Origin of the sequence: Bacillus sp. FJAT-29790 (assembly GCF_019039215.1) — a bacterium.
GTDB lineage: Bacteria > Bacillota > Bacilli > Bacillales > Cytobacillaceae > Cytobacillus.
On the sequence record NZ_JAHNZZ010000004.1, the window covers coordinates 1562 to 46331 of the forward strand.

40 protein-coding genes, 3 tRNA genes and 1 riboswitch are annotated in these 44770 nt (G+C 39.0%); of the genes, 26 read left to right on the forward strand and 17 right to left on the reverse strand.

The features are described 5' to 3' along the window. Positions 1–111 precede the first annotated feature (111 nt). The 4 genes from BGM26_RS18735 to BGM26_RS18750 all read left to right on the forward strand — a co-directional run bounded on the left by BGM26_RS18735 (position 112) and on the right by BGM26_RS18750 (position 1388). Positions 112–185 (forward strand) — tRNA-Met (locus tag BGM26_RS18735). A 39-nt stretch (positions 186–224) separates the two neighbouring features. After that, positions 225–301: transfer RNA gene (locus BGM26_RS18740), tRNA-Asp, on the forward strand. 157 nt (positions 302–458) lie between these two features. Next, positions 459–531, forward strand: a tRNA-Phe gene (locus BGM26_RS18745). Between the two features lie 476 nt (positions 532–1007). After that, positions 1008–1388, forward strand: a complete 381-nt coding sequence (locus BGM26_RS18750) for a DUF1761 domain-containing protein (protein WP_217041808.1) — start codon at positions 1008–1010, stop codon at positions 1386–1388. 83 nt (positions 1389–1471) lie between these two features. On the opposite strand, the gene BGM26_RS18755 is transcribed toward BGM26_RS18750, so the two are convergent. Further along, positions 1472–2965 (reverse strand): peptide MFS transporter, encoded by a 1494-nt coding sequence (locus BGM26_RS18755; RefSeq protein WP_217041809.1) that lies wholly within the window; start codon positions 2963–2965, stop codon positions 1472–1474. Positions 2966–3237: 272 nt separating this feature from the next. Then, a complete protein-coding gene (locus BGM26_RS18760; RefSeq protein WP_217041810.1) occupies positions 3238–4131 on the reverse strand; it encodes a GNAT family N-acetyltransferase in 894 nt (297 codons plus the stop codon). Between the two features lie 919 nt (positions 4132–5050). Between BGM26_RS18760 and BGM26_RS18765 the strand changes: the two genes are divergently transcribed. From BGM26_RS18765 to BGM26_RS18785, 5 genes are all read left to right on the forward strand, one after another. Next, positions 5051–10402 (forward strand): CehA/McbA family metallohydrolase, encoded by a 5352-nt coding sequence (locus BGM26_RS18765; RefSeq protein WP_217041811.1) that lies wholly within the window; start codon positions 5051–5053, stop codon positions 10400–10402. Next, a complete protein-coding gene (locus BGM26_RS18770; RefSeq protein WP_217041812.1) occupies positions 10403–11662 on the forward strand; it encodes a HupE/UreJ family protein in 1260 nt (419 codons plus the stop codon). A gap of 72 nt (positions 11663–11734) precedes the next feature. Next, positions 11735–12820 carry a permease gene (locus tag BGM26_RS18775; protein WP_254119753.1) on the forward strand — a complete coding sequence of 362 codons (1086 nt, stop codon included), beginning with the start codon at positions 11735–11737 and terminating at the stop codon, positions 12818–12820. Positions 12821–12856: 36 nt separating this feature from the next. After that, positions 12857–13759 (forward strand): TIGR03943 family putative permease subunit, encoded by a 903-nt coding sequence (locus BGM26_RS18780; RefSeq protein ID WP_217041813.1) that lies wholly within the window; start codon positions 12857–12859, stop codon positions 13757–13759. Positions 13760–13787: 28 nt separating this feature from the next. Then, entirely contained in the window at positions 13788–14660 is an 873-nt protein-coding gene (locus BGM26_RS18785) for a cupredoxin domain-containing protein (protein WP_217041814.1), read from the forward strand. Positions 14661–14813: 153 nt separating this feature from the next. Here BGM26_RS18785 and BGM26_RS18790 read toward each other — a convergent pair whose 3' ends face one another. The 7 genes from BGM26_RS18790 to BGM26_RS18820 form a co-directional block, all read right to left on the reverse strand. Next, a complete protein-coding gene (locus BGM26_RS18790) occupies positions 14814–15488 on the reverse strand; it encodes a methionine ABC transporter permease (RefSeq protein ID WP_367949365.1) in 675 nt (224 codons plus the stop codon). Next, entirely contained in the window at positions 15460–16500 is a 1041-nt protein-coding gene (locus BGM26_RS18795) for a methionine ABC transporter ATP-binding protein (protein ID WP_217041815.1), read from the reverse strand. Before BGM26_RS18795 ends, BGM26_RS18790 begins: the two co-directional genes overlap by 29 nt. A 29-nt stretch (positions 16501–16529) precedes the next feature. Further along, entirely contained in the window at positions 16530–17366 is an 837-nt protein-coding gene (locus BGM26_RS18800; protein WP_217041816.1) for a MetQ/NlpA family ABC transporter substrate-binding protein, read from the reverse strand. Positions 17367–17531: 165 nt separating this feature from the next. Then, positions 17532–17650: riboswitch (SAM riboswitch) on the reverse strand. Between the two features lie 118 nt (positions 17651–17768). Then, positions 17769–18485, reverse strand: a complete 717-nt coding sequence (gene rluF / locus BGM26_RS18805) for a 23S rRNA pseudouridine(2604) synthase RluF (protein WP_217041817.1) — start codon at positions 18483–18485, stop codon at positions 17769–17771. Between the two features lie 112 nt (positions 18486–18597). Continuing rightward, positions 18598–20013 carry a PAS domain-containing sensor histidine kinase gene (locus BGM26_RS18810; protein ID WP_217041818.1) on the reverse strand — a complete coding sequence of 472 codons (1416 nt, stop codon included), beginning with the start codon at positions 20011–20013 and terminating at the stop codon, positions 18598–18600. 109 nt (positions 20014–20122) lie between these two features. Further along, positions 20123–20845, reverse strand: coding sequence for a Na-translocating system protein MpsC family protein (locus tag BGM26_RS18815; protein WP_217042041.1), 723 nt, complete (start codon positions 20843–20845; stop codon positions 20123–20125). A 352-nt stretch (positions 20846–21197) separates the two neighbouring features. Then, positions 21198–21917 carry a class I SAM-dependent methyltransferase gene (locus BGM26_RS18820; RefSeq protein WP_217041819.1) on the reverse strand — a complete coding sequence of 240 codons (720 nt, stop codon included), beginning with the start codon at positions 21915–21917 and terminating at the stop codon, positions 21198–21200. 391 nt (positions 21918–22308) lie between these two features. Between BGM26_RS18820 and ybaK the strand changes: the two genes are divergently transcribed. The 7 genes from ybaK to BGM26_RS18855 all read left to right on the forward strand — a co-directional run bounded on the left by ybaK (position 22309) and on the right by BGM26_RS18855 (position 28444). Further along, positions 22309–22788 carry a Cys-tRNA(Pro) deacylase gene (gene ybaK, locus BGM26_RS18825; protein WP_217041820.1) on the forward strand — a complete coding sequence of 160 codons (480 nt, stop codon included), beginning with the start codon at positions 22309–22311 and terminating at the stop codon, positions 22786–22788. Positions 22789–23039: 251 nt separating this feature from the next. Beyond that, complete coding sequence (locus tag BGM26_RS18830) at positions 23040–24143, forward strand: PRK06851 family protein (protein ID WP_217041821.1); 1104 nt, start codon at positions 23040–23042, stop codon at positions 24141–24143. A 51-nt stretch (positions 24144–24194) separates the two neighbouring features. Then, a complete protein-coding gene (locus BGM26_RS18835) occupies positions 24195–24704 on the forward strand; it encodes a hypothetical protein (protein WP_217041822.1) in 510 nt (169 codons plus the stop codon). A 468-nt stretch (positions 24705–25172) separates the two neighbouring features. Then, positions 25173–25835 (forward strand): DNA alkylation repair protein, encoded by a 663-nt coding sequence (locus BGM26_RS18840; protein WP_217041823.1) that lies wholly within the window; start codon positions 25173–25175, stop codon positions 25833–25835. Positions 25836–25867: 32 nt separating this feature from the next. Next, positions 25868–26932, forward strand: coding sequence for a PQQ-dependent sugar dehydrogenase (locus BGM26_RS18845; RefSeq protein ID WP_217041824.1), 1065 nt, complete (start codon positions 25868–25870; stop codon positions 26930–26932). A gap of 214 nt (positions 26933–27146) precedes the next feature. Continuing rightward, the gene (locus BGM26_RS18850) at positions 27147–27869 is read left to right on the forward strand and encodes a Crp/Fnr family transcriptional regulator (RefSeq protein ID WP_217041825.1); all 723 of its coding nucleotides are present in this window, start codon (positions 27147–27149) and stop codon (positions 27867–27869) included. A 131-nt stretch (positions 27870–28000) separates the two neighbouring features. Continuing rightward, positions 28001–28444: an SRPBCC family protein gene (locus BGM26_RS18855; RefSeq protein WP_217041826.1), complete on the forward strand. Its 444-nt coding sequence runs from the start codon at positions 28001–28003 to the stop codon at positions 28442–28444. A gap of 114 nt (positions 28445–28558) precedes the next feature. Here BGM26_RS18855 and bshB2 read toward each other — a convergent pair whose 3' ends face one another. The 5 genes from bshB2 to BGM26_RS18880 all read right to left on the reverse strand — a co-directional run bounded on the left by bshB2 (position 28559) and on the right by BGM26_RS18880 (position 33003). Next, a complete protein-coding gene (bshB2, locus tag BGM26_RS18860; protein WP_217041827.1) occupies positions 28559–29224 on the reverse strand; it encodes a bacillithiol biosynthesis deacetylase BshB2 in 666 nt (221 codons plus the stop codon). A gap of 98 nt (positions 29225–29322) precedes the next feature. Continuing rightward, positions 29323–29667 (reverse strand): YojF family protein, encoded by a 345-nt coding sequence (locus BGM26_RS18865; RefSeq protein ID WP_217041828.1) that lies wholly within the window; start codon positions 29665–29667, stop codon positions 29323–29325. A 168-nt stretch (positions 29668–29835) separates the two neighbouring features. After that, the gene (gene pdxK, locus BGM26_RS18870) at positions 29836–30672 is read right to left on the reverse strand and encodes a pyridoxine/pyridoxal/pyridoxamine kinase (RefSeq protein ID WP_217041829.1); all 837 of its coding nucleotides are present in this window, start codon (positions 30670–30672) and stop codon (positions 29836–29838) included. 304 nt (positions 30673–30976) lie between these two features. Continuing rightward, the gene (locus tag BGM26_RS18875) at positions 30977–31672 is read right to left on the reverse strand and encodes a response regulator transcription factor (RefSeq protein WP_217041830.1); all 696 of its coding nucleotides are present in this window, start codon (positions 31670–31672) and stop codon (positions 30977–30979) included. A gap of 389 nt (positions 31673–32061) precedes the next feature. Further along, the gene (locus tag BGM26_RS18880) at positions 32062–33003 is read right to left on the reverse strand and encodes a c-type cytochrome (RefSeq protein WP_217041831.1); all 942 of its coding nucleotides are present in this window, start codon (positions 33001–33003) and stop codon (positions 32062–32064) included. A 721-nt stretch (positions 33004–33724) separates the two neighbouring features. Between BGM26_RS18880 and mobA the strand changes: the two genes are divergently transcribed. The 6 genes from mobA to BGM26_RS18910 all read left to right on the forward strand — a co-directional run bounded on the left by mobA (position 33725) and on the right by BGM26_RS18910 (position 37447). Beyond that, positions 33725–34339 (forward strand): molybdenum cofactor guanylyltransferase, encoded by a 615-nt coding sequence (gene mobA / locus BGM26_RS18885; RefSeq protein ID WP_367949367.1) that lies wholly within the window; start codon positions 33725–33727, stop codon positions 34337–34339. Between the two features lie 139 nt (positions 34340–34478). After that, a complete protein-coding gene (locus BGM26_RS18890) occupies positions 34479–34943 on the forward strand; it encodes a molybdenum cofactor biosynthesis protein MoaE (protein WP_217041832.1) in 465 nt (154 codons plus the stop codon). Continuing rightward, the gene (gene moaD / locus BGM26_RS18895; RefSeq protein WP_217041833.1) at positions 34936–35169 is read left to right on the forward strand and encodes a molybdopterin converting factor subunit 1; all 234 of its coding nucleotides are present in this window, start codon (positions 34936–34938) and stop codon (positions 35167–35169) included. Before BGM26_RS18890 ends, moaD begins: the two co-directional genes overlap by 8 nt. A 68-nt stretch (positions 35170–35237) precedes the next feature. Next, positions 35238–36257, forward strand: a complete 1020-nt coding sequence (locus tag BGM26_RS18900; protein ID WP_217041834.1) for a MoeB/ThiF family adenylyltransferase — start codon at positions 35238–35240, stop codon at positions 36255–36257. Positions 36258–36763: 506 nt separating this feature from the next. Beyond that, on the forward strand, positions 36764–37051 hold the full coding sequence (locus BGM26_RS18905; RefSeq protein ID WP_367949368.1) for a YwdI family protein: 288 nt from the start codon (positions 36764–36766) through the stop codon (positions 37049–37051). Positions 37052–37075: 24 nt separating this feature from the next. Beyond that, the gene (locus BGM26_RS18910) at positions 37076–37447 is read left to right on the forward strand and encodes a DUF423 domain-containing protein (RefSeq protein WP_217041836.1); all 372 of its coding nucleotides are present in this window, start codon (positions 37076–37078) and stop codon (positions 37445–37447) included. A gap of 58 nt (positions 37448–37505) precedes the next feature. Here BGM26_RS18910 and gerQ read toward each other — a convergent pair whose 3' ends face one another. Together gerQ and hemQ are read right to left on the reverse strand one after the other, a co-directional pair. Further along, the gene (gene gerQ, locus BGM26_RS18915) at positions 37506–37994 is read right to left on the reverse strand and encodes a spore coat protein GerQ (protein ID WP_367949369.1); all 489 of its coding nucleotides are present in this window, start codon (positions 37992–37994) and stop codon (positions 37506–37508) included. Between the two features lie 176 nt (positions 37995–38170). Next, a complete protein-coding gene (gene hemQ / locus BGM26_RS18920; protein ID WP_217041837.1) occupies positions 38171–38917 on the reverse strand; it encodes a hydrogen peroxide-dependent heme synthase in 747 nt (248 codons plus the stop codon). A 452-nt stretch (positions 38918–39369) separates the two neighbouring features. Here hemQ and pta point away from each other — a divergent pair, with 452 nt between their 5' ends. Both pta and lipL read left to right on the forward strand, forming a co-directional pair. Further along, positions 39370–40347, forward strand: coding sequence for a phosphate acetyltransferase (gene pta / locus BGM26_RS18925; RefSeq protein ID WP_217041838.1), 978 nt, complete (start codon positions 39370–39372; stop codon positions 40345–40347). Positions 40348–40654: 307 nt separating this feature from the next. Beyond that, on the forward strand, positions 40655–41494 hold the full coding sequence (lipL, locus tag BGM26_RS18930) for an octanoyl-[GcvH]:protein N-octanoyltransferase (RefSeq protein ID WP_217041839.1): 840 nt from the start codon (positions 40655–40657) through the stop codon (positions 41492–41494). Between the two features lie 211 nt (positions 41495–41705). Here the strand turns inward: lipL and BGM26_RS18935 are convergent, their stop codons facing one another. Further along, the gene (locus tag BGM26_RS18935) at positions 41706–42440 is read right to left on the reverse strand and encodes an RsfA family transcriptional regulator (RefSeq protein ID WP_217041840.1); all 735 of its coding nucleotides are present in this window, start codon (positions 42438–42440) and stop codon (positions 41706–41708) included. A gap of 315 nt (positions 42441–42755) precedes the next feature. Here BGM26_RS18935 and BGM26_RS18940 point away from each other — a divergent pair, with 315 nt between their 5' ends. Beyond that, entirely contained in the window at positions 42756–42980 is a 225-nt protein-coding gene (locus tag BGM26_RS18940; RefSeq protein WP_217041841.1) for a YuzB family protein, read from the forward strand. A gap of 296 nt (positions 42981–43276) precedes the next feature. Continuing rightward, positions 43277–44569, forward strand: coding sequence for an HD domain-containing protein (locus BGM26_RS18945; RefSeq protein WP_217041842.1), 1293 nt, complete (start codon positions 43277–43279; stop codon positions 44567–44569). Positions 44570–44770: the final 201 nt, after the last annotated feature.

Below are 44770 nucleotides of genomic sequence, written 5' to 3' on the forward strand. Positions count from 1 at the left end.
AAAGAATCATCTTCAGCGCACCGATTGAGCAGCTACTTGAATAGACTTTCCGAAATTGGGGCGGTCTTACGCATAATAAAAGCATGAGAAAACTTAATAAATTATTATTATCGCGGGGTGGAGCAGTACGGTAGCTCGTCGGGCTCATAACCCGAAGGTCGCAGGTTCAAATCCTGTCCCCGCAACTAATGTAAGTTATTTTCAAGCAAACTTGAAAAAACTTAGGTCCGGTAGTTCAGTTGGTTAGAATGCCTGCCTGTCACGCAGGAGGTCGCGGGTTCGAGTCCCGTCCGGACCGCCATTTTTATTTACATAGTGGCTCAGTAGCTGATTTTAAAAGCTTGCAGTCCAGCGCATTACCTCCTCGAATAGCAAGTTGTAGCAATCTGCGACAAAGACCGAAGGACTTTGAAGCACAGTATGACCTCAATCAAAATTTAGGAAATAACATTTTATATGGCTCAGTAGCTCAGTCGGTAGAGCAAAGGACTGAAAATCCTTGTGTCGGCGGTTCGATTCCGTCCTGAGCCATCATTTATTATTCATGCTCCATTAGGCTTTATTCATATTCTCCTCCTCAATAATTGATATATTTATAAGCTTTGAAGGATTTTACTCATCTATTCCCACTATTAATTTATTAAAAGATTTCCTCAAGATTAATATTTTATTTCCACTTTTTATTCCGCACAATAAACTTTATCTCACTTATCTAAATTAAACATTATTAATTCGTTTTTTTATTATCAAAAGTAATAAATGCCTTTTTTACTTATATGTTAAGATTTATTTCTCCACTGTCCTAGTGCTATACTGTCTATATTAGGCGCATTATTATGAATTAAGGAATGGGCCAAGTGAGCTTATCCGGGGCTCTCATTAGAGTGATTAGGAGAATTCAATCTAAATTGTTCATATTCAGCAGGTGAGTGGAACGTTAAATCTTGATTGCAGAATCAAGGCGATTGCTTTGGTAATTGAATCTAAATAGAGCAGGAGGATTATACATGTTATTTGATTTGAATGAATTTAATTACATCGCTATTATCACTGGCGGATTGTTATATATGATTTATGGAGCGATATATTATTCGATATTGCTATCTAAGAAAAAGGATAATCAAGACAGCGGGCCATTCAAGTATATCGTTTCAGTTATCGTCGCATTTATAAGTTCATTTATAATGGCCATAATTGTCCAAGCAACTGGATCTGATGGTATTTTAGAAGGTTTGGCAGTAGGTTTCATGGTTGGAATTATCATTGCACTTGTCTATTTGAAAAACACATTATTTGGACTAATAAATAAAAAGTCATTTATGATTGCTATTGGAGATCATCTTATTATCTTTACATTATTAGGTGGATTGCACGGAATGATGATTTAAGTAACAAATAAAGGATACCGTTGATATACGGTATCCTTTTTGTATTTTAAGCCTATAGTACAGCTTTATTTAATTCCTAAGTATTACCGAACACCTTTCATAAAGATTTGGATTTTTGGCGCGATTATGAATAGGAAAATACCAAGAACGATCGATATTCCGCCAATTATTCCAAAGTAAGCCATTTCAGTTTCAGGTGTGTAAAATTTAACGATTTGCGCATTAAGTGCCTGGGCAGCAGCATTTGATAAGAACCATAGGCTCATCGTTTGTGCTGAGAAGGCAGCAGGCGCTAATTTAGTTGTAGCTGAAAGTCCTACAGGCGATAGGCATAATTCGCCAAGGACGGCAATGAAATAACTAAGGACAAGCCATAATGGATTGACCAATGAAGTGGTACCGCCAAAGTATGCTGGTAAAAGAATAACAAGGAATGATAAGCCAGCGAACAATAATCCTAACGAAAACTTTTGTGGTACAGATGGCTGGCGTTTCCCTAACTTTACCCATAACCAGGCAAATACAGGTGCTAAAACAATAATAAATAGCGGGTTTAATGATTGGAACCAAGCTGGTGAAATTTTAATACCTGCAAAGTTTAACTGTGTGCGAGTATCCGCATAAGCTGCAAGAATGGTTGAACCTTGCTCTTGAATTGACCAGAACATAACAGCAGCAATAAATAGCGGAATATAGGCGATAATACGTGAACGCTCCACTTCCGTTGTTTTCGGACTGCGATACATCATAATAAAATAGGCAGTTGGAATTAAGAACCCAAATATCCCCACAAGGGCAATAAAGTTATTAAATGTTAGAAGTCCATTTGGAATCGCAATAGCACATAGGGCTGCAATAAGAGCTGCCCCCAATCCAAACCTAGTGAATACTTTTTTCCTCTCAGTTGGTGATAGCGGGTTTGCTACAAATGTACCAGCAAGACCAAGATTTTTTTTCTTTGTAAAAATAAAAACCATTAATCCTAAAAACATACCGACAGCGGCAATACCGAAACCTAAGTGGAAATTATATTTCATTCCAACAGTTCCGACAATTAATGGGGCAAGGAATCCACCAAGGTTAATCCCCATATAAAAAATACTGAATCCGGCATCACGACGGCCGTCTTCTTCACTGTAAATTTCACCGACAACACTAGAAACGTTTGGTTTCAGCAATCCCGTACCAAGCACAATCAATATCATGGATATAAAGAACATGGTTATACTTCCAGGAATAGCTAAAGCAATATGACCAAACATAATCAATATTCCACCGTAAAATACGGCTTTTGATGTTCCGAAGAGCCTATCAGCTAACCAGCCTCCAATAATTCCAGACATATATACTAAAGAGCCATAAATAGACATGATTGCAAGAGCAGTGCTTTGATCCAGCCCCAATCCGCCTTTTGAGACTTCATAGTACATATAGTATACAAGGATTGCCCTCATTCCATAATAAGAGAAGCGCTCCCAAAATTCAGTAAAGAAAAGAGTGAATAATCCTTTAGGGTGCCCGAAAAATCCCATTTGCGGGACACTTTCCACAATTTTCTGCTTATTTGAATCCGCCATATAACAACCTCCTTAATTATATTATAATACCTTTTATAGTTTTGTGTTGTCAAAAATTTTTAGTAAAATAGGGGGATAATCCGCATTAATTAGCAAAAGTAGTAACAATTGGGTGATCTATTAAATATATATTCATTTTTTTAAAATAATAAATAATTTCGAAATATCGGCACTTTGTCCTCGTCAATTTATGAGGAAAAGGAGGAAGGCACTGGATGTATTAAAAGACCCCATCCATTCGTAAAGAATGCTGGGGTCTTTTATATGAAATATTATGCGTGTGATGTAAGAGGGAGTAAGAAATGTTTTGGCAGCTCTTTTAATAGGGGACGAACAAACAGCGTTGCATCATTTTCTTTTATTAATTCGGTATGAATGTCATTGCTTTTGAAATCAGGTGTGAAATAGAAACTTATTGTTTCCGTTTCATCGGCGCTTATCCTGGAAAGGATTGCGTCGATATCAACCCTATTTTTGCCGATTATATCAAATAGATGAAGATGCTTGTCTTCATGTTTAAAGATGATGATCGTATCCTCATCCTCGATATAATAAATGGCATCATTAAACACGAGGATAAAGTAAAACATTAACAGGTGCTGATTGTTTGTTACGCCTACTATCGATGAAACAGGGATTCTTTCCTTCGCCAATCTTTCCATAATATTAAAATCAGCGGAGTCCAGAGTATTTAATAGACGCATAGGAGGATATGATTTCCTATGTTGTTTAAATAATTCCGATGATTTTAATGAAAAATTACTTTCTTGTATACTTTTAAAACCGAACTTAGGATAAAAGTTTAAAACTGTTTGATTTGCAAATAAATAGAGAAAATCATATTCCTTTTCATACTTTTGAATAATATGATTCATTAAATTTCCAGACAAACCTTTGTTGCGATAGTTGGGATGTGTCATCACAGTCCCGATTTGAATGGCTTTATATTCTTCCCCGCCAAGAACAACGCCCATTTTATTAATTGAAGCATTAGCAATCACTTGATCTTTATCGACGTATGAATAGCAAATATAATTTTCATCCCAGCATCCTCTTTCATACCAGTCCGAAAAATCCAATTGAAAGACTATTTTAGCTAATTCATTAAAACTTTCCTTATATTTCACATTTTCTTTATAGCTGCTTATTAATTGATATTGACTCATAATGGCCCCCATAATAAGTTAAATGCCCGCATAAAACAAATGTAGATTCAGCTTCTTATAGAAGGTAGGTAATGGTATACACCAATCCCTCGGCTCTCATACAAGAGCTGGGGGATTGTTTTTTTTATACCCTATGTAAACACTTTCTAGTTATTTTATTACAAAAGTGATGAATTTGGGAAAAATGTATGATTACACAAAATTAATAATTTCTTAATATAGTATATGGTTCCTTAAAACAGTTTTAATAATATCCTACTATACTAAAATAGGAATGAAAAAGAGTAGGAAATAGCTAATAAATAGTTTCACTCACATCAAGCAATTGCTAAGTTCTTTCAAGATTTCCACATATATACCTCAACTTATTTTAGGAAATAATTTCAAATTAACAAATTATCAATTTAACTAGTAAGAGTGAATGGCATTCTTAGCTTTTGAAGCGTTTACAATAGTTAGAACGAATCGACATAGCGTTATTTTCTATCATATTGGATTTTTCGTACAAGTAAAGGGGTTGATGCGTATATAAGCCTATCTGAGATTTCTAAAGATGATTTGATAGAGGGAATTACTTTTTTTCAAAAGTAACATTTATTTCTAGTTTACTAGCTTTTCCATTTATCGTCAATTATTTTAAGTTAGGCTTGTTAAACAATATTGTTGATAGACATGCGGGTTCGATTTACCTTCCGTGAAGCGGAAAAAACAATGCTCCTATGATAAATCATAATCATGAAAGTATTGTTCAGCTCTTCTTAATGCAGCACAAAGTAACTCAAGTCGAAGGAAAACAAAGCTGCGATTGAAGTCAGTTGCCTTGCTCCGCAAAAAAGAATCTCGGAAGGACTATAGCTCCACTGATCTTCATTTATCAATATTAATCACTAATAGAGCCTTAAAGGGGTGTACGCGTTAGATGCATAATTTTATTCGTAAGCATAAGAAGTGGTTCAACATTGCCTTGACGGTGCTCATGTTGTTTACTCTTGTAATGCCACCAAGCTTGATGGCTAATTTGCCTAAAGCAGAAGCGGCTGAGGCTTTACCGCAGAGTAGTGTGGCTGATCATGTTGTTATCAGTCAGGTTTATGGATATGGTGGCAGTGGGCCGAATGAATATCTTTATAAATTTGTGGAGCTTTATAATCCCACTGATGCAGATGTTGATTTAAAGGATTGGTCGCTTCAATACGCTGCGGCAGGTGCGACTTCAGCTTATTCACAAAAAATCGCTTTAACAGGCGTTATTAAAGCAAGAGGTTATTATCTAATACAAGCAGGTTCGAACGCAAACCCACCTGTAGAGCCAGCAAATGGAAAACCTTTGCCAACACCAGATGATAAATCTGCAGGTTCAGGATCTTTCAATTTTAGTGCGACAACAGGCGGAAAAATCGCACTATCAAACCAAAAAGCAAACAGTATTACCGGCAGTGCAGATCCAAGCGTTGTTGATTTTGTCGGTTACGGGACCGCTTCTGATTCTTTAGGTAAACCAGCAGTTTTACCTGCATCAAGAACATTCGCGCGTAAAACAAATACAGGGTTAGATCCGAGTGTTTTAGGAGACGGGAATGGATTTAGTTCTAATAGCAACTTAGAAGATTTTGCTGCAGCAAGTCCATTTCCAAGAAACTCTTCTTATCAATCGGAGCCTGGAAACATTGACTTAGGTGCAAAAAATATTTCTGATATACGTATAAATGATGATAATGGAATTCCAACCACTCTTGGGAACAAAGCTACGATCGAAGGTATTGTGACGGCTGTTAAACTAGGAACGGATAAAACGAGCTTTTTTATCCAAGATTCTACAGGCGGAATCAATGTCATTAGTACGAAAGAGTCGTCTTTTTCAATTAAAGAGGGTCAAAAGTTAAAAGTTACCGGACATGTAGCCTTTAATAAGGGATTTACGCAATTAGTTCTGGAAAGCATGGTAAACATTGAAACTGGAAATGTGCTTAGCCCAGAGGAAATTAATATTGCAGATTTAGGAAGCTATGACACAGCTGAACCTCTTGAAGGGAAGCTTGTTTCTTTTACGGGTCAAGTAAGCAATATCCCTTCCAATGGTACTGACCTAAATATCACTGTTGCAGATGGTGAAAACACAGCAGTTGTCAAAATTCTAGGCATGACTGGTATTGATGTAAAAAGTGCTCTTGAGGTTAGTGATACCTATACATTTGTAGGAATTGTAGGTCAATCGAAATCCGTTGCTCCTTACACGAACGGCTATTATTTGACGTTAAGAACTTCCGATGACATAAAGGGAGAGTTAACTTTAAGTCATGAGCCAATAACGGAAACCTATCCAGGAATGGACGTTTCTTTCACGGCAATCGCAAAATATGCTGATTCAGTTACTCTTTATTACAGAGACATTCAAAAAACAGAGTATCAGTCGATTGATATGATTAAAGATGGGTTTAGCTTCAACGGAAAAATTTTGGAGAAAGATGTTCCTGAAAACTTCCAATACTACATTGAAGCCCAATCAGGCAGTAAAACGAAATTCGTTGGAACTTCTGAAAAGCCTTTTGATGTTGTAGTTGTAACTAAACAGACAGGACCGTCTTTTTATGATGAACAGCCTCAAGGGAAGATCGAAACACAACACCCGGTCATTTCTGTGAAAATGTCCGATCCATATGGTGTTGATACTTCAAAAGTAACGATTAAAATTGATGGATCAGATTTAACGAAAAAAGCGGTTATTACAGACAGCGAAATTAAGCTTGCTCTAACTCCAAATGATGATCTGAATATGGGCTCTCATACGGTTATTGTTGAGGCTGCAGACAAGCTTGGGAACCTCTCAACTTATACTTGGTCTTTTGAAGTAATGGAAAGATTTAAGGGTGGACATCATTATCTTGGTACTACACATAACCATACGAGGATTTCTCATGATGCTGTAGGTGAGCCTGAGGATGCGCTCAAAGCGGCGATTGAACATGAGTATGATTGGTTTGCATTCTCTGATCATTCCCACGACATTGATGCTGAATTAGTCGGTCAAGATTCTGTTGATCACAATGGCATGCAGGAACGTAAAGGTGGGGAAGATTGGCAATTAACAAAAAAATTAGCAAAAGATTATACAAAAAACGATGAGTTTGTTGTTTTTCCAGCATTCGAAATGACTTCCACTACATGGGGACACTCAAATGTTTTTGGAACTGAAAACTTTATCGATCGTAAACAAAGTGGTGGTATTTACCAGAATTTAAAGGATTATTATGCATGGGTTTTAACTTATGACGACATTGTTGCACAGTTCAATCACCCAGCCATGTCGAAAGATGCGTTTGATAACTTTATTCCGTATGACAAAAATCTCGACAAACTTTTCACAATGCTGGAAGTAGGAAATGGTTCGGGTAAATATTCATATGTGAATACGGAGAATAAATTTTTCAACGCACTTGATTTAGGATGGCATGTTGCGCCAACATACGGCGAAGACAACCATGACGCTACATGGGGTAAAACGAACAAAAGAACGGTAATCGTAGCAAATGATCTTTCTCAAGATTCCTTGCTTGATGCCATGAAAAAAATGAGGGTTTATTTTACTGAAGATAAGGATTTCACAATGGATGTTCTGGCAAGCGGATTCTATATGGGATCTACGACAGACACGAAACAGCTGAATTTTGACATTAAAGGAACATCGCCAAACAGAACTATTTCCCAAGTAGAGATCGTAACGAATGGCGCAACAGTTGTAAAATCAATTACTCCTAATTCAAAAGAACTTGATTGGAAGCCAGAACCGATTAATGTAGTAGGCGGACAACAATGGTATGTCGTTCGCGTAACACTTGATAATGGAGACAGAGCTTATTCTGCCCCTATCTGGTCACCAGAAGAGGAATTGTCCGTAAAGGTAAGCAATTTAGAGACAGTTGAAGGAGCGATCATCGCGAACTCCCCTGCGAAATTGAAAGCAGGCATCTCTAACCTCGGAGTGAAAAATGTAGGCAACTTGGTAGCACATTTTTATTATGACAGTGTGGACCAAGCACATTTCATTGGAGATGCATCAATTGAAACGCTTGCTGCTAATTCGTCAACTTCAGTAAATATGACATGGGCAAATCCGGTTGCAGGTGAACACAATATAATTGTCGTTCTCGAAGCGAAAGACGGAAATAATCTTGGCGAAAATCAGTATGTAAAACCTTTTAAAGTGAAAGAAGCTCTCAATATTAAAGTCATGCTTGACGCTTCACATAAAAATGAGAATTCGTCAACTGATGCAGGCACGTATAAAGATAATATGAAGGAATTAACCACTAAGATGCGACAAGAAGCGTACACAGTGGTGGAAAACGTCGGAACGATTACCGCAGAGATATTAAAAGATGTGAAAGTTTTAGTAATTACCCATCCAGCAACGGATTACAGTGCCAGCGAAATTAAGGTTATTAGTGATTTTGTTCATACAGGTGGTTCCATCCTTTTAACAGGAAAAAGCAACTATAAAGTGAACCAAAGTCCGAATAGCTTGTTAGATGGTATCGGTTCGAGCATTTTAATTAATAATGATGGTGTTTTTGATGAATCGAAGAGCGGAAACTTTTGGTCCAATCCATTAACTTCGAATTTCTCAGTTAGGGCTCATCCGAAAGCGATGCTGAATGACTATCGTCTAGACTTTGTTACGAAACTAGATTATTACAGCGGAGCAAGCTTAGCGCAAAATGATGGAAATGGAAATAAAATTCCACTTACAGATGAAGATGCCAATGTAACGATTCTTGTCCGCGGGAACGAAACGACGTTCCAAGATAACATTAAACCGGATACGGCTATTTACAACAGCTACAAAGCTGGCGCTCAACCTGGAAATGAAGTGACAGGTGGTACAAGTATCCCGCTAGCAGCTGCTGAACTGGTTGGTAAAGGGCGAATTTTTGTAACAGCTATGAACATCTTCAATGATAAGCAAATGGATCAATCTTTCGAGCCGAAAGGGAATGTGCCATTCGCGCTTAATATTGTGAATTGGTTAGCCGAACGAGAAGTAACAAAAGTAACCCAAATTGGTGACGCTCGCCATTTACCTGAAGACAAGGATGTAGTCGTTCAAGGGAAAGTTACGAGTGCAGCAGGTGTTTTCTTTGATGCCTTCTATGTGCAAGATGAAACAGGAGGAATCATGGCATTTAACGAAGTACCAGACAATTCCTTACAAGAAGGTGACATCGTAAGGGTTTACGGTCATATTAAAACATTCGAAAATAACTTAGAAGTTGAGTTTGGCAATTTTAACGAGAGTGTAGTGAAAGTTAGCTCAGGTGAACCGCTCCAGCCTAAAACGATGACGACGAAAGAGGCAACGAGCGATAGTAACCAAGGCCAATTGATTAAGGTAGCTGGTAAAGTGAAGGATAATAGTCAAGCTGAAGCTGATTCTCCTTCTTATATCATTAATGACGGTAGCGGTGATGTGTTAGTCTTTGTTGACGGTTATATCATTAACCAAAGTGGCCCAATCCCGAAACTTAAAGTTGGAGAGACGCTTGAAGTAGTTGGTTACACGGCTAAAACGGCATCTGGTCCGCAAGTTCGCGTTGGTAATACAAAGTTAATGCAGAAAACGGCAGATGTTGTCGATGAAGGTCCTGGTATTCCAGAGGACAAAGAGGAAATGATTTCTGTTACGATTACGCCTGATCAGTTAACAAAAGGCAATAAAGGAAAGGTTTCCGTACAAGTTCCTAATCATACGTCGGAAATTATATTGCCATATAATACGGTCGATCTTCTTGGAAAGAATGACTTTGAAGTGAAGACAGATGATATTACAATGAACGTACCTTTGAAATTGCTGAAGGATATTACAAGCAAGCTCCTAACAAAGGAATTAAAAGATAGTACGATTTCATTGCAAATGAAGCAGCTATCCACATCTGAGGAAAAGGATCTTATTTCCAACATGGAGGCTATTTCTCAGACGAAAATTAAGCAAATGAGTAAAATTTACGATTTCGCACTATCCATCACAACAAAAAATGGGAAGAGCGTGAGTCTAACTAAATTCAATCATCCGTTTATGATGGAATTAGAGGTTGATCCAATTACAAATCCAAAATTAGCTACGCTTTACAAAATTTCTGATGAAGGAAAGCTTGAATATGAGCCGATCGAAGGAAAGATTGTAAGTGGAAAAATGGTGGCTGAGATTGGTTATTTCGGTAAATATGTTGTTCTTGATCAAAAGATCGTGAACCAAGATTCAAAGAAGAAAAAATAATTGATTAAGTTTAAACAAACAAAGGATGCCATTCGTAAGAATGGCATTCCTATTGTCAATGAGGAGGGAGCCGTCATATTTAGGCTGCAATCCAAGAAGCGTTTTACTATAAGTATTGCGATCATGTTATTCGTTTTATTATTTCCGGCAATGCAATTCGTTGATGCGCATCCTTACAGTGCTAGTTACACAACGTTAAACCTTACTAAATCGTATACTAAGATGATTTATACGCTTGATGAACTGTCTGTCATTGAGTTAACGAATGGTGATCTTAATCATAATGGAATGCTAGAACAAGAAGAATTTGATGCTGTTAAGGATCGATTGATAGAGATAATCAAAGAAAACATCATGTTGAAGATAAATGGGGAAGAGAAATCGTGGATAAGTATAGAAAGTATCATACTGGATCGAAAAGGCAATGATTCGAAACTTATTTTAAGTGTCATTTACTCTCCAGTATCTGAATCTCAATCGATTTCTTTGAAAGATCACCTGTATTTAGGCGATACAAAAACGAATTACGCTAACCTACTTACCATTCATTATGGTTCGCAAACAAGCACGGCAGCAATATCTGGCAATCATCGGACTTGGGCTATGCAGCTCACTGAAGAAGATTATGCAGGTTTAAAGCAAGATGACCTAGCCCAGCCAAAAATGGAAACAAATGAGTTAGAAAAGACAGCACAAGATATGGAAAACTCAACTTCTGGCTGGCTTTCCTTCTTTAAACTGGGGATGAATCATATTCTTGAAGGTTTTGATCATTTGTTATTTCTATTTTCATTGCTAATTGCACGACAAACATTCAAACAATATGCTGCAGTCATTACATCCTTCACTATTGCACATAGCTTAACTTTAACTCTAACGGTATTGGGCTGGATTGACCTCTCTCCTAAAATTGTTGAGCCTCTGATTGCGCTTAGTATTTGTTATGTAGCGATTGATAATCTGATTCGAAAAGAAGTATCCCATCGCTGGATTCTGACCTTTGTATTCGGATTGGTACATGGGATGGGATTTGCTGATATTTTAAAAGAGATGGACATCCCGAAGAGTGAGCTAGCTGTAGATTTAGTTAGTTTTAACATTGGTATTGAAACTGTTCAGCTTGCGATTGTTATTGTCCTATTGCCTCTCGTTGGACTATTACATCGCTGGAAGTATTCTAGGAGAGCAGTCTTTATCGGATCAATAATGACTCTCGTTTTGGGCGCTATTTGGTTGGTAGAACGTGTATTATATGCATAATTAACATGCCTTTTACTTTTAAACATGAAGGGTATGATGCTCTGAAAAAAGCAGAAAGTAGGGGGAAGCTTCTTGAAACATACCACTCAGCAAAAAATATCGACACAATGGAATAGCAGCTTCCTTGCGCTCTTATGTCTATCCTTTATTTTTCTCTTATATTTCTTTTCAACGAATGAGCCCGGATCGATCTTGAATAATCCGATGCTCCAAATTTTTAAAACGATCTTCATCAGTATTATTTTAGAAGCAATGCCCTTTATATTAATCGGTGTGTTTATCTCTGCATTGCTGCAAGTTTTTGTTTCTGAACAAACGATTAAGAGGATGATCCCGAAAAATCCCGTTTTGGGTATTATTACGGCAAGCGTCATTGGAATTATTTTTCCCATTTGTGAATGTGGGATGGTGCCAGCTATTCGAAAGTTAATTAAAAAAGGCATGCCATTATATGCTGCTGTCACGTTTATTCTAGTTGGCCCAATATTAAACCCAATCGTATTCTGGTCAACGTGGACTGCTTTTCGAAATCGTCCAGAAATTACGTATTCCCGAATGGGACTTGCCTTTTTAGTAGCACTTGTTGTTGGTCTTATTGTCTATCGGTTTGTGAAAGCGAATCAGTTAAGAGACGGTGAGGAAATCAAACAATCGATTGTTAATAAGAATAAAGAGAAATTCAAGCATTCAGAGCACCATCATGATCATTCAGCACACCTTCATAATCATACGGGGCACTCTAGTAAACGCCCTAGCAAAATAATTGAAGTCATGGGCCATGCAACAAGTGAGTTTTTTGAGATGGGGAAATATTTGGTGTTTGGTGCGATGCTCGTCGGACTGTTGCAAACGGTCGTTGCTCAAAGTACATTGTTCTCTCTCGGACAAGGTCAGGTAAGCTCTAATTTATTAATGATGGGCCTAGGCTTTATCCTGTCTCTTTGTTCAACTTCAGATGCCTTTGTCGCACAGTCTTTCACGAGTACCTTTTCTAAAAGTTCACTCGTTGTCTTTATGGTATTTGGCCCGATGATCAATTTAAAAGGAATTTTAATGATGTTGGCTGTTTTCAAACCTAGATTTGTAGTTTTACTCAGCTCATTAGTGTTTTTCTTTGTTTTGGTAGGCGCATTGCTTCTTGAGTGGTTCATCTTGTAGGGAATAGCTATCGAATTGGATTGGGGGCACTGAACAATGAAAAAAATCGATTCCACTGTCGTACACAATTTTTTAAGGGCTTCGATTTTGCTTAGTTTTTTCATATTAATTGTTTATCTATTGGTAACTGGTGACATCCTTTACTATATATCACCGGAACTTAAAATTTATGCTGAATTGGCTGCAGCAGGATTGTTAGTTGTTACGGGATTTCAATATTATATTGCCTTTTGTTCGATTAAACGGCCTTTGATTGTTTGTGATTGTGGGCATGATCATGGTCATAGCCATGAGCCATCCCGAAGTATTGGAAAAAATATCATCATATATGGATTATTTCTATTTCCGCTTCTGCTAGGTTTTTGCCTTCCGAATTCAGCATTATCTAGTTCCTTAGTCGATAAGAAAGGAATTAATCTAGGTGGAGGTTCATTCGGTAAGCAATCTGGAGAACTCGTTCAAGTAGATGGAAATGAAGATCCAGTCCTTAAGGAAATGTTTAAAACTGATAAGTATAATCGAGATTACGCGAAGCTAGGGATAAAGCTATTTAAGCAAGATGTAATCGAATTGAAGGAAGAATGGTTCATGGAGAAAATTCTATCATTAGATACCTTTTCTGATAATTTTGTCGGGAAAAAAATTCAAATGAAAGGATTTATCTATCGTGAGCCAGGTATGGATCAGTCGCAGTTTATTTTGAACAGACTAGTTATGACCCACTGTATTGCAGATGTTGCCCCTTTCGGAATCATTTCTGAATTTCCTTTTGCGAGTGAATACGCTGACGATACATGGGTGATTGTGACAGGCACGATTGGGAAAACGATGTATAATGACAAATCAGTTATGAAAATTGAAGTAAAAACGATTGAACCCATCGAAGCTCCAAAAGATGCATACGTCTATCCTGATTGGGAATTTGCTTCTAAATTGTAAGATTTGATTGGATGGGGAGGTGTTTGTTGTGCTGTTCAATTACGGCAGTATGATCGTGATACTACTAATTACTACTTATCAAATTATTTATAATTCTCAACGATCGGACAAGTTGAAGGAATCTGCTGGTATGACCATCTCTATGGCGGTTTGCTTACTTGCAAGTGCCGCTATGGGGATTGTATCTGCACAAACCTTTGAACATAATCTAAAGTTGTCTTTATTTATTGCGGCCGTTTTTGCGAGCTGTATCGGTTATTTCATGGGAAAACGATTCAGCTTGGTTGTCTTAATAAACAGTGTGTTAGCTGGATGGTTAGGAGCAATGGCAGGTTCGATTTTTGGTTTCATACTTTTTCTATCGAATAAAATTGTACTCATAACTGATATAACATTTGTTATTGTCATGTTTTTATTGCAACAGGTGATTGATAGACAGTTAGGTGAAATGAGTAAAAAAACATCTAAGAAAATGACAGGAAAACCTAAGGTGCAGAAATTTGAAACCATCGTTACACTTACACTATCTATCAGCATTATTACGTTAGCATTCTTCACTTTTTTGAATAAAAATCATTTAAGCACTGCTCAAATTGGTCAGCCGCAAACACAGTATGCGATTCTTGACGAAGAGAATGATCTTCAGGAAGCAACGATTGATGTGACTGCTTCCGGATTTAGCCCTAAAACCACGATTTTTTCAGAAGGTACGGTTATGAAAGTCATTATTCATGTGGGGCCAAATCTTGCAGATGGCCTAAAGCTTATTTCAAGTGATCTAGGCATTGACGCTGACTTAAGTGAAGGCGACAATTTATTTATCATAAATAAACCCAATCGTGGAACATATGAATTTGAATTGGGTTCAGTCTCTTTTAAGGGATTATTAATTGTAGAGTAAACCAATATCATTAATGAATGGCGAAATATAGCGTTTAATGAAAACTGTTTATGAAGAAGTTAGTGGATTCAACTTTGTAAGATAAAAAAAACAAAGGCTCAGCGTTCAAACCGCTGAGCCTTTGAATATAAGGAATCTATCTTATGATACAGCCTAATCTTTCTTTAACCGAGCGGACAAGCGGTTACCAGCTGATTGTAGGCCTTGGACGAGGATGATGAGTAAGATGACTGTTACATACATGACATCTACTTCATATCGAAGATGGCCAAAGCGGTAAGCAAGGTCGCCGAGTCCGCCTCCGCCGACAAGTCCTGCCATCGCTGTTGCGCCAATCAGTCCGATCGTAGCAATGGTTAAGCCAAGAACAATGGATGAACGGGATTCTCTTACAAGCACATGCCAAATGATATGCCTTGTTTTAATACCCATCGCCTCGTAAGCTTCAATCACTCCGCGGTCTACTTCTAACAGAGCCGTTTCCATTAATCTGGCAATATAAGGGGCGGTATATACAACTAACGGAACGATTACCCCTTTTACACCAATCGATGTTCCAACAATCATTTTTGTAAAGGGAAGGATGAAAAACAACAAGATAATAAACGGGATTGAACGAATGATGTTAATAATGACATTTAATAGGGAAAAAACAAACTTATTATCTAATGCTTTCCCAGGCCTGGTTAGAACGAGCATGATTCCTAATGGAAGGCCGATCAATATCGAAACGCCTAGAGACATGCCTACCATCTGAAAGGTTTGGATAATCGCTTGCCAAACATCACTGCCCCAGAGGTCAAGAAACTCTTTGATTCTTGCTGTCACTGATCTTCACTCCTTCCACGTGCACCTGACGCTGTTCCAAAAATTGTACAGCCTTTTCAATCTCATCTTGATCGCCTTTCAAATGGACGACAAGCTGCCCAAATGATTCTTCCTTTAATTGAGTAATGCTGCCCGATAAGATATTCGGATAAATATTAAACTGTTTACTTACTAAAGCAAGAGCCGGCTCGCCTGACGATTCTCCAAAGAAGGAAAGGGTGGCTACTTGGCCTGTTGCATTTAAGCTAGTCAGGATTTCATCAGGGATTTTATGTGAAAATAGACTGCTAACAAATCTCTTTGTCGTTGGATGCTTTGGTGAAGTGAAAAGGGCTTTCGTTTCTCCCTCTTCAATCACTTCTCCATTTTCCATGACAGCGACGCGGTCACAAATTCGTTGAATGACATTCATTTCATGGGTAATGAGTAGAATGGTAATCCCAAGCTCCTTGTTAATTTTTAATAATAAATCAAGAATCGCTTCTGTTGTATCAGGATCAAGCGCACTTGTTGCTTCATCACTTAGAAGAACTTCTGGTTCATGAGCTAATGCGCGGGCAATAGCTACTCTTTGCTTTTGTCCGCCTGACAGTTCGGAGGGGTAGGCATGATGCTTTTCCTCCAGGCCAACAATTTTTAAATATTTTATAACACGTTCCTCGACTGTCTGCTTGCTTAAGCCAGTTAGCTTTAGTGGAAGAGCGATGTTTTCATATACAGTAGCCGTTTTTAATAGATTAAAGCCTTGAAAAATCATCCCGATGTTTCCTCTGGCTTCACGGAGTTTTCCAGTTGAAAGTTTCGTTAAATCTACATCCTTCACTTTTACAGATCCAGTATCAGGCTTTTCTAAAAGGTTTACACAGCGGATAAGGGTGCTTTTTCCAGCGCCGCTATACCCGATCACACCATAAATCTCACCTTTTTTTACTGATAGGGATACATCCTTCAAAGCGTGAATCGAACCTTTTTTACCTGTAAAAGTTTTTGAGATTCCCACTAGTTCAATCATTTGTAAAACTCCTCTCATTTCCAGCTTTCTTACCAAGAAGGAATAACAGAATTTTCGAATGCTTCCTCAACGAATTTCTTCACTTCTTCTGAATGATATAAATCAATAAATTTCTGAACAGCTTCATCATCTTTGTTTTCAATTCTTACAGCAATCAGGTTTGCAAACGGTGAATCCTTTGACTCGATAAAAATTGCATCTTTAGATGGCACAAAGCCATACTCCATTGCGAAGTTAGTATTAATCGCTGCGGCATCAAGCTCATCAAGCTGACGGGCAATTTGTGCAGAATCAAGCTCAATAAATTTATAGTCATTGCTGTTTTCTTCGATATCTTTTAACGTTGAATTTAATTCAGTACCTTCTTTTAACTTAATTAATCCCGCTTTTTCAAAAAGCATCAGTGCACGAGCGTTGTTAGTCGGATCACTAGGCAAGCCGATTTTCGCTCCTTTTTTAAGGTCTTTAATTTCCTTTACATCTAGAGAATAAATGCCCATTGGGAATGTTACTGTATCTGCTACTTTAATAAGACCCAATTTACGCTCTTCATTCATATGATCAAAGTAAGGCTCAGTTTGGAAACTATTAATGTCGATTTCTTTTTCAGATAAAGCGACATTTGGCATGACATAGTCAGTGAATGGCTTAATTTCAATCGGTAAACCTTCTTTTGCTCCAAGCTCTTTTACTTTTTCAAGAATTTGTTCGTGAGGACCCGCTGTTACCCCAACGACTAGCTTGCCGTCATTTAATAAACCTTCTGCTTTTTCATCTTTGGAACCGCTCGTTTCATTACTGCTTCCACAAGCTGTAAGAGCTGATAAAACGAAAATAAATAAACTTGCTAATAACCACTTTTTCATGTTTTTTCCCCTTTTCATAGTATATTTACCTCTTTTGTCGGAATTGGAAGTATTGATATTTCCAGCTTCCTATCTCTCCTTTTTTAATCGATTTTCGCAAATCCCAAGAAAACAAAAATGCCTCTCAAAATGAGAGGCATTAATATACTTAAAAAGTATATACCTCTCTTATTTGTCAAAATACAATTTGTATTTTGCAGGATTTAGCACCTTTTCATGTTTGTTAAAACATGAATGGTTGCCGGGCTTCACAGGGCCAGTCCCTCCGCCACTCTCAATAAGAGATTCGCTTATTAAATTTGTATATTCATACTATTCCCTTTTGAGGGAAAAGTCAACACCTTAATTTTCTGTTAGTCAAAATTATCTTGGAATAGAAAGAAGCTTAGTCTGCATGGGTCATTACCATTCCTTTGGTTCATAGTTTAGCTCTGCGAATAGTTGATTGCGTTCTTTCTTTGTTAAGTCTCTCCATTGTCCGACCGGCAAATTATTTAAATGGATATTCATGATGCGAATGCGCTGCAATCTGTAAACTTCGTATCCGAGCACTTCACACATGCGGCGAATTTGCCGATTTAATCCTTGTGTCAAAATGATTCGAAAATCAAATTTTGATAGTTGCTCTAGCTTACAAGGAAGCGTCTTTGTACCAAGAATTCTTACTCCTTCTTCCATCTGTTTTAAGAAGGAGGGGGTGATAGGTTTGTCGACGGAAACGATATATTCCTTTTCGTGTTTATTCTCGGAGCGTAAAATTTCATTTACAATATCTCCATCGTTCGTAAGGAGGATTAAGCCCTCTGAATCTTTATCAAGCCGGCCGATATGAAAAACGCGCAAAGGATGGTTCACTAAATCAACAATATTTCCTTTTACACTTTTTTCCGTCGTGCTCGTAATGCCTACTGGTTTATTTAAGGCAAGATAGACATTGTTTCTTGCAACCCTAATGGGATCTCCGCTTACTCGAACATCGTCCCCTGGATTGACTTGGCTTCCAATTTTCGCAATGGATCCATTTATCGTTACTCTTCCTTCACTGATTAATTTATCTGCACCGCGCCTGGATGTTTTTCCAGACTCGCTTATAAATTTATTAATTCGCAAATTAAACACATCCCTTATGTGAGATCAGATTCTGCATGATTAGATGTAAAAAGGTACATGGCTTAACAATACAATAAACAAATGCTTGCATGCAAGATCATTGAAGGATGCTTCTTAGAAACTATGAAAATGGTAAAAGAATCTCTACATTCGTTCCATTCGCGGAGCTATTGATATTGATCTTCCCTTGATGCTCCTCAATAATATTTTTAGAAATCATCAGGCCTAAACCTGTTCCCTTTTCTTTTGTTGTGAAGAAGGGCTCGCCGATCCGATTTAATAAATGTTCCGGAATACCAGATCCTTGATCGACAATCCGGATGACGATCGAGTCTGCATTTTGCTTCCGAACATCAATGGTTATTTTTCCACCTTGTGACATTGCTTCGATTGCATTTTTTAAAAAGTTGATAAACACTTGCTTTAGCTGGTTTTCATCGCATTCAATCAGTGGCAAGTTCGATTCGATATTTTTAACGATTTCGATACTATTTAGATTCGTTTGCGTTTCTAATAAAGTGATGACATGATTTAAGATCATTTCAAGGCTTTTTCGTTCAAATTTAGCTTCTTGCGGTTTGGCAAGGACTAATAATTCATTAAGAATCGTCTCAATCCGGTTGATTTCTGAGGCGATAACGTCAAAGTACATTTTGTTGCCCTTTAAATCACCTTGCATCATTTGAAAAAATCCTTTGATCGCGGTGAGCGGATTTCTTACTTCATGTGCAATACCCGCGGCTAGCTGTCCAGCTACCTTCAGTTTTTCTGAATTAATAATCAGTTCTTGTGCTTGTTTTCTTTCACTAATGTCCCTCATAATAACATGGGTCGCGGTCTGATCCTGATAAATTGTAGGCATTGTCTTCAATTCGACATCGATGACTTTCCCATCCATGCGGATAAACCTTTTTACAAAAGGCCCGGCTGATTCGCCACGAATATCAATCTGCTTAAATCGTTTAAGATCCCTTGGGTGAACGAAGTCATATATAGGTCTCCCAATTATACTTTGTTTATTTTCTGCACCAAGGAGCTCAACCCCTGTTTCATTAATAAAAAAGCATTTCCCATCTCTTATAATGATTACCCCATCAGGGGATTCCTCAACTAAGCGTTGATATCTGTCCTCTTTTTCTCGAAGCTTTTTTTCAGTTAGTTTTTCTTTTGTAATATCTTGTACCTGGCTGACAATGAACAGAGGTTCATCTTGTTCATTCTTTACTAAAGAAACACTTAAGGAGACCCAGATTTCATGTTTGTCTTTATGAATGTAACGCTTTTCGATATGGTATGAGTTTATTTTTCTTTCTAACAAGAGGTGGAAATGGTATAAATCCTTTTCTAAATCATCTGGGTGCGTGATTTCTTGAAAGGTCAGTTCTAGTAATTCCTGTTTCTCATATCCAAGGCTATTGCATAAATAATGATTCACTTTTAATAGTTTCCCGTCAACCCCGACAATGGCCATCCCAATCGCAGCATGATCCAAAGCATGGACTAATAATGGGTTTCCTAAATCGATTTTATCCATCATTCTTAAAAGCCCCTCATACTAGTAATTAATTTTGCGAAAAATAGTTTTATCTCCAAAACAAAAAGCCAAATAAGAAGCCCATTTCTTCTTATTTGGCTTATGTCCAACTCTAATTGTTTAGTTCATTTCCGCCAATTATGTTGTAGGGCTTCATTGTAAAGATGATAGCACTCTTATTTTTATTAAAATTCCAATCAACAAATATATCGTCCACTTTAGTCTTAAGAATGGCTTCAAAGTGGTTATTGTTATGTAAGTATTTCTTTTCTAAGTTTCTTTTTGTATTCTGTAATATTTCTTGATATCCCTGTTTAATTAATTCTTTTTCAATTGTAACTAAAATATCGTTCCGGATGATTAACAGTGTTCTAGTATTTAATTGACAAGAGTAAATTGTTGGCTTGGCTTTTTCAACTTTTTGACTAATATTGCTAATTTCTAGATGGATTTGTTCTTTTCCTTCATATTGGTCAGTTAGCCAAAGATCTTTTTCATTTAAATTGGCACTTATCCCAACAAGTATTCCGGATCTATTATGTAATCCCCAGTCATAGTAAAATTCACCGATATTAATTTCCGTTACAGCCTTAACAAAAGCCTTTATCTCCGGGAAAAGGGTCCTCATGATGACATCTCTTGTTTGCCGAAAAATTTCTTCTTGATTTTGGTCAATTAAAATTTTTTCAGCTGGAGTCATAAAGGATCTTAAATAAATTGAAATAACAGACTTCTCAATTGTAACAAAAATGGATTCTGGACCTTTTCCAAAGCTATCACGTAATAGTTTGCCAATAAAGCTTGCCAATTCTTTTTGTGAAGAACTGTTCGTCATCAATCCAAATCATTCCTTATTTAGATAAAAGCTTTATTTCTTTTATCCTAATTTTTAGTTTAGCGTATATAGGTATATTTTCAACTGAAATTATAGAGAAATATACATTTTATCCTTAAAAAGGGTTGAATGGTTAAGCGTGGGGAATTTTATGGCATTATCGAGCAAGCACGATAAAAATCTGGGCGCAAATACGCCAAGACGAATTTGACTTACTAGTGCTTTCTTATAATTATGTAAATCAGAGCCCCCGATTATTGCTGGAGGCTCTTATTAATTGGATAAACCAAAAGGAAGTAAAAGCCATTTTGAAAGCCTTAAGAGAATGATAATAAGGTTCCCCATTCTTCGGCTAACGAATCGCTCGAAAAACCCGGTAGCCTAGTTTTTTTTGAAACTTGGCAAGAAGCTTTTGATGTTCTAGTATTTTTTCTGCCATGAGAGGGTGGTATTCATTGTTCTCTATTTCAGGTTCCTCGAATGATGATGAACCTGACAGCTGTGAATGAACCGATTTGGCGACAATGATTTTCGTTGAGTGAAAGCCGGATTTTATGAAATGGCTTAGCCATTCCTCTTCCGTCAATACTTTTGGCACACCATATACTGCGATGATCTGTTGTATTTCGTTTGGTGTTAATGGATGCTCGGCTGTCATATCCATATTAAGCAAAATTCCACCGGGCTTTAGTACACGATAATATTCCTTCATTGTGTGTTCAATCCGAGTGAAAGCTGTCACAGATTCCGCAATCACCATGTCAAACGAATGGTCTGGAAATGGCAATTTTTCAATGCTTCCTTTTAAAATCGTAATTGGAAGGTGTTCTTTCATAAACCTTTGTTTAGCTCTATCCACCATAATAGGGTTATGATCAAGGGCGGTAACTTGGCACTGGTACGTTTTCTTCAAAAAAACGGATGTTAGGCCAGTTCCGCATCCGGCATCAAGGATTTTCATGCCCTGATGAATGTGTTCCCGGCTTAAGACTTTCTTTGTTAAAGTAAGGCCACCCGGATGCGCTCCACCAACACCGTAATAAGCAAGTGCGTCTTGGTAAGTTGGTTTCATTCGTTTTCCTCCTCCTTTTAATATCTTATGGAAAGGGAGAGGGAAGGCCACTTTTTTCCAAAAAAATCGTGGACTTTTCCTAATAATTGATTGCAAAATAATTTGCTTATGAGTGCACATCAATTATGCGAAAAGCAATGAAAACTACCACTCGCTTTAACAGAAATAAACAAATTCGCCTTTGCGTATTTGCGCCCAGATTTTTACCTTAGCTTGCTCGATAAATTCCTTAAAAAATCTGAGGCATCCGCGGGAGGCTAACATTATTTAGCCTAGGCTTAAACCCCCACTGAATTGGATATCTGTTTGCATTCATCTCGCTACTTATTGAAGTGGAAGACTTCTGCTGAATAATGTTAAAATAAAGGAAAATCTCGTTAGGGGTAAGGACATGGCTCAAGGGAAAACAAATGCAATGCGCATGCTTGATTCGAAAAAAGTCGATTATGAATTAATCACCTATAATAGTCTTGATGGGAAAATTGATGGGATATCTGTTGCAGAAAAAATAAATAAAGATCCTAAAGCGGTTTATAAAACACTTGTTGCCCAGGGAAATAGCAAACAGGTATATGTGTTCATCATTCCTGTAGAAGATGAATTGGATTTAAAGAAAGCGGCAAAAGCAGCTGCCGAAAAGAAAATAGAGATGATTCCCGTCAAGGATATTCAAAAGCTTACAGGCTACATCCGGGGCGGCTGTTCGCCTATTGGAATGAAAAAACAGTATTCTTCATTTATTGATGCACAAGCTTCTGACTTGCAGAAAATTGTCGTAAGCGGCGGCAAAATCGGCGTTCAGATTGAAATGGAGACGGAGAGTTTAAAGCAAGTTATTCAAGCCAAACTGAAGGACATCATTAAATCTTAGAAAAAAGGCAATTTGGAGTGATGAATCGCAATGATTCGATCACTCTTTTTTATTGGCTAATTTCGTAAAGTTTGTTGCTTTTATAATGTGAAATTTATCTAGTAAATCAACGGGTAAACTTTGTAGGCTAAAGCAACAATATATGCGAAAACAGCCTTTTTATTATGTTTAGGCTTTCACCCAACGGTTCTTTCGCGCATATGGTAAAGGTGAAAGCATATTCAGGCAATGAACGGGAAGGACGTGTAATAGTGGCTGGGAAAATAAAAAATTACTTTGCCGGCGGAAATACGGCTCGCGGATTTTACAGCTTGTACGATTCCAACCTGCAAGGATTAGAACGCTTATTCATTTTAAAAGGCGGCCCGGGAACAGGGAAATCTTCACTCATGAAAGCAATCGGCTCGGAATGGGTGGATAAAGGATATGACCTGGAATTCTTGCACTGTTCCTCTGACAATGCATCAATTGACGGTATAATTATTCCCGCCCTAAAAGTAGGGATCGTTGATGGTACGGCCCCTCATGTTATTGAACCGAAGGCACCAGGAGCGATTGAAGAATATGTCAATCTTGGTGTGGCATGGGATTCTGAGGCGCTTTCCGAGGAAAAAGAGAAAATTCTACAGTTAAATCAGGAAATAAGCCAGAAGTTTGAAACTGCGTACAGCAAACTGGCTGACGCACTGAAAATTCATGATATATGGGAAAAAATCTATATTGAAAACATGGATTTTCGGAAGGCGGATCAATTAACAAACAAATTTTTACAAACTTTTTTCGGAAATATGAATCTGAACAAACAGTCAGATATCCGGCATCGTTTTTTAGGAGCCGCGACTCCGGTTGGTGCGGTGGATTTTGTGCCCAATCTGACAGAAGGGATTCCAAAGCGGTATTTTATAAAAGGCCGAGCGGGTTCAGGCAAATCAACCATGCTGAAAAAAATAGCCGCTGAGGCGGAGAAACGCGGATTTGATCTTGAGGTTTATCACTGTGGGTTTGACCCTCACAGTCTTGATATGCTTATCATTCGTGAACTTGGCCTTGCGATATTTGATAGCACCAGCCCTCATGAATATTTTCCGGATCGAGACGGGGATGAAATTATCGATATGTATGAAATCATCGTTACACCGGGAACGGATGAGATTTTTGCTGAACAGATTCATGAGATCAGTCAGCAGTATAAAGCAAAAATGCAAGAGGCGATTTCCTATCTGGCACAGGCAAAAGCCCAGCGTGCTGAATTAGAAAAAATCTATATAAACACAATGGATTTTGAATTGGTCGACCGCTTGAAAAACGAAATCCGAGCGGAAATTTCCCGAATGTCAGAACAAACACCAAAATAGGCGACAGGCATGCATTAGATGGAACTGCATAATGAGAGGAGATTAAAATCGATGGATTTTAGATATTTTCCGTATTCATTCCCTTCAAATGGAGAGGGGTCTATATTTGATGAGAGGGTTTTCCCAGGTGGAGGTTTTGGTCCGCCGGGTCAGCCTTCAGGAAGCCCTTTAGGAGGTCCTCCAGGTTTTCCGCCGGGTCAGCCTTCAGGAAGCCCTTTAGGAGGTCCTCCAGGTTTTCCACCGGGTCAGCCTTCAGGAAGTCCTTTAGGAGGTCCTCCAGGTTTTCCGCCAAGCGGGGTCGAAGGTCCGCCGTCTTCACCGCCACCATCCTTTACCCCACAGCTGCAGCAACAATCGGTCTCCATGTTCGCAATAGATCCAGGGGCAATCAGGGGCTGTTTGTACCGTAATACTTTTGTCTGGCTCGAAAATGGCCGCAGCTTCTGGTTCTACCCGACATTTGTCGGAAGAAGCTCCGTAGCTGGCTGGCGCTGGAGAGGCTTTCGCTGGGCTTACTACGGGACGGACCTGCGAAGAATTCGTTCTTTCCGATGCTTTTAATTAAAGGAAAATAAAAGGCGGCCTCTTTGGCTGTCTTTTTACCTCCAATAGATCTGAAATAGAAACTAGTTGGGCACACCTTTCACCCTTATGATTCATTGTCTAAGTCAAAATCATTTTGTCTTAATGAAGACAACCACTATGGAAAAAGATCAATAGCTTTATTTTGAATAAAATGGTAATATTATGGTGAAGGAGAGATGCATTTAATAGGGTATGTGCTCATCTTTTGTGGCGTTTTACTTGGATTTGGCTTCCTGATCGACTGATGGGAATAAAAAAAATGGTCACGGAAATTGTGATCCAGAAGAAAGTGCAAAGCATGTTTCAGAGTCAGAAAAGAGTGTACATCGAATCACATATGCATAACATTAAAAATGACTACACCAATGATCCATTTTAAATAAGACGCATGACTGCAATAAGGACAGTGATGCTTTTTTGACATGAAAGAAGGAGTAGAAAAAAATGAATCTAAACTTAATCACTGAATTATTTGAGCAGCATCGTGATAAAGAAAAGGCTATTCCGATGGAAAACTACATGAAAAACCATTTTCCTTTTCTCGGAATAAAGTCTCCTGAAAGAAAGAACCTCATGAAGCAGTTTTTTCAGGAGAGCGGGATTTTAAAGGAGGCTTTCCATCAGGATTTCGTACTCGCCTTATGGGATAAGGAAGAAAGAGAGTATCAATACGCAGCGCTTGATTATATCGAAAGGTCTTTAAAGAAATTGGACAAGCAGCATCTTGCGCTAATGGAAAAGCTAGTTAGCACAAAATCTTGGTGGGACACGGTTGATTTGCTTGCTTCGAAAGCAGTAGGGACAATTGCTTCAAACCATCCGGAGGTTATCGGGGAATCGATAGGGGGCTGGGCTTACGGAGATCATATGTGGCTGAGCAGAACGGCCATCCTTTTTCAGCTGAAATACAAAGAGCGAACAGATGAAGAGATCCTTTACCGCTATATTTTACAGAATAAAGTGAGTAAAGAGTTTTTTATCCAAAAGGCAATTGGCTGGGCACTAAGGGAGTATTCCAAAACAAATCCAGATTCTGTAAAGAGATTTATTAAGTCTAACTCACTCCCGAGTTTAAGCGTGAGGGAAGGCAGCAAATATATTAACTAAAATCTTTTATTAATTAGGATGGGAGGATCTAAATGAAACTCGCTTTAGGGGTAATTTGTCTGGCCTTTAGTTTTATCTCGGGATGTTCGGGTAAGAAGGAAATGGAGAATATGGAAGCAAGCATTCCATATTCACAACCGGAAGTTATCGTAGATGAGCTAGAAGTCCCTTGGTCCATCGTTCAAGCAGACGGCACCTATTATATCACTGAAAGACCTGGCCATATTGTGAAAATAGAAGAGGGCAAAAAAGAACGCCAGAAAGTCATTCTTGAAAAGGAGCTTGCTACTGCAGCGGAGGCGGGACTACTCGGCTTTGTACTTGCGCCTGATTTTTCGAAAACAAATGAAGCTTTTGCCTATTACACATATAAGGACAGCTCTGGGCAGTTTAACCGTATTGTCGTCCTTCAGCTTGATCATGGTGTTTGGAAAGAAAAGAGACTGCTGCTAGATCGAATTCCTAGCGGTCAGTATCACCACGGCGGAAGGCTTGAAATTGGGCCGGACAGTAAGCTTTATGCGACAACGGGAGACGCCTCATTTGAACCGGATATTGCACAAGATGTTAAATCTTTAGGCGGAAAAATTTTAAGAATGAATCTAGATGGATCTGTTCCAAAAGACAATCCTTTTCCTGGCTTATATGTGTATAGTTACGGCCATCGCAATCCACAAGGTTTGGCTTGGGGACCAGACGGGAATTTATATGAAAGCGAGCACGGTCCGTCCGCAAATGACGAAATCAATCAAATTCAAGCTGGCCATAATTACGGCTGGCCTGTTATTAAAGGGAAGGAAAAACAGGGTGGTATGGAAGTTCCGCTATTTACCTCAGGGGATGCTCAGACATGGGCTCCGTCAGGTATGGTGTTTCATGAAGGTAAGCTGTATGTGGCAGCATTAAGGGGGTCCATGGTTATCGAATTCAACCTGAAAACTGGCGAAACAAGAGAGGCTATTACAGGCTTAGGGCGAATAAGGGATGTTTTTATTAATGGAGAGTATCTGTATTTCATCAGCAATAACACCGATGGACGCGGGAATCCGCTGAAAAGGGACGACAAGCTTTATCGAATTCCTTTAGATATTTTCTAAATGATTGTTGTTTTTAAATAGGTTTTATATGAAGTTGATTGGAGCGGAAATCAACTACACCTCTTTTGGGTTAAATAGCAACAAAGTTTACGAAAAAAGCCTAGACTTTAGTAGACGGATGATCAGGCAGGTGTGAAAAAAATCACATTCCCCTGTGGAAGCCTCCGATAGAATATAAATATGGGGTGAAATACTAATGAGGTGGGGGAAAAGCATGAGCAGCCAAAAAGTAGATCTGCAGCCGCATATAGAGGAGTTTTTAGGGAAAATAGAAGTATTTAAAAATCTTCCAAAATCATCTATACAGTTACTCGATAAACGAATCGTAAAAAAGGATTATAAGAAGGGCGATCAAGTTATTTCGGAGTATGAAGAGGCAAAAGGAGTATACTTTGTTCATTCAGGCATCGTGAAGCTTACGAAACAGGATGATCAAGGGAATGAAATTATCGTTTGTATTAAGAAAACAGGTGAAATCTTTGCGGAAGCATGCTTGTTCAATGCCGAAGCGAAATGCTATCCAGCAACAGCCACCATGCTTCAGGAAGGAGAAATTTACTTTTTAAATACGGATGATTTGGAACAGGAGCTCCTATTGTCCCCGGAAATGGCTGTTCAGATTATCCGCTATATGAGTGCATCGCTTCGTGATATGACTTCGATTTTGCGGGATATTGCGCTTCTCGATGTTTATATGAAAACGGTTCGAACGCTAGAACGGCTAGCTGACAAATTTGGAGCGAACCGCTGCAATAAAATGTATATCGAGCTTCCCATCACAGTTCAAGAATTCGCTACTTTAGTAGGAACCTCCCGCGAAAGTGTCAGCAGAGTTTTTTCAAAGCTAAGAAAAGATGGAATTATCGAAATAAACGGCAAGACCATCATCATTAAAGACTGGTGTAAATTTTGTTCGTTGTTCAATCAAAAACCATAAACCTGAAAAACAGAATTCCGGTTGGGCGAATTCTGTTTTTTTAATATAATATGGCACAGGCACCACTCGAATTTTATCGAATGTAAATGAATGGGTGGCTTTTTGCCGAAAAAATACATGAGGTGCAAAGAATGGCTGATTTTCGTTCAAGTGTCATTATTTATAAACCAGTTAAGGAAGTATTTAAGTATCTGGCCGGTATGGAAAATGCGCATGAGATAATGCCGAATGTCGTCGAAATGGAAAAGGAAACAGCAGGTGAAATTGGTAAAGGGACTAAATTTAGGGAAACGAGAATGGTAAGAGGCAAGAAAATAAACGCAGAAATTGAATATGTGCAATATAAACAGGATCAATCCTTTACATCGAGAAGCAACTCGAACGGATTAATCGTCGAGTATCAATATGTGTTCCATGAAATTGAGGAGGGGACACAGGTAGAGCTGGCGGCATATATCAAAACAAGCGGCCTAGTAATGAAATTAACAAAGGGCCTGATCGTGAAAATGATCAAGCGGGAAGACGGGAACCAGCTTCAGTATTTAAAGGAAATGCTTGAAGAGGATGAAAATTAAGGATTTGCAAATAAAAGCAGTTTTTCGCATATATAAGAGAAAAACTGCTTTCTATTTCTATCAAATTCCACGTCAAAATTCAAAAAGAATTCGAATTTCTCCCTTAGGAACTAATTAGAACGGATAAACCCAAAAACGTTCATTATGAATACGTGCCATAACCCCGGGATCTTGGTTTCTAAGCTTTTCTGCCATTTCCGTAACCATAAGCTGGGTTTGGGAAACATGCGCCTTAATTGCGGCGATTTTTTGATCTGCGACAGCACTGACGTTATTGACAATATCTGCTTGGCCAATCTCTTCCTCACAGTTATTAGAAAAGGCCACACAATGAACCTTCGGGCGCCTTGCTTCCGACATTTCCTTGACAGCTCTAATCACGGCTGCACCACATGCGTCATGGTCGGGATGTACGGAATAGCCCGGGTAAAACGTGATAATTAATGAAGGATTTACTTCTTCTATAATCGAGCGAAAATGGGCGGCAACTGCAGCCTCATTCTCAAATTCCACAGTTTTATCGCGGTAGCCCAGCATTCTTAAATCGTCTATTCCAAGGATGTTTGCGGCATCCTGCAATTCCTTTTTACGAATGAGCGGCAATGTTTCTCGGGTAGCAAAAGGAGGATTACCCATATTTCGCCCCATTTCTCCTAATGTCATGCAGGCGTATGTGACAGGTGTCCCATTTTGTGTATATAAAGCAATCGTTCCCGAGACGCCAAACGCTTCGTCATCGGGATGGGGGAAGATGACAAGTACATGTCTTTCTTTTTCCATGGGGGTTTCTCCTTTCATGATTAAAATTTCACCAAGTTTTGATTAAAAGAAAACGCTGGTAAATAATTGTTGGGCTAATTGCGGAAACGGTTTACCCGCTAAAACGCTGTTTCACTTATTTGCAGTGCGACTGCAAGCTTGCCGTTAAAATCATGACCGGCTAAAAGCAGCCGTCCTTTATCATCAACTTCAAAATGAGTAATCCCTTCCGCATAAACCCAGCCAAAACTCATTTTAAGGCCTACTCTAAAAGGGCCGTTCCCAGTTATTTTTCCATGCTCGTATTGGAGGATGGCATTCCGAATATAAGCACCTGATGAGAAAAAGGATTCATCGAAATGAGAGGCATAAGCCCCGTTTGTTGTCTCCAGATGGATGTATACCTCTTTATTTGCAAGGCGATCCAGCTCTTTTTGTACGTGTTCTTTATTTACAAGCTCCATATTGAACCTCGCCTCCTCTCTGTTAATATTCCCGCTTAGTATTCGAACTTCTATCTTTATCAATATGATTTTACTAAAAAAGGAGACTAAAAGCGAAACTGGCGTTTTAAAAAAGATTATCCTGATGAAAAAACAGAGCCGTGGGGCCCTGTTCAAAATGAATAATTATTATTGAACCTGTTCCGTTTCTAATCGGCCTGTGCCAAATTGGCGATAAGCCCCGTGCATAGCTGGTCCAACATATTGGTTTAATTTAAAGCCATGCTTAATTGCAGCAGTAATGAGAATCTTCGCTGTCTCTACAGCTTCCAATACCGTTTTACCTTTCGCGAGCTCAGCTGTGATTGCTGCAGCATACGTGCATCCTGCTCCATGAGTATAAGTCGTTTCAATACGATCGCTTTCGAGCAATTTGAAATCCTGACCATTAAACAGCAAATCAACTGCTTTCTCATGCTGTAGCTTGCTGCCGCCTTTAATGAGAACATTTTTTGCACCAAGCTCATGGATCTTAACCGCGGCTTCCTTCATATCCTCAACTGTCTTAATCGGTCCAGTTTTGGCTAATTGCCACGCTTCAAATAGGTTAGGCGTCACGACGGTGGCACGCGGAACTAGGATTTCTCTTAGGGCATCAGCTGTTTCAGGATGTAGGACTTCATCCTCCCCTTTACAAACCAATACCGGGTCGATGACCACTCGATCAAGCTTATTTTCATCGATTACCTTGGCGGCTAGTTCGATGATTTCAACCGAACCAAGCATGCCCGTTTTTAGAGCATCAATACCGACTGATAGGGCTGTTTCCAACTGTGCCTCAAGAGTTTCGATCGCAATTGGAAAAACGTTGTGGTTCCAGTTGTTTTTAGGATCCATCGTTACGATCGTTGTAAGAGCAGTCATTCCATATACCCCAAGCTCCTGGAATGTTTTTAAGTCAGCTTGAATGCCTGCGCCTCCGCTTGTGTCTGAACCAGCGATTGTTAAGACCTTCTTCATTGTCATGTACAAGTTCCTCCTCGACGTTTTGCTTATAAATTAGATAGGATTGTCTACTTTTTTAAATTATATCAAGAAACACTTTATGTACAAACTTTAATTTTCAGCTATTTCATATGCAATAATAGTGGTTGATGGAAAATGGAGAGAATTGACAAGATGAAGATGATTGGGTAATTAAGATTAATAAAAGTGGCGATGTATATATTAATAACAAATTTTTGTTTCAGGTGCTTAACTTATTGAGTTAAGCGCCTTTATTTTTTCTGTTTAATTATGGGCACACCGTAAATCGCAAAGCTTAAATATTTTAGGAGGTTTTGAACTTATATCCGATTCCCCTGACCGTTTGGATAAAGGGGAAATCTGAATAAAAGGCAATTTTCTCCCTTAAATGCTTTATATGGACGTCGATGGTTCTTTCGTTAATTATTTTTTCTTCATTATTGTAAATGGTAGTGATAATCTGTTCTCTTGTTAAAACTTGATCGGGGTGAGTCATGAATAAGTAAAGTAATTTATATTCAAACAGGGTCAAGGCAAGCTCTGCATCCTGGTATTTTGCGATGCCTACGATCGGTTTTAGAGTCAGCCCTCTGTAGCTGATTTTACTGCATCTGTTTGCTGTTCTCCTTAACACAGTTTCTACTCTCACAATCAATTCTTCAATACCAAAAGGCTTTGTCACATAGTCATCTGCACCCAATTTTAACCCTTCAATTCTATCTTTTTCTGAATGGTTTCCTGATACGATAATGATCGGTACATTGCTAATTAATTCATTTCGAAGCCATAAGCAAATTTCTTTCCCGCTTATACCGGGTAGCATGATATCTAGAATAATAAAGCAAGGATCATGTTTTAAATATTGCTCTTTTGCCTCAAAACCATCAGCCGCTTCTAAAACCTCAAAACCTATTTTCGAAAAAGACATTTTAATAAGTTTCCTGATTCGTTCTTCATCTTCTATGATAAGAATCGTTTTACCTCGTAATTTCCCAATCAAAAGTACCACAATCCTTTATGTGAAATTTTAGAGCAATAAATAACCTGATAGCTGGTTATTATTATATAGAATATAGTTGCTGAATTCCGTTTTTTAAAGATCATTTCACTAAAAAGACAAAAACCCGGATTGACCGGGCTTTTGATAAAGGCTGTTTTCGCATATACTGTTGTTTTAGCCTTGAAAGTTTGCCCGTTGATTTCCGCTGCGGGCACTTGCTTTCCGCGGGGAGCGACGGGAGCCTCCTCGGCGTTACCGCCTGTGGGGTCTCCCGCTTCCCTCTAGTCCCGCTGGAGTCAAGTGCCCTCCGCTCCAATCAACTCAGATTATTAAATAAAAATCACATTATAAAAGCAACAAACGTTACGAAAACAGCCTTGTTAAAAAACTTATTTTTTCGCTGGATCCCCATTTTTCTTTCCTGCAAGTGTTTCATATGCTGCATCATCAGGAGCGTCTCCATTAGGCCAGTCATAGATTTTATCAGGGAAATCAGGTCGTTCCTGGGAGTTGATATAGGCTGCAATATTCATGGCTTCTTCATCGGTTAGCTCTCCAGGTGAATACCCGCCCATTGGAACTTTTGGCATATACTCTTTTATAAACCCGGCAGATGTTCTCAAACGTGACATCCCAGCTCCTATGTTGTAGGACCCGTCTCCCCAAAGTGCTAAACCATCGGCTGCATCAGATCCATTCGCATGGCAGGTTACACATGATTTATTATAAATTTCTCTTCCATTTTCAATATCAACATTCATAATATCGGCTTCTGACCTTTTTAATTTCGCCCAAGGCCTTTCTGTTGTTCCATCAGGTACATTTTGCGAAATATATTCATAAAAGGCGACCATTGCTTCCATTTCCTTTGAATCTTCAGGTAATGGTTTTCCATTCATACTTCTTCGAAAACAACCATTAATCCGATTTTCAAGTGTAACTTCTTTTCCGGCTCTAGGGTTATACTGTGGATAGGTTTTTGAAATTCCGACAAGGTCCAGAGGCGCTTCATACCCGCCATTTGCATGACAGCTTGCACAGCTTAATTTATTTCCTACATATCCATCTAATGCTGAGCTCGTTTCAGTAGCATATTTATAACCAAGTTTAATCAAATCTCCTTCTTCTCCATCAGGTACCTCATCTAAACTCGGAGGAGGATAAGGATGGTTAGAGGTTTCTTTTATTTGCTCTTGTTTAATTGGTGATGGTTTCTCTTTGTCTAAAGAAATCTCTTTTTCTGGACCTGAAACGAATAAATAAGTAATCCCGAATCCGACTATCAAAGTGGAAACAATTGCGAGAATAGATAATAGATAAAATTTCCTCATTTTAATCTCCCTTCCTGTGTCAAAAATGACAATCACTCATTTCCGTCCTCAGTATAAAAGGAGATTGTTAAGATTTGATTAAAAACCCACGCTATTAATTCGAACAATCTGTGAACACCTTATTTTATTAATTAGGTTTGAACCTTTTGTGAAAAATCTGTCGTTTTCTTGGATTCACCTGTCTATGAGTGATAATTATTACTGCTTAATCACTGCCGCTGGATTCATTCTAAATATTAGAAGGGAAGAGTGTGTTCAAGTACATGCTTGTCACAGTTAAAAGAGGTATACTTATGTTATCGAAGTGTGAAAAATATTTTAACAGGATCTCTATTTTTACTTAATTTAAATAGTATCCATTCTGGTTTTTTTAAAAGGCTATTTTCGTAAAGTTTGTTGCTTTTATAATGTGATTTATTAATCTGAGTTGATTGGAGCGGAGGGTACTTGACTCCTCGAAAATGCTATCGCATTTCCTTCGTGCGTGGGCAGATTCAAGGATGTAAATTCAGTATCCTGCGGGAATAGAGGGAAGCGGGAGACCCCACAGGTGGTAACGCCGAGGAGGCTCCCGTCCCTCCCCGCGGAAAGCAAGTGCCCGCAGCGGAAATCAACGGGCAAACTTTTAAAGCTAAAACAACAATATATGCGAATACACTCTTTTTAAAAAAAGGGCTTTGGAATTCTGGAGTAATGGAGAGGCCCACTATGATTCGGGCAGGTGAAAAAATTGCGGGCAACAGGAATTATTATCGCTGGCGGCAAGTCAAGCAGGATGGGGACAAATAAAGCATTACTTAAAATAAACGGCAAAACAGTTATTGAAATAATAGCTAAAGAGCTTGAAAAAACAGTCTCTGACATAATCATTGTTACGAATACATTTGAAGATTATCAATTTCTTGGTCTTCGTATGGTTGAAGATCAATGGAAGGGTATGGGTCCGCTTGCAGGCATTCACGCGGGGTTAGAATTATCAAGCACTGATAAAAACCTTATAGTCGCCTGTGATATGCCTTTTATATCTTCAGAGATAGGAAAAGACTTACTCAAACTTTTAGAAGATTACCAGGCTGCTGTACCGCGAATCTCTGGACAGCTTCACCCTTTGTTTGCGGCCTATCGAAAAGAAGTACAAGGTGAAATTTGCAAATCCTTAGAAAGACAGCAGTTGCAAATATGGAAGTTCTTGCAAAGTGTGGATACTAAGATTGTCACGGAAGATGATCTTAGAAAGTTGGATCTTCCTTATAAAGATCATCACTTCTTCAACATGAATCATCCGGAGGAATTCGAAGCGGCATTAAAGATGAATTCCGATATTCAAAATAAATAGGGTTATAGATTTATACCCGATCGTGAAGGAATGGCCTGGAAAAAAGTAGAAGCTATTGGAAGTGGCTAAACAAATTTGATATCGTAGTTATTAACATAGGCTCTTTAGCGGGGCTAAAAAGATTAGGCGGGGTGATAAAATGTACTACGGAATTTCAAAGGAACCTATTGTTATCCAAGAAGTGATTGATAAGGTCGTGCAGCGTGAGGCAGGGGCGATTACGACGTTTATTGGGACAGTTAGAGAACTAACGCATGGCAAGAAGACGTTATACTTAATTTATGAGGCATATGAGTCCATGGCAGTAAAAAAGCTTGAACAAATCGGAAATGAAATTAAGGAACGTTGGCAAGGGGCTGAAGTGGCGATTACTCACCGCGTAGGGAAGCTTGATATTACGGATATTGCGGTTGTCATCGCTGTTTCCACTCCACATCGTCCAGATGCATATGAAGCCAATCGATATGCGATCGAGCGTATTAAGGAAATTGTTCCGATTTGGAAAAAGGAGCATTGGGAAGACGGACAAGAATGGATTGGAAACCAACTGGAAACAATTGCATATCCAAATGGAAAACCGGAGGAGAGTGACTTAAATGAATAAGATTTTATTTTTTGCTCATTTGCGGGACGCGGTCGGTGAAGAATCAATCATGTTAGATGTAAAAGGCAAAACGGTCGCTGAACTTAAACAAATCATTTCGGAAAAGTTTGCAGCATTTAATCTCGAAAATGTCATGACAGCTATTAATGAGGAATTTGCCGAAAATGAAGAAGTAATTCAAGAAGGGGATGCAATTGCTTTTATTCCTCCAGTCAGTGGCGGTTAATAAGGAAGAAAGGGTTTAATTTCTTCCAAGGAAGAAAGGATAAAATTCTTCCGTAAGGGGGTTTTTCTATGTATGAAAGGTATTCCCGACAAATTTTGTTTCCGCTTATCGGAAAAGAGGGTCAGGAAAAAATTCGGTCTAAGCATGTTTTAATGATCGGAGCCGGAGCCCTTGGATCAGGAAGCGCTGATATCATTACTAGGGCAGGAATTGGCAAACTGACCATCGTTGACCGTGACTATGTGGAGGAAAGCAACCTTCAGCGGCAGCAGCTTTATACGGAGCAGGATGTCGAAGAGAAAATGCCCAAGGCGGCTGCGGCGGCAAAACGGTTGCGAACCATTAATTCTGAGGTCGATATTCAATCTGTTATTACGGATGCTACGCCGGAAAAGCTAGAAGAACTCGTTCAGGGCGTTGATTTAATCATGGATTCAACGGATAATTTTGAAACGAGAATGGCGATCAACGATATTTCGCAAAAACATCATATCCCATGGATCTATGGCGCTTGTGTTGGCAGTTTTGGCATGAGTCTCACCATTATCCCAGGGAAAACACCATGCTTGAACTGCTTGCTCAAGAAAATCCCGATTCAGGGAATGACTTGCGATACTGGAGGAATAATCGCTCCTACGGCTCATATGGTGATTTCCCATCAAACGGCAGAAGCTTTGAAAATACTAGTTGAGGACTGGGATGCTGTTAGAACCTCTTTTGTTAGCTTTGATTTATGGAGAAATCAATATACTAGTATGAAGGTATCGAGAGCAAAGGATGAAGGCTGTTTATCATGCGGAGAGAATAGGACTTATCCATACCTTGATAGTGAGAATATGGTGAAATCTACTGTTCTATGCGGAAGGGATACTGTTCAGATTCGTCCGCCTAGCCAGCAGGAGATTCAACTAAGTGAACTCTCCAGGCAATTAAAATCACTTGGCTATAAAGTAAAAGGAAACCCGTATTTAATCTCTGTTGAAATGGAAGAACAGCGACTCGTCATATTCAACGATGGGCGGGCATTGATTCACGGGACGAAAGATATGATGCAAGCGAAAACCATTTATCAGCGTCTGCTTGGATAAAAATTTAGCCTCGACCATTTTTTAATAGGTCGGGGCATTTTTTGCTTTTACTTTCGTATTTTTTATACAGGAATAGACCCAATTCGCTAGAAAACGCTATGTTTCACGTGAAACAGTCATCAATTGGCAAAATGCGCGTTAGTAAGAAAGGAAGTGAATCGCTTGAATCGAATTTTCTGGCAGATTCATGTATAATGATACGGAATAAATAGGGGAATGATTAGAAAATGGTGTCAAAACGAATCGACTGTTTTAAGTGTAAATTTTTTTACGTTACATGGGATAATAGACTTCCGAAAGGCTGTAGAGCCTTTGGGTTTAAAACCGCTCGGATGCCTTCTGCAGAAGTATTACGGGCATCTGGTCAGCCTTGTTTGCGTTTTGAGAAAAAAGGCGATTAAAAGAAGTTATTTTAGTCATATCAGAATTTATCGCTTTGCAGTTAGATAACTGTCTAGCTACAGTGCCTGTGCAAGGCGCTTACGCTTTTCTAATTAGAGGTGAAAGTGTTGAACATTTCCGTACAGAAATTGCTAGGGAAAATCGAGATGGAGCTAAAGGAAGCAAAGGATAGCACAACAGCTGCGCGAATGCGAGAGAGAGTCCATGCGATCAAGTCAATGTGTGAACTCATTCTGGAGGAGCAGGTGACCGAAAGCGGATTGAAAACCACCGCTTCAATGGATACATATACTCCCCCAACCATTCAACAAATTCAGCCTGCAAGTATCCAGCAGCCAAAGCGCTTGCAAATGGAGAATGAGGCGAATGGGGATTCATTGTTTGATTTTTAATAAGGAAATGAGAGGGAAACTTAAATGAAGATCTTTATCATTCTAGGGGCTGTGAATGCCTTTTTATCTGTAGCTTTGGGCGCATTTGGGGCTCATGGGCTTGAAAAGTCAGTTGAACCGAAATATTTGGAAATCTGGAAAACAGGTGTCAATTATCAAATGTTTCATGCCATAGGCCTGTTAATCATTGGGGTGTTGCTTGGCAAATTGCCGGCAAGCACTTTATTATCTTGGTCGGGCTGGTGTATGTTAATTGGCATCATCCTGTTCTCCGGCAGTTTATATGCGCTAACTTTAACCAAAGTCGGAGTACTTGGAGCGATTACCCCACTTGGCGGCATCTCCTTTTTAGCTGCGTGGGTATTATTAATCATTGCATCTGTTAAATATTTATAGCATCAAAAAGAGCTTTGACGATTTCATTTGTCAAAGCTCTTTTTGAAGAATGCCATTATTAGCGCGGTGAATACTGCGAAAGTCCAGCTCCTCCGACAAAACCTGGATATTCATATTCAATTTCTTCCTCAAAGGTTACATAGTCCACATAGACCATTGGAATTAAGTATCTCATACCTGATTGCGGATCACTTAAAATCAAATGATCCCTGCCTGCCGCTTCAATGAGGCCTTTAAATATTTTTGCATTCCACTCTCGATTATTTTCGAAGGTTGTGTATACTGTAACAAGCTTTCCTTTGTTTAAGCGAAGGATGTTCTCAATATAGGACTGCTCGATTGGAAGCATACCGGGGATTTGCGGGCCAGATGAAGTGGTTCCAGCTGTCGGCATCGTGGCGCCAGGTGGTGGCATTGTTGTAAAGGCAGGCTGGGTCCCATATGGTGCCGTTGCGCCAGCTCCCCCTGTATATGGCTGCTGCTGATAACCATAATAAGGTGTCGTTCTGTAATCAATATACTGATTATTATAATTAGGTTGACTCACTTTTTTCCCTCCTAAAAATCAAAATAATAGCGAAAAGCTATCTTACAAAAATGATATGACCTAAAAGAAGTGGATAATAACTCGCTATTTCATAAGTATGTAAGGGCCTGTTCTTTTATGACTTTTGCATAAAGAAAAAACTCCCAGCCTTAAGAGGGATGGGAGTTTTGAAAAAATTAGTTCACATGTAAAAATTGGTTTACTCGGTCTTCTTCAAGCAGGTTTCCAACAAAGAATGATCCGAATTCACCGTAGCGGGCGCTTACTTCATCAAAGCGCATTTCATAGACAAGCTTTTTAAATTGAAGAACATCATCAGAGAATAATGTAACGCCCCATTCGTAATCATCGAAACCAACTGATCCGGTAATGATTTGTTTAACTTTCCCTGCGTATTGGCGGCCGATCATGCCATGACTGCGCATCATATTACGGCGGTCTTCCATCGGAAGCATATACCAGTTGTCATTGCCTTGGCGGCGTTTGTCCATTGGATAGAAGCAGACATGCTTTGCTTTAGGCAAAATCGGGTAAAGACGAGCAAGAATTTCTGGGCTTTGGTATGGATCCTGATCGGATGGCAAGTAGTTGCTTAACTCAACAACAGACACATAGGAATAAGCAGGAACGGTATATTCTGCTAATTTCGTTTTATTGAATTCGTTTTCAATTTCGTTTAGTTCTTCCAATGTTGGTCTTAAAATCATCATCATAAAATCAGCTTTTTGGCCAACGACTGTATATAATGCATGGCTGCCTTTTTTCTCGCTTTGAGCCGAGTTCCACTTTTCAACAAGGGATAAGAATTCATGGATGGCTGCTTGGCGCTCATCGCTCGATAACATCTTCCATGTCGTCCAATCAATTGCGCGGAAATCATGTAAACAATACCAGCCCTCGAGCGTTTTTGCTGCTTCACTCATTACGATCACTCCTAATATGTACTAAAAATCACACCATTACTATAACATAGTTTCTCCTATTAACGTCTGAATAACACTTGAAAAATGGAAATGAAATCCGTTTAATATGGCGAAATTATGGATAAATTGTTACATGATCCACAACAACCATATAGAGTTTTACGTCACTATCTACTAAAGCTAAACTATAAAGGTTAACTAGTCTATTTTAAAAATAGGTTGGTTATACTGACTGCGTTGGTATAGCTCTGTCCTCATTTCCTTCATGCAAGAAGTCGAATTATTGCTTGAAAATTGGAAAAAACCGAAAAGAAAAACATTTCTGCTGGAAACGTTGTCAATGATTTAATTCCTTGAATTTTTAACTAGGTGGGGTATTCTAAGAATGCATAAGCTCGAGGTAAAATCGAGAAAATCGTATATAAAAACACGTAACTTAGAGGAGGATATGTATGAGTGATTTATTTTCAGTATTAAAAGAAAAGGTGAATGGCCAAAATTTAAAAATTGTCTTTCCAGAAGGAATGGACGAGCGTATTCTTGCAGCGGCAGGGAGATTAGCTGCTGAAAAAATAATTACCCCTATTCTAATCGGAAATAGTCAAGCGATTGAAGCAAAAGCAAAAGAAATGGATATTTCCTTAGAAGCTGCTGAAATTTTCGATCCAAGCAATTTTGCCATGATCGATGAATTGGTTGCTGCTTTTGTAGAAAGACGAAAAGGGAAAGCGACAGAAGAAGACGCCCGAAAGATTTTGCTTGATGAGAACTATTTCGGAACGATGTTAGTTTACACGAATAAAGCTGATGGGCTTGTGAGCGGTGCTGCTCATTCCACAGCAGATACCGTACGCCCGGCGCTTCAAATTATTAAAACAAAAGAAGGCGTTCGTAAAACATCTGGTGTCTTTATCATGGTTCGAGAAGACGAAAAATACGTCTTTGCCGATTGTGCGATTAACATCTCTCCTGATAGCCAAGATCTCGCCGAAATTGCGATCGAAAGTGCGAAAACAGCGAAAATGTTTGATATTGATCCGCGGGTTGCCATGCTAAGCTTCTCAACGAAAGGATCGGCCAAATCTCCGGAGACAGAGAAGGTCAGCGCTGCTGTTCAAGAGGCTAAATTAAGAGATCCTCACTTAACTCTAGATGGAGAATTTCAATTTGATGCGGCATTTGTTCCTTCGGTTGCTGAGACGAAAGCGCCAGATTCTCCGATTAAAGGAGATGCCAATGTATTTATTTTTCCGAGCCTCGAAGCCGGAAATATTGGGTATAAAATTGCCCAGCGACTCGGTAACTTTGAAGCAGTAGGACCGATTTTACAAGGATTGAACCGTCCTGTAAACGATCTATCTCGCGGATGTAATGAAGAGGATGTTTATAAATTAGCATTAATTACTGCTGCACAGGCATTAGAAAAATAAGATCTATTTCAGAGAGTCAGTCATCCTAATGTCTGGCTCTTTTTTTTCGTTTTTTTAATTGCTATAATTATTTTTGAACTGAAGTCGCTGATATAAAGCAAAATTCGCTGATATATTTAAAATATCGCTGATATAAGCAAAATTCCGCTGATATATTTAAAAATACGCTGATACGGCTACAAAAGTCGCCGTTAAAATAGCTAAACTGGTCAATACATTGAAAATGAATCACTAAAAAGTTGAAATTAAATTAATTTGGTCCGAAAAAAGGATGATTTTCACCTTTTTTTACAAAGGGGATTAAAAAATGAACGTGGTACCTGATTTATTACAGCAAGATCAATGGAGAGTCATCGATCAATCCGCATTAGCCGTTCATCTGTCTGCTTTGCACTCATTCGGGATGGACGATACGTTATGTGCGTCAGTCGGAGGCGGCACGGCTTCGCCGACAGCGCGAGCCTGGGTTCATCATGACACCATTGTTTTAGGAATCCAAGATACGAAGCTCCCTTTTTTGGAGGAGGGGCTGAATTATATAAAAAGTCAGGGCTATCAGGTCATCGTTCGGAATTCCGGAGGCTTGGCAGTTGTGCTTGATGAAGGGGTACTCAATCTGACGCTTATCTTCCCTGAGCGTGAAAAAGGCATTGATATAAATCGCGGATATGATGCCATGTGGATGCTGATTAAAGAAATGTTTTCCGATTTTAATAAAGAAATAGAAGCGAAAGAGATTGTCGGATCTTATTGTCCGGGAAGCTATGATTTAAGTATTGGTGACAAAAAGTTTGCAGGAATCTCGCAAAGACGGCTTCGCGCTGGTGTTGCAGTGCAAATCTATCTCTGCGTAAATGGAAGCGGGAGTACTCGGGCAGAATTGATCGAGCGGTTTTATTCACTTTCAAAGAAAAATGCAGAAACGAAATTTGACTACCCTGATATCAATCCAGCTGTGATGGCCTCCTTATCTGAATTATTGCAGATAGACCTTTCTATTCAGGACGTCATGTTTCGCTTTTTACATGCTTTAAAAAATAAATGCAATCATCTATTTACTGGAGAGCTATCCTCGGATGAAGCTGCTTTATTTGAGGCTTATTATGATCGCATCACAGAGCGGAATGAAAAGATATTAGGTGATTAAGAAAAGCGGAAGTGCCTTAGGAACAATCAAAAAGCAGATTGTTCCTGTGATGATTATGCTGCCGAATCGTTCCTTGTGGAGCTAGGCAGTGAACAATAACGAAAAGCCGATAACCCAATGGTTACGGCTTTTCTTAATCGAGGATTGTTGCCTTCTCCTTCTCCCATTTAGGGAGTTTTTATTTATATTTGCCTGTGATCCGTTTGTCCTGTTACTCTGCTACTTTCTCTAAGTTCCCGTTTCTGTCCATTTTAAATTTAGTGGCTGGTCTTTCCTCTTCTTCAAATAGTACAAGTTTGCGGGCGCGGTTCATGATTTTCATCAAGGTCTCGTAATCTTCCTGAATGGTTTCGGTATTTTGTTCTAAATGCCCAATTTTTCCTTCTAACTCTTCGTTTCGGCTCTTAATCTGCGCATTTTCACGTTTCAATCTTTCATTCTCATGTTTTAATATATCCAATTGAATACTCGAGTGATTTAAAGTTTGTAAGTATGAAATAACACGGTTAAGCGTTAAATCTGTGCCACCAGTATAAACTGGCTCCTCCTGATATACTAGAAGTGCTTCAGTTTCGATGATTTCTTCATTGTTTGCTGGTTCCTCAAATGGAAGGGCAGGTGCATCCAAAGCAATAGCTACGGATTCAACTTCCTTAATGGTTGGTACGGGTGGTGAATATAATAGCTTTTTCTTTCCACCCTGATCTTTTCCGAGGATTCTCTGCCTTTGCTTGCGCTGCTTTTTAGCTAGTGAAAGTGCTTTTTCATATTGATGCCTGACAACGGCATTCCAGCGAAATCCGCAGGCTGCAGAAGTGCGATCCAGCTTATCTCCTACCTCTTCGAAAGCGTTTAATTGGGTACTGCCTTCTCTGACATGTCTCAAAACGGTTTCTGCTAGTAATAAATCATTTTCATCAGTCCATGCATCTTGACGAACTTTCATTTTCTCAACCCCTTATTTAATTTACATTTTTATGCCTTAGTCAAAGGATGGACAATTAGGGAGAAATTTATACAAAATGATTAAAAGGATAGTAGATTTTTTATTCTTCTTTTATTTTCAGTAGATAGGTATTGTCATTCATCAAGATTCGTAACATGTACATGATATGTTTAGACTTCGGCTTGCATTAGACGCAAAGAAGCTGTAAAATACAGCAAGAGTCGACTGTATAGGAATTGTAAGCATCGGCCAAACTTTAACACGCATTTTAAGGAAAATAGATAATATAGACCGCAGAAAGGGTTGTAATCATATATGGCAAACGAATTTCGTGTTTGCGACGATTGTCAGGCCGTTAATTTAAAGACATTAATCCCTCGTTTAAAGGAAATTGATCCAGAGGCGAAGGTGGAAATAGGATGCCAGTCTTATTGTGGGCCGGGCAGAAAGAAAACATTCGCATTTGTGAATAATCGTCCATTAGCCGGCTTAACAGAAGAGGAATTAGTAGAGAAAATTAATAAAAAGCTGAAAAAGTAAAATCACCTTTGATCGTTGTCCTAAGGTGATTTTTTATTTGCGCAAAGGAGTGGTGCTTAGCTATGTTGAAACGGAGCACGCCAATTAAGTGAAAGCACCCCTTAATCAAGTGAAAAAAAACGATATTTGAGCGAGAATTCTCTAGAATCAAGCGGAAAAAATGATAATTAAGCGGAAAGTACCTTTGTTAAAGCCTTCATACAACGCTGTTTCTGTCGAAGTGTCGGAATTTCTATAGTGAATTGAGTCGAAAATCGGGATATAATAGGGAGAAGAAAGAAAATCGGAGGAAAAAGGTGGCATATCCGGTGAAGAAGTTACGTGAAGAGAAAGTATTTAAAGATCCCGTTCACCGTTATATTCATGTGAGGGACAAAGTAATCTGGGATTTAATCGGCACGAAAGAGTTTCAGCGGCTTAGAAGAATAAAGCAGCTTGGAACAACCTATTTAACCTTCCACGGGGCAGAACATAGCCGCTTTAATCATTCGCTCGGTGTTTATGAGATTATTAGGCGAATTGCCGACGATGTTTTTAATGGAAGGCCAGAATGGAATGAAGAAGACCGACTCCTCTCCTTATGCGCCGCGCTACTCCACGATTTAGGACATGGTCCTTTCTCACATTCCTTCGAAAAAGTTTTTGATTTGGATCACGAGCATTATACAAGGGCTATTATTCTCGGAGAAACAGAAGTTAACAAAGTACTTCTTACAGTAAGTAAGGATTTTCCTATAAAAGTAGCTGAAGTGATAGCGAAGACTTCGAAAAATAAACTGGTAGTTAGCCTTATTTCAAGTCAAATCGATGCGGACCGGATGGATTACCTGCAAAGAGACGCCTATTTTACAGGAGTTAGCTACGGTCACTTTGATATGGAACGAATTCTGCGTGTTATGCGACCGCGGGAAGATCAGGTTGTCATTAAGCAGAGCGGAATGCACGCTGTTGAGGATTATATTATGAGCAGGTACCAGATGTATTGGCAAGTTTATTTCCATCCAGTTACCCGAAGTGCGGAAGTGATTCTGACGAAGATATTGCACCGGGCTAAGCATCTGCATGAACAGAACTATTCATTTAAATCCCATCCTATTCATTTTTATTCCTTGTTCAACGGTGCAATTACACTGGAGGACTATATTCAGCTCGATGAAGCAATTATTCTTTATTATTTTCAAATGTGGCAGGAGGAGAAGGACACGATCCTTCGAGATCTTTGCCGCCGATTTATGAACCGGAATCTTTTTAAATATGCGGAGTTTGATCCTGCTAAGGAGTACAAGAAACTTGCTGAGCTTTCTATTTTGTTTCAAAAAGCTGGTATTGATCCTGAATATTATTTAGTTGTCGATTCTTCTTCAGATCTTCCCTATGATTTTTACAGGCCGGGAGAAGAGGAGGAGCGGCTGCCCATTCATTTGCTTATGAAAACTGGGGAGCTTCGTGAACTCTCACGAGAATCACAAATTGTTGATGCGATTTCAGGAAAAAGGAGAACGGACCATAAACTGTATTACCCAGCCGATTTTCTGAAGGATGCTACATCCGGGCCGAAAAAGGAAATACGGAAGCTATTGGAGATTTAGTGCTGTGTTTGAACACAAAGCGATTCCACGTGTCTATCAACAACACTATTTAACACAGCCTTTTATTTAGACTGTTTTCGTAAGCTTTGTTGCTTTTTTAGTATGAATTTATATAACTATCTGAGTTGACCTACGCTGCGGGCACTTGACTCCTCGAAAATGCTATCGCATTTCCTTCGTGCGTGGGCAGATTCAAGGATG

What these genes read in the sequence shown, in the direction of transcription:
- BGM26_RS18750 (WP_217041808.1), top strand. Translation starts at nt 1,008, where the DNA reads ATGTTATTTGATTTGAATGAATTTAATTACATCGCTATTATCACTGGC.
- BGM26_RS18755 (WP_217041809.1), bottom strand. Translation starts at nt 2,965, where the DNA reads ATGGCGGATTCAAATAAGCAGAAAATTGTGGAAAGTGTCCCGCAAATG.
- BGM26_RS18760 (WP_217041810.1), bottom strand. Translation starts at nt 4,131, where the DNA reads ATGAGTCAATATCAATTAATAAGCAGCTATAAAGAAAATGTGAAATAT.
- BGM26_RS18765 (WP_217041811.1), top strand. Translation starts at nt 5,051, where the DNA reads ATGCATAATTTTATTCGTAAGCATAAGAAGTGGTTCAACATTGCCTTG.
- BGM26_RS18780 (WP_217041813.1), top strand. Translation starts at nt 12,857, where the DNA reads ATGAAAAAAATCGATTCCACTGTCGTACACAATTTTTTAAGGGCTTCG.
- BGM26_RS18795 (WP_217041815.1), bottom strand. Translation starts at nt 16,500, where the DNA reads ATGATTGAACTAGTGGGAATCTCAAAAACTTTTACAGGTAAAAAAGGT.
- BGM26_RS18800 (WP_217041816.1), bottom strand. Translation starts at nt 17,366, where the DNA reads ATGAAAAAGTGGTTATTAGCAAGTTTATTTATTTTCGTTTTATCAGCT.
- BGM26_RS18810 (WP_217041818.1), bottom strand. Translation starts at nt 20,013, where the DNA reads ATGATGGATAAAATCGATTTAGGAAACCCATTATTAGTCCATGCTTTG.
- BGM26_RS18815 (WP_217042041.1), bottom strand. Translation starts at nt 20,845, where the DNA reads ATGACGAACAGTTCTTCACAAAAAGAATTGGCAAGCTTTATTGGCAAA.
- BGM26_RS18820 (WP_217041819.1), bottom strand. Translation starts at nt 21,917, where the DNA reads ATGAAACCAACTTACCAAGACGCACTTGCTTATTACGGTGTTGGTGGA.
- ybaK (WP_217041820.1), top strand. Translation starts at nt 22,309, where the DNA reads ATGGCTCAAGGGAAAACAAATGCAATGCGCATGCTTGATTCGAAAAAA.
- BGM26_RS18835 (WP_217041822.1), top strand. Translation starts at nt 24,195, where the DNA reads ATGGATTTTAGATATTTTCCGTATTCATTCCCTTCAAATGGAGAGGGG.
- BGM26_RS18840 (WP_217041823.1), top strand. Translation starts at nt 25,173, where the DNA reads ATGAATCTAAACTTAATCACTGAATTATTTGAGCAGCATCGTGATAAA.
- BGM26_RS18845 (WP_217041824.1), top strand. Translation starts at nt 25,868, where the DNA reads ATGAAACTCGCTTTAGGGGTAATTTGTCTGGCCTTTAGTTTTATCTCG.
- BGM26_RS18850 (WP_217041825.1), top strand. Translation starts at nt 27,147, where the DNA reads ATGAGCAGCCAAAAAGTAGATCTGCAGCCGCATATAGAGGAGTTTTTA.
- BGM26_RS18855 (WP_217041826.1), top strand. Translation starts at nt 28,001, where the DNA reads ATGGCTGATTTTCGTTCAAGTGTCATTATTTATAAACCAGTTAAGGAA.
- bshB2 (WP_217041827.1), bottom strand. Translation starts at nt 29,224, where the DNA reads ATGGAAAAAGAAAGACATGTACTTGTCATCTTCCCCCATCCCGATGAC.
- BGM26_RS18865 (WP_217041828.1), bottom strand. Translation starts at nt 29,667, where the DNA reads ATGGAGCTTGTAAATAAAGAACACGTACAAAAAGAGCTGGATCGCCTT.
- pdxK (WP_217041829.1), bottom strand. Translation starts at nt 30,672, where the DNA reads ATGACAATGAAGAAGGTCTTAACAATCGCTGGTTCAGACACAAGCGGA.
- BGM26_RS18880 (WP_217041831.1), bottom strand. Translation starts at nt 33,003, where the DNA reads ATGAGGAAATTTTATCTATTATCTATTCTCGCAATTGTTTCCACTTTG.
- BGM26_RS18890 (WP_217041832.1), top strand. Translation starts at nt 34,479, where the DNA reads ATGTACTACGGAATTTCAAAGGAACCTATTGTTATCCAAGAAGTGATT.
- moaD (WP_217041833.1), top strand. Translation starts at nt 34,936, where the DNA reads ATGAATAAGATTTTATTTTTTGCTCATTTGCGGGACGCGGTCGGTGAA.
- BGM26_RS18900 (WP_217041834.1), top strand. Translation starts at nt 35,238, where the DNA reads ATGTATGAAAGGTATTCCCGACAAATTTTGTTTCCGCTTATCGGAAAA.
- BGM26_RS18910 (WP_217041836.1), top strand. Translation starts at nt 37,076, where the DNA reads ATGAAGATCTTTATCATTCTAGGGGCTGTGAATGCCTTTTTATCTGTA.
- hemQ (WP_217041837.1), bottom strand. Translation starts at nt 38,917, where the DNA reads ATGAGTGAAGCAGCAAAAACGCTCGAGGGCTGGTATTGTTTACATGAT.
- pta (WP_217041838.1), top strand. Translation starts at nt 39,370, where the DNA reads ATGAGTGATTTATTTTCAGTATTAAAAGAAAAGGTGAATGGCCAAAAT.
- lipL (WP_217041839.1), top strand. Translation starts at nt 40,655, where the DNA reads ATGAACGTGGTACCTGATTTATTACAGCAAGATCAATGGAGAGTCATC.
- BGM26_RS18935 (WP_217041840.1), bottom strand. Translation starts at nt 42,440, where the DNA reads ATGAAAGTTCGTCAAGATGCATGGACTGATGAAAATGATTTATTACTA.
- BGM26_RS18940 (WP_217041841.1), top strand. Translation starts at nt 42,756, where the DNA reads ATGGCAAACGAATTTCGTGTTTGCGACGATTGTCAGGCCGTTAATTTA.